At 67.2% G+C, this 42,906-nt stretch carries 38 protein-coding genes and 3 pseudogenes; 11 read left to right on the forward strand and 30 right to left on the reverse strand.

The genetic code is table 11. The features are described from left to right. Positions 1-873 (forward strand): alpha/beta hydrolase (locus tag MFF61_RS31060; protein ID WP_238241548.1); only part of this gene is annotated, 873 nt, incomplete at its 5' end. 151 nt (positions 874-1,024) lie between these two features. Next, positions 1,025-2,097, forward strand: a pseudogene (locus MFF61_RS31065) (alpha/beta fold hydrolase). Positions 2,098-2,412: 315 nt separating this feature from the next. On the opposite strand, the gene gmd reads toward MFF61_RS31065, so the two are convergent. The 17 genes from gmd to MFF61_RS31155 all read right to left on the reverse strand — a co-directional run bounded on the left by gmd (position 2,413) and on the right by MFF61_RS31155 (position 25,492). Further along, a complete protein-coding gene (gene gmd, locus MFF61_RS31075) occupies positions 2,413-3,519 on the reverse strand; it encodes a GDP-mannose 4,6-dehydratase (RefSeq protein ID WP_238241549.1) in 1,107 nt (368 codons plus the stop codon). Positions 3,520-3,578: 59 nt separating this feature from the next. Beyond that, positions 3,579-4,535: a UDP-glucuronic acid decarboxylase family protein gene (locus MFF61_RS31080; RefSeq protein ID WP_238241550.1), complete on the reverse strand. Its 957-nt coding sequence runs from the start codon at positions 4,533-4,535 to the stop codon at positions 3,579-3,581. Positions 4,536-5,146: 611 nt separating this feature from the next. Next, the gene (locus tag MFF61_RS31085) at positions 5,147-6,499 is read right to left on the reverse strand and encodes a polysaccharide biosynthesis/export family protein (protein WP_238241551.1); all 1,353 of its coding nucleotides are present in this window, start codon (positions 6,497-6,499) and stop codon (positions 5,147-5,149) included. Beyond that, entirely contained in the window at positions 6,496-7,656 is a 1,161-nt protein-coding gene (locus MFF61_RS31090; RefSeq protein WP_238241552.1) for a glycosyltransferase family 4 protein, read from the reverse strand. Before MFF61_RS31090 ends, MFF61_RS31085 begins: the two co-directional genes overlap by 4 nt. Further along, positions 7,653-8,711, reverse strand: coding sequence for a glycosyltransferase family 4 protein (locus MFF61_RS31095; RefSeq protein ID WP_238241553.1), 1,059 nt, complete (start codon positions 8,709-8,711; stop codon positions 7,653-7,655). The genes MFF61_RS31090 and MFF61_RS31095 overlap by 4 nt, the downstream gene beginning before the upstream one ends. Positions 8,712-8,714: 3 nt before the next feature. Then, positions 8,715-9,683, reverse strand: coding sequence for a glycosyltransferase family 2 protein (locus MFF61_RS31100; protein ID WP_238241554.1), 969 nt, complete (start codon positions 9,681-9,683; stop codon positions 8,715-8,717). A gap of 536 nt (positions 9,684-10,219) precedes the next feature. Further along, positions 10,220-11,257, reverse strand: a complete 1,038-nt coding sequence (locus tag MFF61_RS31105; RefSeq protein WP_238241582.1) for a glycosyltransferase family 2 protein — start codon at positions 11,255-11,257, stop codon at positions 10,220-10,222. Continuing rightward, a complete protein-coding gene (locus MFF61_RS31110; protein WP_238241555.1) occupies positions 11,257-12,753 on the reverse strand; it encodes an O-antigen ligase family protein in 1,497 nt (498 codons plus the stop codon). Before MFF61_RS31110 ends, MFF61_RS31105 begins: the two co-directional genes overlap by 1 nt. Then, the gene (locus MFF61_RS31115; protein ID WP_238241556.1) at positions 12,750-14,864 is read right to left on the reverse strand and encodes an alpha-L-arabinofuranosidase family protein; all 2,115 of its coding nucleotides are present in this window, start codon (positions 14,862-14,864) and stop codon (positions 12,750-12,752) included. The genes MFF61_RS31110 and MFF61_RS31115 overlap by 4 nt, the downstream gene beginning before the upstream one ends. A 2-nt stretch (positions 14,865-14,866) precedes the next feature. Beyond that, positions 14,867-16,249, reverse strand: a complete 1,383-nt coding sequence (locus MFF61_RS31120) for a lipopolysaccharide biosynthesis protein (RefSeq protein WP_238241557.1) — start codon at positions 16,247-16,249, stop codon at positions 14,867-14,869. Beyond that, complete coding sequence (locus MFF61_RS31125; RefSeq protein WP_238241558.1) at positions 16,249-18,432, reverse strand: GumC family protein; 2,184 nt, start codon at positions 18,430-18,432, stop codon at positions 16,249-16,251. Before MFF61_RS31125 ends, MFF61_RS31120 begins: the two co-directional genes overlap by 1 nt. After that, complete coding sequence (locus MFF61_RS31130; RefSeq protein ID WP_238241559.1) at positions 18,429-19,424, reverse strand: NAD-dependent epimerase/dehydratase family protein; 996 nt, start codon at positions 19,422-19,424, stop codon at positions 18,429-18,431. The genes MFF61_RS31125 and MFF61_RS31130 overlap by 4 nt, the downstream gene beginning before the upstream one ends. Beyond that, a complete protein-coding gene (locus MFF61_RS31135) occupies positions 19,421-20,158 on the reverse strand; it encodes a nucleotidyltransferase family protein (RefSeq protein WP_238241560.1) in 738 nt (245 codons plus the stop codon). The genes MFF61_RS31130 and MFF61_RS31135 overlap by 4 nt, the downstream gene beginning before the upstream one ends. Positions 20,159-20,271: 113 nt before the next feature. Next, complete coding sequence (locus MFF61_RS31140) at positions 20,272-21,111, reverse strand: sugar transferase (protein ID WP_238241561.1); 840 nt, start codon at positions 21,109-21,111, stop codon at positions 20,272-20,274. A gap of 765 nt (positions 21,112-21,876) precedes the next feature. Beyond that, positions 21,877-23,016, reverse strand: coding sequence for a DegT/DnrJ/EryC1/StrS family aminotransferase (locus MFF61_RS31145; protein ID WP_238241562.1), 1,140 nt, complete (start codon positions 23,014-23,016; stop codon positions 21,877-21,879). A gap of 82 nt (positions 23,017-23,098) precedes the next feature. Continuing rightward, entirely contained in the window at positions 23,099-24,223 is a 1,125-nt protein-coding gene (locus MFF61_RS31150; protein ID WP_238241563.1) for a glycosyltransferase family 4 protein, read from the reverse strand. 234 nt (positions 24,224-24,457) lie between these two features. Beyond that, positions 24,458-25,492 (reverse strand): glycosyltransferase family 2 protein, encoded by a 1,035-nt coding sequence (locus MFF61_RS31155; protein WP_238241564.1) that lies wholly within the window; start codon positions 25,490-25,492, stop codon positions 24,458-24,460. 1,028 nt (positions 25,493-26,520) lie between these two features. Between MFF61_RS31155 and MFF61_RS31160 the strand changes: the two genes are divergently transcribed. Next, positions 26,521-27,468: a Crp/Fnr family transcriptional regulator gene (locus tag MFF61_RS31160; RefSeq protein ID WP_238241565.1), complete on the forward strand. Its 948-nt coding sequence runs from the start codon at positions 26,521-26,523 to the stop codon at positions 27,466-27,468. On the opposite strand, the gene MFF61_RS31165 is transcribed toward MFF61_RS31160, so the two are convergent. The 3 genes from MFF61_RS31165 to MFF61_RS31175 all read right to left on the reverse strand — a co-directional run bounded on the left by MFF61_RS31165 (position 27,449) and on the right by MFF61_RS31175 (position 31,432). Beyond that, the gene (locus tag MFF61_RS31165) at positions 27,449-27,646 is read right to left on the reverse strand and encodes a hypothetical protein (RefSeq protein ID WP_238241566.1); all 198 of its coding nucleotides are present in this window, start codon (positions 27,644-27,646) and stop codon (positions 27,449-27,451) included. The genes MFF61_RS31160 and MFF61_RS31165 overlap by 20 nt on opposite strands. A 620-nt stretch (positions 27,647-28,266) precedes the next feature. Next, positions 28,267-29,505, reverse strand: a complete 1,239-nt coding sequence (hmpA, locus tag MFF61_RS31170) for an NO-inducible flavohemoprotein (protein ID WP_238241567.1) — start codon at positions 29,503-29,505, stop codon at positions 28,267-28,269. Between the two features lie 1,243 nt (positions 29,506-30,748). Continuing rightward, entirely contained in the window at positions 30,749-31,432 is a 684-nt protein-coding gene (locus tag MFF61_RS31175; protein WP_238241568.1) for a cyclic nucleotide-binding domain-containing protein, read from the reverse strand. A gap of 273 nt (positions 31,433-31,705) precedes the next feature. Here MFF61_RS31175 and MFF61_RS31180 point away from each other — a divergent pair, with 273 nt between their 5' ends. The 4 genes from MFF61_RS31180 (at position 31,706) to MFF61_RS31195 (ending at position 35,012) form a co-directional block, all read left to right on the forward strand. Beyond that, positions 31,706-32,044: a c-type cytochrome gene (locus tag MFF61_RS31180; RefSeq protein WP_238241569.1), complete on the forward strand. Its 339-nt coding sequence runs from the start codon at positions 31,706-31,708 to the stop codon at positions 32,042-32,044. Positions 32,045-32,341: 297 nt separating this feature from the next. Next, positions 32,342-33,916, forward strand: coding sequence for a sensor histidine kinase (locus MFF61_RS31185; protein WP_238241583.1), 1,575 nt, complete (start codon positions 32,342-32,344; stop codon positions 33,914-33,916). After that, positions 33,903-34,523 (forward strand): response regulator FixJ, encoded by a 621-nt coding sequence (gene fixJ, locus MFF61_RS31190; protein WP_238241570.1) that lies wholly within the window; start codon positions 33,903-33,905, stop codon positions 34,521-34,523. The genes MFF61_RS31185 and fixJ overlap by 14 nt, the downstream gene beginning before the upstream one ends. Before the next feature lie 102 nt (positions 34,524-34,625). Next, positions 34,626-35,012: a response regulator transcription factor gene (locus MFF61_RS31195; protein ID WP_238241571.1), complete on the forward strand. Its 387-nt coding sequence runs from the start codon at positions 34,626-34,628 to the stop codon at positions 35,010-35,012. A gap of 25 nt (positions 35,013-35,037) precedes the next feature. On the opposite strand, the gene MFF61_RS31200 is transcribed toward MFF61_RS31195, so the two are convergent. Next, positions 35,038-35,277 (reverse strand): hypothetical protein, encoded by a 240-nt coding sequence (locus tag MFF61_RS31200; protein WP_238241572.1) that lies wholly within the window; start codon positions 35,275-35,277, stop codon positions 35,038-35,040. A 247-nt stretch (positions 35,278-35,524) separates the two neighbouring features. On the opposite strand from MFF61_RS31200, the gene MFF61_RS31205 reads away from it, so the two are divergent. Next, on the forward strand, positions 35,525-35,806 hold the full coding sequence (locus MFF61_RS31205) for a hypothetical protein (RefSeq protein WP_238241573.1): 282 nt from the start codon (positions 35,525-35,527) through the stop codon (positions 35,804-35,806). 344 nt (positions 35,807-36,150) lie between these two features. Here the strand turns inward: MFF61_RS31205 and MFF61_RS31210 are convergent. The 8 genes and pseudogenes from MFF61_RS31210 to MFF61_RS31245 form a co-directional block, all read right to left on the reverse strand. Further along, a pseudogene (locus MFF61_RS31210) lies at positions 36,151-36,372 on the reverse strand (methyl-accepting chemotaxis protein); the annotation flags it as partial. Positions 36,373-36,489: 117 nt separating this feature from the next. Beyond that, the gene (locus MFF61_RS31215; RefSeq protein WP_238241574.1) at positions 36,490-36,732 is read right to left on the reverse strand and encodes a hypothetical protein; all 243 of its coding nucleotides are present in this window, start codon (positions 36,730-36,732) and stop codon (positions 36,490-36,492) included. A gap of 233 nt (positions 36,733-36,965) precedes the next feature. Next, positions 36,966-38,450, reverse strand: coding sequence for a methyl-accepting chemotaxis protein (locus tag MFF61_RS31220; protein ID WP_238241575.1), 1,485 nt, complete (start codon positions 38,448-38,450; stop codon positions 36,966-36,968). Positions 38,451-38,721: 271 nt separating this feature from the next. Next, on the reverse strand, positions 38,722-39,093 hold the full coding sequence (locus MFF61_RS33960; RefSeq protein WP_283206059.1) for a cation transporting ATPase C-terminal domain-containing protein: 372 nt from the start codon (positions 39,091-39,093) through the stop codon (positions 38,722-38,724). Continuing rightward, positions 39,088-39,210, reverse strand: a pseudogene (locus MFF61_RS31230) (DUF411 domain-containing protein); the annotation flags it as partial. The gene MFF61_RS33960 and the pseudogene MFF61_RS31230, both read right to left, overlap by 6 nt. A gap of 63 nt (positions 39,211-39,273) precedes the next feature. Beyond that, positions 39,274-39,489, reverse strand: a complete 216-nt coding sequence (locus tag MFF61_RS31235; RefSeq protein WP_238241576.1) for a hypothetical protein — start codon at positions 39,487-39,489, stop codon at positions 39,274-39,276. Between the two features lie 141 nt (positions 39,490-39,630). Next, entirely contained in the window at positions 39,631-39,861 is a 231-nt protein-coding gene (locus tag MFF61_RS31240) for a DUF2933 domain-containing protein (RefSeq protein ID WP_238241577.1), read from the reverse strand. A gap of 24 nt (positions 39,862-39,885) precedes the next feature. Beyond that, positions 39,886-40,548: a methyltransferase family protein gene (locus tag MFF61_RS31245; RefSeq protein ID WP_238241578.1), complete on the reverse strand. Its 663-nt coding sequence runs from the start codon at positions 40,546-40,548 to the stop codon at positions 39,886-39,888. Positions 40,549-40,674: 126 nt separating this feature from the next. Between MFF61_RS31245 and MFF61_RS31250 the strand changes: the two genes are divergently transcribed. The 3 genes from MFF61_RS31250 to MFF61_RS31260 all read left to right on the forward strand — a co-directional run bounded on the left by MFF61_RS31250 (position 40,675) and on the right by MFF61_RS31260 (position 41,965). After that, on the forward strand, positions 40,675-40,971 hold the full coding sequence (locus MFF61_RS31250; protein WP_238241579.1) for a hypothetical protein: 297 nt from the start codon (positions 40,675-40,677) through the stop codon (positions 40,969-40,971). Between the two features lie 204 nt (positions 40,972-41,175). Further along, positions 41,176-41,424 (forward strand): hypothetical protein, encoded by a 249-nt coding sequence (locus tag MFF61_RS31255; RefSeq protein ID WP_238241580.1) that lies wholly within the window; start codon positions 41,176-41,178, stop codon positions 41,422-41,424. Positions 41,425-41,635: 211 nt separating this feature from the next. Continuing rightward, positions 41,636-41,965, forward strand: a complete 330-nt coding sequence (locus MFF61_RS31260; RefSeq protein WP_238241585.1) for a copper-binding protein — start codon at positions 41,636-41,638, stop codon at positions 41,963-41,965. Positions 41,966-42,060: 95 nt separating this feature from the next. Here the strand turns inward: MFF61_RS31260 and MFF61_RS31265 are convergent. Beyond that, positions 42,061-42,906: HAD-IC family P-type ATPase (locus MFF61_RS31265; protein WP_238241581.1), on the reverse strand; the 846-nt coding region annotated here is incomplete at its 5' end.

Consider the following 42,906-nt stretch of genomic DNA (forward strand, 5'->3'; position numbering starts at 1 on the left):
ACGCAAAGTGCGGGAGAACCGGAGTGGAAGCCCGTGGCTGACGCGGGGGCGGCAACGCTCGCCAAACTCGTGCCCGGTATGCTGGAACGCCTGCACGTGAAGGTCGAGCGCACCACCATCGATGGGGTGCGCGCCTTCATCCTGACACCCGAGACGATCCCGCCGGAAAATCGCGACCGCCTGCTCGTGCACGTCCATGGCGGCTGCTACGTGCTCAACCCCGGTGAGGCCGGATTGCCGGAGGCGATCTTCATGGCCGGCTTTGGCCGCTTCAAGGTGATCTCGGTCGACTACCGCATGCCGCCCGAAGCCTATTATCCGGCCGCGCACGACGACGCCATGACGGTCTGGAGGGCGGCCATTCGGATGGCCGATCCGAGGAAGATGGGGATCTTCGGCACATCGGCGGGTGGTGCGCTCACCTTGGCGATGGTGTTGCGCGCCAAGCAGGAGGGGCTGCCGTTGCCGGGAGCGATCGCGCCCGGCACTCCGATGTCGGACACCACGAAGGTCGGCGACAGCTTCGTCACCAACGCCATGCTCGACAACGTACTCGTCTCCCCGGACGGCTTCTGCGACGACGGCGCGAAAGTCTACGCGGCTGGGCACGATCTCAAGGACCCGATGCTCTCGCCGGTCTACGGGGATATGCGCGGCTTCCCGCCGACCATCCTGACCACCGGCACGCGCGACCTCCTGCTCTCGAACACGGTCCGGGTGCACCGGAAGCTGCGCGATGCCGGCGTCGAGGCGTACCTCCAGGTCGGCGAAGGTCAGTCGCACGCCCACTACATCCGTGACGACACCGCTCCGGAGACCCGCAAGGTGTTCGAGGAGATTGCCTGGTTCTTCGACAAGCATCTGGAGAGGTGACGCCCACACGCCGGGAGAACACGAGGAGGCCAGCACGACACAATCGCACGCCGGACGTAGCGTGCCGGCCAACTGCGGGGACGCGGCAGACGAGGATCGCAACGCTGAGCCTGACAGTTTGTTGTGCTGGCACGACGCTCGCGAGGTGCTCATGGCCCGTCGGCCCCACTCCGTCCTGCCGCTTCTGGTGCGGCAAGCCGCCAAAGTGCTCGGTCTCGCGGCCATGGGTGGCAGCGGCGCATGGCTCGCCTACAGCCGGTTCGTCGTCAATCATCGCCTGCCGCTGCCGGATGCCCTTCCGGGCGGCGTCATCGAACTGAAGACCGGGGCCGGCGGCATCGCCCTATACGGTGGTGCCGGCGGGAACGGCCCTCCTCTTCTCCTCATCCACTCGATCAACGCCGCTGCAAGCGCCTACGAGGTCCTCCCGCTCTTCCTGCACTATGCAGGACGACGCCCCGTCTACGCCCTTGACCTGCCCGGGTTCGGCGTCTCGGAACGCCGCCGTCGTCGCTACACGCCCACTGTGATGATCGAGGCCATCCATGCCGCCGCCGCCGAGATCCGGCGGCGGCACGACGGGGCCGCGCTCGATGCTCTCGCACTCTCCCTCTCAGCCGAGTACCTCGCCCGCACGGCCCTGGAGCGCCCGCGGGACTACCGCTGCCTTGCCCTGATCAGCCCGACCGGTTTCGATGCGCGGCTCTCCGGCCGCTCTCCACGCGGCGGCCACCGAGGGAAGGATCGATTGCTCGCGACCCTCGATGCGCCGCCCTGGGGGCGCGCCCTGTTCGACGCCCTGGTCAGCCGCCCGAGCATGCGCTTCTTCCTGGAGAAGACCTGGGGCTCACCGGACATTGACGAGGGCCTGCTCGCCTACGGGTACGCCTCGGCGCATCAGCCGGGTGCCGAGCATGCCCCCTTCTGCTTCATCGCCGGCCACCTCTTCCCCACGGACGCTACAGCACTTTACGAGCCGCTCGACCTGCCCGTTCTGGTCATCCACGCACCCGCGGCGACTTCGTCGATTACCGCGACCTGCCTCGGTTTGCCTGGCAGCAGAATTGGACCGTCGTGCGATTGCTGACCGGCGCCTTCCCACACTTCGAGGATCTGACGGCCGTCACACGTGCCCTCGAGAGCTTCTGGGCAGGGCGCCGGCTCGTGGCGGGCCTGTTTCTGGACAAGCTGGTGCTCAAGGACATGGCCCTGGGAAACGTGTAGCCTCCGAGCGACACCGGCAGGCGGTGGCTGACATCCGAGAGAGGTACGCTCTGTCGGAATGCCACGCCTGCCGCATAGTCGGCCGGCCATGAGCCGCTCCCGCCGGACCGGCCCGCAGGCGCCATCCGGTCTTGGCGCAGCCGGGACACTTCTGCGGGAGCGGCGATCGTTGCGGCCGGGCGGGACCGGGGCCGGTGCCGGTCATCATCGAACACGGCGCGGACGAGGGTCCGGGTGAACCTGCTGTTCTCCTCATCCGCACCCTTCGAGGAGCCGGCCTCGATTCTCGGCTGATCGAGACGAGGGTCCGGACCACTACACCTTCGGCATATAGCTGGCGTCGGCCACGCACGGTCTGCGCGCCCGTGAGCCCGACGACCCCTTGCGCAGCGACAGGAAGGCGTGGGGGTCTCGCGCCACGGGTCTGCGCACGGCCCACGGCCGGCCCCTGTCCCGCGAGAGCCGCTGAAGGTCTGCATCGACCATCTCGCGCACCATCTCCTCCAGGCTGACGGTCGGTTCCCAGCCCAGCACCCGTCGCGCCTTCGAGGCATCGCCGATGAGCACATCGACTTCGGCGGGCCGAAAGAGATCGGGATCGATCACCAGATGGTCCGCCAACGACAGACCCACATGGTCGAAGGCGATCTCGCACATCTCCCGAACAGTCACCGATCGTCCCGTTGCTACGACGTAGTCGTCCGGGGCGTCCTGCTGCAGCATCAGCCACATCGCCCGCACGTAATCGCGTGCATGGCCCCAGTCGCGCTTGGCGTCGATATTGCCCAGCCTCAATTCATGCGCCATGCCGAGCTTGATCCGTGCCACAGCGTCGGTGACCTTGCGCGTGACGAACTCGATCCCGCGCAACGGGCTCTCGTGGTTGAACAGGATGCCGGTCGAGGCATGAAGGCCGAAGCTCTCACGGTAGTTGATGGTCATCCAGTGGGCATAGAGCTTGGCAACGCCGTAGGGCGAGCGCGGATAGAACGGGGTCGTCTCGCACTGCACCGGCTGCTGGACTTGTCCGAACATCTCCGACGACGAGGCCTGATAGAAGCGGGCATCCGGCGCCGCGAGCCGCACGGCCTCGAGGACGTTGGTGCAGCCAAGACCGGTGGTGATGCCGGTTAGCACGGGCTGCATCCATGAGGCCCTCACGAAGGACTGCGCCGCGAGGTTGTAGACCTCGGTGGGCTGGATGGTGCGAACGAGGCGGATCAGACTCGACAGATCGGAGATGTCGCCTTCGACGCAGTGAACACGGTCCGCGATGCCGAGCCATGCGAGACGCTGAGCGCTTCGATCCTGTGAGCTCGACCGTCTCGTCATGCCGTGGACGGTGTAACCCTGGGCCAGCAGGAACTGAGCCAGATAGGCACCGTCCTGGCCGGTTATTCCGGTAATGAGAGCCGATTTCATGGCAGGAATTCTCCGATCTACCACGGTGTCTGGATCAATAAAGAGCTCGTTCAGCCTGTTTACGCGGCGATCTGCGTACGGAAATACTCGATAGTCCGGACGAGGCCTTCACGAAGTTCGATAGTGGGGTGCCAGTCGAGGGCCCGCTTCGCGCGTTCGATGTCCGGTTTCCGCTGGCGCGGGTCATCCTGCGGGAGCGGCTTGTGAACGATCTCGGAGCGCGATCCCGTCAGCTCGACAACAAGCTCGGCAAGCTCCCGGACCGTGAACTCACCAGGATTCCCCAGGTTGATTGGCCCTGTCACCGTAGAATCCGTCTCCATCAGTGCGATCAGGCCCTGGATGAGGTCGTCGACATAGCAGAACGATCGGGTTTGACGGCCGTCCCCATAGATCGTGATGTCTTGGTTGCTGAGTGCCTGGACGACGAAGTTGGAGACGACCCGTCCGTCGTCCGGGTGCATGCGCGGGCCATAGGTGTTGAAGATGCGAGCGACCTTGATCGGAAGGCCGTGCTGCCGGTGATAGTCGAAGAACAACGTCTCGGCGCAGCGCTTGCCTTCGTCGTAGCAGGAACGCGGACCGATGGGATTAACCCGCCCCCAGTAGTGCTCGGCCTGCGGGTGCATCTCGGGATCGCCGTACACTTCCGAGGTCGAGGCCTGCAGCGCCTTCGCCTTCACGCGCTTGGCCAGCCCCAGCACATTGATCGTGCCGTGCACGCTCGTCTTGGTGGTCTGCACGGGGTCGAACTGGTAATGAACCGGAGAGGCCGGACAGGCTAGATTGTAGATCTCATCCACCTCCACGTAGAGCGGGAAGGTGACGTCGTGGCGAAGCAGCTCGAATCGCGTGTTATCCAGCAGGTGTTCGACGTTTCTCCGGGTTCCCGTGAAGAAATTGTCGACACAGAGGATCTCGTGCCCTTGGCCGAGGAGACGCTCACACAGATGAGAGCCGAGAAATCCGGCACCTCCGGTCACCAAGATCCTCTTCGTCCGTCGATATGATACCATGGTAGCGATGCTCCATTCATCTCAGGATCATGAAGATCCAGTGTGAACCCGAGTAGGCATCACCGACGGAACTCGCACCGCCAAATTTTTTGCACCGACGATGCGATTACGGCGCTCTGCAAGGCGCCTGAAAAATCCGGGACCGGCATCATCCGACGAACGGTGATCGCGCCTGCCGAAGACGGCAGGGCCGCATGGTCGGACGAGAGCAGGCAGGGACGATGCCGCGAGACTGTGCCGGACGAACGGCCGACGGCGGAGAACTGGTCCGCCTGCGCGACCCGCGCGGACCTCCGGGCCCGCGATCGGGCGGTGCGTTGGTGCACCTCCCCGTCCGGTGGCCGCTCGATGCGGCGCACGGCCGCGCCTAGCAGAACCACGTGGAGCAATTCTGCCCAGGCTCTTCGTCCTGCATCGGTGCCGCCGCCTAACCGGCGACCGCTTCGGCGAATGATGCTCAGGCTGGACGCACCGGTCGGCGGGCGGGCGTGTGGGGCCTGCGGTCGGCGCGATGCGTACGAACACGCACGCGGCTTCGTCCCGATCGCCCCCGCCAGCACATCCGCAGCCCGGCCCGGGCTCGCCGCATCGGCCCTATCTCGGCCCTGCGGCTATCTCGGCCCTGCGGTGTGGAGAGCCGCCGCGATACCGCTCGCGCCAGGCGCGCCGACGCCCGAGGGCGGCGACTTGGCAGCCGGCACGGCTGGCGCGCGTGGGGGCGCCGCTTGCGGGCTGCCCGTGCGCGTCTCCGCCACGCGGTCGGAGTCGCCGCTCGACGCCGGCTCGGCCGTGATCTGCACGAGGTCGCGGGGCATGAGGCGCGTATCCGCGTCCGCCTGCAGGACTTGGATCGTCCCGCTCATCTCGCGGCGGATCGTGAACACGGGGACGCGCGCACGCGCGCCGCGCCCGTCCGAGGCGCCGACGGTCGTGCGTCCCACCTCGGCGCGGCGCCGGACCGGCAGCAGGCTCTCACGCAGGCTGATCAGCTCCCGCTCGACCTCGGCGAGCTGGCCGGAGGCCTCGATGGTGCGAGAATTCTCAAGGTTCGCCGATGTCTGCTCGGCGTTTGCAGCCTGGAGCTTCGTCTCCGATATACGGCGTTCGATCTCCCGCTGATCGTTCTCGGTATCGACGATCGACCGCTTTAGCGCGAGCAGCCGCGTTACCGGAACCAAGCGGGCATTCTCGGAATCGCCGCTGATGGCCGACAGCTCCTGCTGAAGCAGGGTGAGCTGCAAGCCCTTCTTGGTGAGACTCGCCTTGAGAGCGGCCTCCTGCTCGACCAAGATCTGGGACTGCCGCTTGAGGTTCTTGATCTCGCCGGTCATCGCTTCGCGGCGCTTGGCGAACAGGTGTCGCTCGCGCGTGAGAAGCACCTCGGCCTGCGCCGGCTTGAGCCCTTCGGCCCAGCCGTCCGGCAAGTCGAAGCTTGCAGCCGATGCGGCTTCGGCGCTGAGACGCGCCCGCCGGAGAATGGCCGCGGCCAAGCGGGTCTGTGTCTGCTCCTCCTGCTCGACAGCCCGATAGGCCTCGAAGACCAGGAGCGGACCGGCACTCTCGAACAGGCGCGGGGCGCCACCGGCGAGCACGTAGGCCTTGGCGGCGGTGAGGTCGGTCGCCCAGGCGTAGCGGCCCGGGGTCTGAACCGCACCGCCAACGAAGATCGGCGCCGTCTCCAGAACTGTGACGGTGACGCGCGGTTCGAGGATGCCGGCCCGCTCGCGGCAAGCCGCGACGAGACGGGCCTCGACCTCGTCGATGGTCTGGCCCGACGCGCCGACGCTGCCGACTAGGGGAAGGCGCAAGTTGCCATCGCCATCGACTCTGAGCGCCAAGGACATGTCAGGCCGGCCGAAGACCCGCACGTCGACCCGGTCCTCCGGGCCGAGCCGGAACGAATCCGCACTTGCCGGCACGATCAGGAGTGCGGCGAGTGCGATGCCTGCGAGAAGACGCTTCATGAGGACCTCCGTTGCACGCCGTCGAGGACGGCATCGATCGTGTCGACGAAGCGCGGCCACGTGAAAGCGGCGGCGCGGGCGGGCCCTTGCGCGCCCAGATGCTGGGCCAGAGCCTCGTCCTGCGCGATGCGGCGCAGGCCGGCTGCGAAGGCGGCCGGATCGGGTTCGACCAGCAGGCCGGTCACGCCGTCCTGCACGGTCTCGCGCAGGCCGCCCCGGTTGCAGGCCAAGACGGGCCGTCCATGGGCCATCGCCTCGATCGGGGTCAGCCCGAAATCCTCGTTGAAGGCCGGGGCGAGAACCGCCCAGGCCCGCGCGTAGAGGGCGCGCATGCGATCGTCCGAGACCACCGTTTCGAAGGTGATCCGCTCCTCGCCGCCGGCCAGATCCCGCAGTTGCGCGAAGTAGGGACGGCTCTTGGCGTCGACCATGCCGGCGATGTGCAGGCGGAATCGTTGCAGCGCGGGCGGCGCCTCGCTGAGGAACTGGCGAAATCCGGCGATGGCGAGTTCGATGTTCTTCGTCCACATGATCCGGCCGGGGAGCAGGAACATCGGCTCGGGCTCGCCCCCGGAAGCCGCCTGCCGCGGCTCGACGCCCGGATAAGCGAGGTGGATCTTGGATTCTGGAAACAGGCGGTTGTCCGCGACGCGCCGCCGGACAGTCTCGGCGATGCAGATCACTTCGTCGAAGTTGCGCCATGCCATGCGGTCGACGAGGCGGAACGCCGCCTCCGCCGCCCGCTTCACCGGCCGAGCCGGACCGCCGCCCGCCAGCACGCGATCGCGGTAGACCTCATCGTAGGTCGCGCGCAGCGGCGTGAAGCAGAGATTGACCACGGGCTTGCGGCGATTGCTGATGGTCAGGAGCGGGCCGAGACCATCGCAGCAGAGGAGAACCGCGTCGTGCTGCGCCGGATCGAGGCGCGTGTGCAGAATGGACAGCGCGGCCGCGGTCACGGCGGAATAGGTGCGTTCGACCGAGACCCGGGACAGCTCGGTGACGTCCATTCCGGCGAGTTCCGGATAGGTTCCATCCGGATCGAAGTGGTTGGTGTAGATGCGGATGTCATGGCGGCTTCGGCGCTTGATCTCGATGAGCGCCCGCTCGATTCCGCTGCGCAGGTAGACCCAGGGGTAATAGAGCGCGACTCTCATGGCTGTGCCTCCGACAGGGGCAGCGTGGGGGCAAGAAGAGTTCGGTAGAGGCCGAGGACCACGTCGCCGGAGCGCTCCCAATCGTAGGTGCGGGCACGCTCGCGGTTGCGGGCGCCGAGCGCGAGGCAGAGGTCGCGGTCGTCCCAGAGACGCCGGACGGCCGCGATCATGCCGCGCGTGTCCCCCGCCTCGACCTGCGCGCCCTCGGCCCCCTGTCCGGTGGTTCCGACCACGGCGCAGCCGCTGGCCATCGCCTCGGCGACGACGATCCCGAAGGTCTCGGCGTAGGAGGGAAAGAAGAAGATCCGGGCTCGGCCGAGCAGGCGCCGGTAAAGGTCGCCGCGGCTCTCCTGCACGGTGAGATTCGCCGGCGCCGCCGCCCGCAGCGCCGCGACGTTCCCGCCCCAGCCCACGGCCACGAAGCGGATTTGCGGACAGGCTCGGGCAACCGCGAGCAGTTCGGCGATGCCTTTGCGGGCCTCGAACTTGCCGGCGAAGAGAACGACATCCTCTTTCCCAACGGGCGACGCCTCCTCGAAGAAGGCGGGATCAACGCCCGGCGGAGCCAGGACGACGTGATTGCCCGGCGTCGCCTTCGCGAGCGCAAGAGAGTCCTCACTGAGGAAGATGCGGCCCTGCGCCGGCAGGCCCACGAGCAGGCGTTCGACTGCACGATGGGCCAAAGCGCTCGGACCGGAGCGCATTACCGACCAAGCCGGGCCGAACAACGCCATGTACTCGCAGACGAGGGGGCGGCCGGTCAGTCGCGCCGCCAGGAATGCAGGCAGCATCGCATGGTAGGTGAAGGCATGAACGAGATCGGCGTCGCGTGCGGCTTCGATGAAGGCCGGCAGGCCGAGTGGCAGAGTCCGGCGGCGCAGCGGCAGGCGTCGCGTTGGCACGCCCTCATGGTCGCCGAGCGTCGGATCCCCCGCGCAGATCACCTGGACCGCGATGCCACGCGCGCGCAGGTGGAGCGCGCGCCGGTGGGCCAGAACCTCACCGCCCCCTCCGGAGTCGGGCAGGTAGCGCTCGTGGGCGAGGAGGATGCGCATGGCTCACAGCACCAGGCAGCGATGACGGATCGAGCCGTATGCGAGGGCGCCGAAGATCAGGGCCGCCCGGGGCAGCCCGACCACGATCCGCGCGGCGATTGCGAGCGGATGCCGGTAGCGTCCGCTCTCGATCGTCCGGATCCAGGGATAGGGCAGCGCGGCCAGCAACAGCACCGGATGCACCAGCGCGGCCCCGGCGGCTCCCGCGACCGCCAATGCGAAGGCGGCGGATTGGCGACTGACGAAATAGCCGCAGTAGAGATCCCGCCGGATCTCCGGCCGAAGCCGCACGACGAGGGGCCAGACCCGCAGGTTCAGCGCCTCCCGGTGCCATGCGACAAGCGTCTGGTGGAAGACTTCATGATACACGAGCGCGTCCGACGCGAAGGCGCGCGCCCATCCGGCTTGCACGACCTTCCACCCGAGGTCGGTGTCCTCGCCCCAGAAGCGGTCGAGGAATTCCGCCGAGAAGCCGCCGACGCCCAAGAAGGCTTCGCGGCGATAGAAGATGTTGCAGGTCTCGAAATACGGGGTCGCGCCCGTCACCGTCACGGTCTTCTCGAACAAGCGACGCGGCTGATCGGGCCGAGGCAGCGTGCGTCCCTGGACGATGCCCGTTCCGGTCGTCATGCCGGCGACACCGGCCCGGATCCATCCGTCCGTCGCCTCGCAATCATCATCGATGAAGGCGATAATCGAGCCCCGCCCGATCTCGACACCGAACTGACGCGAAGGCGTGGGCGACGTGAAGGCCTTGCGATGGTAGCTCAGGACCGGCAGGCCGCCCTGGTCCACGAGGGCACGGAGCGCGGCCTCGGTGCCGTCATCGGTGAAGTTGTGGACGACGATGATCTCGTAGCGGTCGGCCGGGTAGTCCTGTCGGAGCAGGGATCCGATCAGCCGCACGACCATGTCGCGGCGTCCGCGCGTCGGGACGACGACACTGACGAATGGTGGCGCAGCGAGAATCATCTTAACAGTACCGCCTGCTCATGCGAAGAGATGTCGACACGCAGCGTATTTTCTTAGAAGAGAAAGTCCGCTCGCTGTGATCGATGACGTCTCATGACAATAGCAGTCGCTTCCGCGCCGGCCGTACTAAAAATTATCATCCGAAGTGCAGGTAGGAGGCTGTGCCAACGAAGCACGGGCCTCCCGCTGCGTTCGCAGAGCGGGCCGCCAGGATGCGATGACCCGCAGCACGCCAGGGACGGCCGATGGACGGTCGATACCGGGCACGTCCGAGACCCTGCCCGCATCGTCGGTCCGGGGCCGTTCCTGCCGCCGGCGTGCCCGCTCGCGGCGCGGCGCGCCATTCCGTTCGCCGGTGGACGTCGCGCTGATGGTCTCCGTGATCTCGGCGGCGCACCTTGCTGGCGTACCGGCCGTCGACCCTCTCCGGTGATGCCGAGCCGAAGACGGGACGGAGAGGTTCGCAGGGGAGCTGAGCGCGAAGCCGGCCAGCCGGTGCAGTGCCGGCTCATGCACGCCTACCGCGCAGGATCCCGTCAGATACGGTCGTCCGCGCCGAGGATCGGCGGCGAGGTCATATCCGCAGGCCGACGGCGCAGCCCGCCGAGGCGGCGCTCCGGAAACGCGCGGCGGTCCATCAGCGCGCGGATCGCACGGTCATCGACGCGGCGCCCCGCTTGAACCCTCCGGCGCCGCGCCAGGGTTCCGGGGAGATGGCGCAGATTCCAGAGCAAAGCCCGGAGCTTGGGCCTGCGGGGAGCACGCAGGACGGCGTCCGCGAGGCCGTAAGTCACGGCGGGGAGGCCGTAGCGCAGCAGGCCGGCCAGTCCCCAGTTCACGAGGACGGACCGAAGGCGGTTCTTGGCGGCGTGGAAGCTGATGGTCTCGGCTGCCCGCCCGATGGCGCTGCCGACACGATGGTGGACGGTGGCCTCGGGCACGACGCGAACGCGCCACCCGCTGAGGGTGAGCCGCCATCCGAGATCGGAATCCTCGTAGCCGTAGAAGAAGGCCTCATCGAACCCGTCGATCTCCGCCAGGGCCCGCCGCCGGACGAGCAGCGCCGAGCAGTTCGTCCAGAGCACGTCGCGGGGCCGCGTCGCCGCGGTCGCCGGCTCCCCTTCGAGCGCGTCCCACGCCAGCCCGAGCGGCCCGAGGGCGCCGCCGTAGCCGTTCAGCAGGTCCGGCCTGTGGGCGTAGACGACCTTGCCGCCGACGGCACCGACGCCCGGATCGGCGTCCAGGGCCGCGCCGCAGGCAGCGAGCCAGCCCGGGTCGAGGGAGACGTCGCTGTCCACGAACGCGACGGCGGCCGTTTCCGCCTCGCGCCAGCCCAGGTTGCGCGCGGCCGCCGGTCCTTCGGGCTCTTTGCAGCGGTAGCGCAGGGCAATGTTCGCGGCCGCCAGCACCGGAACCCAGCCGCCGATCACCTCGCGCGTGTCGTCCGTGGAACTGTTGTCGATGACCGTCACGGCGCGCGGCCGCCGCGTCTGCGCCGCCAGGGCAGCGAGCGTCGCGGGCAGATCCCTGCTGCGATTGAAGGTCGGGACGACGACGGTGACGTCCAGTGCCATCACGGGGTGCCCTCCTGAGCGGCGATGATCGCGTGCATGACACCCATCAGCAGGGTGATGGTGAACAGCAAGGGATCCCAGAGCAGCGAGTAATCGATCAGCTGCTGCACGTACTCGGCGACGATCCCGCAGAAGAGTCCGAGCGCGAACAGGCCGGTCGCCCGACTGGAAGTCACTGACGCCGTCCAGGCCAGCGCGAAGCCGCGTAGCAGGAACAGCAGGAAACCTATCAGCCCCAGGAGGCCGAGCTCGGACAGAACGAGAAGATACACGTTGTGGACGGGCGCGGTGCTGCGCAGATGGACCTTGTTGCGAGCCTCGTTGCTGGACAGCGCGTCGAGGGCCATCAGTACGTAGAGATCCGGAGAATAGTGCCGGACCTCCACTCCGAAATTGTTTGGCCCGACGCCGAGCATGGGGCTCGCCTCCCACATGCGCACCGCGGCATCATTGTACGCAGCCCGGAAGTCGACCGAGGCGCTGAAATCACCCGAGAGCCGTTTCTCGATCGCAGGGGCGAGCGGGGCCACCACTGCGACGAGGAGCACCGCACCCGCCACGATCAAGCCGACCGCCCGCAGGGCCGGAAGCGACCGCCGCGCCGTCATCAGGGCGATCAGCACCAGGACCGTGACCAGCAGGAGCGCGATCGGACCGCGCGACTGGGTTAGGCCGATCGTGAGCGTGCCGGACGCGGCCACCAGGGCGGCAGCTTTGCCGATCCACGAGCCGCGCAGGCCAAGCGCGACGGCGATGAAGGGTGGCGTGATCAGGAGCAGGTAGGGGGCGAGATAATTCGGATGCCCGAGGGTTCCGGCCGCACGGCGGGCGAGTTCGGCCGGCTCGCTGGACTTGAAGATCTGCGAGAGGCCGTTCTGGCCGGAGGCGAAGGCCGCCTGGAGGATCGAGATCGGCGTCTGCAGGAGGATGACGCCCGCGAGCGCTGAGCCGATGACGACGAGGCCGCGCGTGTCGAGGTTGTACTGCAGGTAGATCAGCAGGAGGGCGAGCTTGAGATAGCGGACGATCTCGACGGTGCTCCCGATCGGCTCCGCGCTGTTGGCTGCCGAGAGCAGTCCGACCGCGATGAGCGGCAGCAGCCAGAGCACCGGCCCTCTCCGGGAGGGGCGTGGTGCCGACTGGCGCAGCACCCGCTCGACGAGCCACAGCAGCAACAGACCCACCAGACAGAGGTCCGATGGGCACCAGTACAGGCCACGACCGCCAAGGTCTCCATGCAGCCAGTCGAAACTGTAGTATTGGCGATTGTAGGTCAGTGCCATGACGTAGAGGGCGAGCAGCACCGGCTTCATCAGGCCGGCGAGCACGATGGTCGCGAACGCGGCGAGACCGGCCACCCCGACGAGCAGGAGACGCGGGCTCGTGGTCTCGAGCGAGGCGGCGAGCGGCACGCTCGCGAGGCCGAGCAGCCCGACCGCCAGGAGCGGGGTCAGACGGCCGGCCTGGGCCTCGATGGGCGAGAGACGGAGCCTCATCGGGCCGCCCCCAGGCGAAAGGCCGCGACCGACACGGGCGGTAGGACGAGGCGCAGGCGCGCACCCGGCGCGACGGGCCGGGTCTCAAGGGTGATCTCGTCCCGGCCGTGCGGGCGAGGCGCACCGAAACTGGCCGTCTGCGCGAAGGACAGGCCGGGAACCGAGATCATGCCGGTGCCGCGGGTCGCATCGGGCGCGGGGCCGCTCAGGAGTTCCATCGACCCCGCGCGTGTCTGGTCGAGGTCGAGGTCGATCTCGGCGGGAGTCTCCAGGCTCGCATTCGAAAGAAGGATCGCGAGTTCGCCCGTCTCGGTGAGCGACGCCACGGCCTCGACCACGGGGGCGGCGTCGACCCTGTCGATGAAGCCGATCGGGCCGCCGGAGAACGTCGGCCCGTCCACGCGCGTGCCGATCAGGCGTCCCGACAGGTTGGTAGCGTAGAGGCGCAGCACCTCGAGGGCGGGAGTTGCTGCGTAACCGCCGCCGGTCTTGCGGCCGATCCAGCCCGCATTCAGGAGGTCGCTGAGCTTGAAGAACTCGGCCTCCGTCACGCCGGGCGTCCGCAGCAGGACGTTGAGGACCCGCGCCACGTACAGGCCGGACCCCAGGGTCTTCACATGGTCGAAATACCGGTTGGCCGGATCGACGGCGAAGAGCGGACCCCACTCTGTGACGGCCAGGGTGAGCCGGCGCCCGGCCTGCGCGGCGTGGAGCTGACGCATTGTCGTGACGAGGTTCGCTGCCATGTTGACCGGCGCGGCCAGCATGGCCCTGTAGACGGAAGCGGCACTGCCGCCCTCCGGCCCCGGCAGCAGGGGCGCGTAGCCGTTGTGGATCGCGAGCCCGTCGATCTCCGCGGCGAGCGCGGACAGGACCGTGTCGTTCCAGCCCCGATGGGCGTTGAAGCGGTAGCGCCCGAAGTTCTCCAGGCCGATGGCGTAGAAGCGCGCCGCAGGATCGACGGCCCGCACGGCCGCGATGGTCGCGCGGGCGCGCTGCACGTAGGTCTGCGGATCGGTCTGAGCGTGCGAGATGTCCTGCCCCATGTAGAGCTCGTTGCCGAGTTCCCAGGTGACGCGCGGCCGGGCATCGTCGCCCAGGCGCGCGCGGACGTAGCGCGCCCACTCGGCCGCGAGCGCCGGCGTGCCGCTGCCAAGGTTCAAGGTGAGCAGCAGGTCCGCACCGATCCGGCGCGCGGCCTCGATGATCTCGTCCGTGCCGACGACATTCGGCGATTCCTCCGGCTCCCCCGGAGCGTGCAGGGCCCGCGGCCGGGTCGCCTGGGGACCGACGCCTTTGCGCCAGTCGTAGCTGTCCGACCAGCCCCCGCCCGGGAAGCGCAGGACGCTGACGCCGGCGGTCTTGGCGAGCGCCAGCATATCGGCGTCGAGCGACCGGGTTGCGCTGTTCCACAGTCCCTGCGCGTCGCGGATCCATTCGACGTTGGCCCCGAACAGGTGCCGACGCACGGGGCCGAGATCCTCGGCCGGCACGAGGGAGACCCGGGCGGCGATGGCTTGAGCGTGCTTGTCCGCGAGCGCCGGCGTCGGGTCGGGCACGAGTTCGATGTCGTCGAAGTAAGTGGTCCCGGTCTGGCCTTCGGCGACGAGGAACACGATCGCTTGCCGAGCCGTGGTCGGCACGGCCTCGTCGGAGCGGAGTGAGTGCACGCTCAGGGGCGGCACGCCGTCGGCGCGCAGGACGAGGCGCGCGCCGACGGCGGCACCGCTCCCGTCGAGGAACGCGATGCCGACTACGGCGGCAGCGCCACCCTCCGCGCCGAGGCGGGACCGCAGGGTGAGCGGCCGGCCGGCGAATTCCGCAGCCGAGATGATCTGGCCGAGACCAAGCGGCTTGTCGCCGCCGCGATTGCGGCCGTTTGGAGACAGCGCGAGCGCGCGGCCCGCCGCGCCCGCGACCGTAACCTGCCGTACCTCGCCCTTGTCGGCGGCCTGACTCTCCTGGTTCCAGCCGGGGGGCGGCGATCCCGCCTGTTCGAAACCCGCATTGACGAGCTGGAGGCTCGGCGCCGGCTGGGCCGCGACGAGAACGAGGCCGAGCAGGCCGGCGCACAGGGCGCCTCCGGCCGCGAGGAGTCGGATGCGCTTCATTCTCAATCCTCCGCCCGGAGATCGCGGCCGGCGAAGACGGCGAGGCCGAGCACCTGCCGAGCCGTGAGGGCGAGGCCGAGGCCCGTGAGGGCCATCGTCATGCAGGTGGCGGCGGCCGCGCCCGTCATCCCGAACCGCGGCACGAGCAGCAGGTTGCCCGTCACATTGGCGACGATGCCGAGGCCCGTGACGACCGCGATGCGGCGTTCATTGCCCGAGGCGATCAACGCCGTGCAGGCGGCGCCGCCTGCCGCGAGCCCCACGTGCGCGACCACCAGCAGGCACAAGGCCGGCGCGCCGGCCCGGAAGTCCGACCCGAACAGCCCGAGAAGCGGGCCCGCGGCGGCGGCGAGTAGGAGACCGGCCGCGGCCGCGAGGGCGAGAGCGGCGCGGCTGGCCTGAGCGAGCGTCCGGGCCGCGGCGCCCCGCGCGCCCCGCGCGAGCTGTTCGGCGAGCAGGGGCAGCGCCCGCACGGTCGCGGCCGCACTTCCCAGGGAGATGAGGGCGGCGAAGCGGGCCGCGACGCTGTAGATGCCGGCCGCCTCCGGATCGGCCAGGGCCGAGACCACCATGACGTCGAGCCGCTCGGCCAGGGCCGCACCGCCGACGAGGAACAGGAGCAGCAATCCCGGCCGGATCCAGACGCTGGGTGCGGGCCGGCCGCGGGCCGCGAGCGCATGGCGGGCGAGCGGATGGCTGACGAGCGCGCGGCGCAGGGAGCCCGCGGTCGCGAAGAGCGCCGCCACGCTCGCGAGCCCTACCGCGACCAGGGCCGTGACGGCATCCAGCAGGCCGAAAGCCGGCAGCGCCAGCACCGCGCCCAGGCCGGTGGCCGCGAGGGGGCGCACCACGACGAACGCCGCTTCAGCCGCGAAGGGACGATGGAGGGCCTGCAGCAAGGCCGTCGCGGTCTGCGCGGCCGCGAGCAGCAGGACCAGCGGACTCGCGGCCGCTAGGGCACGAGCCAAGTCGGCCTCACCCCCGTGCAGCATCAGGGCGGCCGCGATGAGGATGCCGCTCCCGAGAAGTCCTCCCCCGACCGTCATCACGGCGGCGGTGTCGAGATAGGCTCGGGCGTGCGCGTGCGCGCCGTTGCTGAGGTAGACGGGCAGGAAACGGGAGGCCGTCAGCGGCATGCCGCCGGCGGCGAACAGGGCGATCAGGGCCGCCGCATTGAAGGCCGTCGCGAAGGTGCCGTAGGCCGCCGTGCCGAGAAGGCGCGCGAAGGCGAGGTGCATCGCCAAGCCGAGCGCGCAGCCGATGATCTTGAGGCCGAACAGCAGGACGCCGCTTCCCGCCACGCTGTTCGCGAGACGCCGCAGGGACGCCGGACGTTCACTGCGCTCCGTCGGCGCCTCGACCCATCGCAACCCGGTCGTCCTCATCAGACCTGCTCCAGGCGAGCGGGAACGAAGCGGCGCACGCGGTTGAGGACGATGCCGATCGGCTCCACGCCGAGCCACCTCAGGGCTTCGAGGGCCGCGATGTGGCGCGCGGCGGCGTGCCGGCCGGCGCGGACGACCAAGAGCGTCGCATCCGCCCGGCTCGCGCAGAGGGGCGCCTCCGCATCGCTCAACAGGGGCGGCAGGTCTAGGATCACGAGGCCGGCATCGCCTTGCAGGCCTGGGCAACTCGCGAAGTCTCCCCGCAGGAAAGCCCCGGCCGCCTCGGCATCCTCCCAGGTTCCCACGACCAAGTGGTCGCCGACGGCAGTCAGGGACAGACCGGCGGGCAGATCCGGCGAGGTCGGCAGGGGGTCCAGGCGGACACGGAGGGCCCGAGCGTGGTGCAGCAGGGCTTGGCTCGTCGAGCCCGATATGAGGCGCACCGCCTTGCGGCCACGCCGGGCCATGCCGTGCGCGAGCGCGAGGGCCATGGTGGAGGCGCCCTCCTCCGCCTCGGCGGCGGCGACGGCCAGGACGGCCTTCCGCTCGCCGCGCAGGCGTTCACTGACCGTGACGACCAGTCGGTCGAGGGCGACCCGCGCCGCCGCAGCGGCGGGATCGCACTGCGACCAGACCTGCAGCAGGCGATCGTGTTCGGGCACCTCGCTGGCCAGCGGCAGGCCGAGTTCGGCGGCAGCCTCCTCGCCCCGGTACAAGCGTCCGTCGAAGACTTCGCGGACGAGCGCCCAGCCGCAGGCGAGCACGCTCGAACACAGCGTGATGATGCCAAGCATCGAGAGCTTGCGCAGGCCGATGGGCGTGCCCTCGGCGGCCGCAGGCTGCACGACGACCACGTTGGAAAGCCGCGCGTTCCTGAGGGCGGCGATGTCGCGCGCCTCTCCGAGACGCTTCTCGGCATCGCGGTAGCGCGCCTCGGCGAGTTCGCGACGCCGCTCCAGCGACTTCCAGCCGGTCGCCGCATCCTGGAACTCGCGCAGCGCCGTCACGACCTTCTCCACGCGCTCCCGCGCCGTCGTCTCGACATGGGCGAGATCCTGAACCTCGGCCTCGAGCTGCCGGAGCAGCACGACCGTCAGGGCTCCGAGCTTGGCCTCGATCTCCCTCACCTCGGGCGCACTGACCGAGTTGTTGACGAGGAGACGTTCGCGCTCGCCGAGCAGCGCTACCATCGAGGGCGCCATGCTGAGGGCCGGCGAGTTCGGCGGAAAGGTCCCGAGACCCACCGGCTCGCGCTGGTTGGCCGTCCGGCTTAGGACGCGGCTCAGCCGGTCGAAGCGCCGCCGCGCGAAGTCAAGTTCGAGAGTCTGGCGTTCAAGCGCGCGCTGCGCCTCGACGAGGTCGGCCTCGAGCAGGGGCGCACGGCTCGCCGCGTTGCGCGTGTCGTGCTCGCGCTCGAACACGGCCATCTCCGCCTCGACCGCCTCGACGGCCGCCTTGGCGACGTTACGCTTGGTATGGAGGAAGTCGATCTCCCCTCCCCCCTCGAACACGGCCGAGCGGAAGTTCGTGTAGATCTGCAGGAACCGGTCGAGGAGCTGCACGGCCTGCGCCTCGCCGGGCCAGCGCAGGCTCACCGAGATGACGTCGGACCCCGGCGCATTGTCGAGGATCAGCGACTGGGCGAAGACTTGGCTGACCGCGGCCGAGCGCGATTGCGGCGTCTTCAGGCCGACCATGACCAGGATCGCATCGGCCCCGTCCCGCGCCCCCTGGTAGAGGTCCGAGCCGAGGCGCTTCAGGCGATCGTACAGGCCCGTCGGTTCCGGCCGCGCCTCCGGCGCGCCGAGATTCAGGTCTGCGATCAGGCGCGAGACCAGCACCTCGTTGCGCAGGAGATCCATCTCTGACTGCACGGCACCGCGGGTTTGCGCCAGGAACGTGACGTTGCGGTCGGAGCCGAGCAGCGGCGAGGGCGTCTGATCCACGCCGACGCGAACGTAGAGCTTCGCGTTGGCCTGGAACATGTTCCCGCGCACCAGACTCAGGTAGCCCAAGCCGCATAGGATGCCGATCCCGACGACGGCGGCCATCTGCGGCAGCCACTTGAACACCACGAACAGCAGGGTGGCGCCCGTATCCCGGACGCCCGATCCCGTGACGGTGCGCGTCATCGCGCGCGACTTAGCGGGCGGCAGCCCGATTTCCGCTTCGAGCTTGGTCATCCGATCTCACCGATCCGCTCGATGTAGTTCCGGTACCAGGCGACCGTCTCGGCCAGGGCGTCCGCCGTGCTCCACCGCGCCGTCCAGCCGACGATGCGTCGGACCTTCTCGGCACTGAGGTGCTGGGCGTCGATCTCCGATCGCGCCTCGCCCAGGACCACCGGTTCGAGATCCGGGCGCCGGCAGGCGCGGAGGATCTCGTTGGTGAAGGCCATGGTGCTGAGCGGCGTCTCGTTCGACAGGTTGAAGGCCTCGCCCGCCACCCCCGGCTGGTGCATCGCCTCGCCGATGGCGAGGTAGCCGGCCACGACGTCCCGGACGTAGATGTAGTCGCGGACCATCGTGCCGTCCGAGCGCAGCACCGGACGTTCACCTCGCAGCGCCCAGCGGATCGTGCCGGGCACCAGCCGGTTGAAGTTGAGGTCGCCGCCGCCGAAGAAGTTGCCGGCCCGCGTGATGCAGATCGGCAGGTCGTACGTCTCGAAGTAGCTGCGGGCCAGAAGGTCGGTGCAGCTCTTGGAGACGTCGTAGGGCGCGCGCCCGACGAGCGGCATATCCTCCGTGTAGGGGAGGACATCGGAACTGCCGTAGCTCTTGTCGCTTGAGGCGACGAGGATGCGTTCGACCTTGCCGTACACCCGGCAGGCGTCGAGCAGGTTCCAGGTTCCCCGGATGTTGGCCTCGAAGGTCCCTACCGGGTCGCGGAGGGCGGTGCCGACGATCGGCTGAGCGGCGAGGTGGAAGACCGTGTCCACCTCGTACTCGTTCACGGCACGGCGCAGGCTCTCCGGATCCTCCAGCCGGCCGTGGACCACGAGGTTGGGCTTGGCCAGATCATTCGCCAGCGAGTTGCCGTAGGCATTAAGGTCGCGCACGTAGCCGACCACCAATGCGCCGCTCTCGCGCAAGGTTCGCACCGTCCACGAGCCGAGAAATCCAGCCGACCCCGTGACGAGGACGCGCTTGCCGGACCAGAAGGGGCGCCTGCTCATCGAACAACCTCCAGCTCACGGGCCCGCACGACGGCCGGGCGCGGCTCGATCCAATCGAACTCGCGGCTCTCGAACATCGCTTCCAGCTCCTGCTGATCCTTGAACGTATCCATCGACTTGAAGAAGCCATCATGCTCGAAGGAGAACAGTTTTAGGCTTCGCAAGAGGGAGGGAAAAACCTCGCGTTCCAGGCTGCTGCCTTGCCAATGGCCAAACACGGCCTTGTTCATGATGCAGTAGCCGGCATTGATGCGGTGCTCGCGCAGGACCGGCTTCTCTCGGAACGCGCGGACGCGTCCCTCGCGATCGGATTCGATTGTTCCGTATTGCGAACGAAGCGGGACGTTGGTGATGGTAGCGAGGCCGTCGTGACTGCGGTGAAAGGCACGCAAACTGTCGAGATCGACGTCGCAGAGCCCATCCGAGTAGGTGACGAAGAACTCGTCGCCCAGGCGGTCCTGACAAAGGCGCACGCGATCACCGGTGTCGGCCTCGTCGCCGGTATCGACGAGCTCGACGTTCCAGCCCAGGGACCGCCCGGCGAAGTAATCGAGTATGATCTCCTTGCGATACCCGAGCGACAGAACGAAGTCCGTCACCCCCTGGCTCGCGAAGATCTGCATGACCCGCACGATGATCGGCTTTCCGCCGATCGGCATCATCGGCTTCGGCAGGTAATCCGTGTAAGGATAGGCGCGCGTGCCGCGTCCTCCTGCGAGAATAAGAACCTTCATGTTTACTATCTCCTCTGCGTGTTGATGTTGACCCGTGCCGCAGCCACGCAAGGACGAAGTCATTGTCGTGGTCTGATACTTGCGGTGATGTGCCCGATCGCGCGATGGGGCGATCAGGACGCCGCGAAACCATTCAGGTCGCCGCTGCCCGACGCCGGGGCGATCTCTGAGGCGACGTGAGGCTCAACGCTGCCGGGCTGCTTGGCCAAGAAGCGCCGGATGGGAAATCTGCCGGCCCCGCGCCCACCGCGGAGCAGGAACCGCCAGCAGGTGAAGCCGGTAAGGGCCACATCCAGCTCAGTATTCCGGTGCTCGATGTAGAGAAGATCGTAGGCTTGGCGGGCGCGGGCATGCTCGACCGAGTCGACGATGCCGTGAAGTCCCATCACCTGCGCCAATCCGGTCATGCCGGGCTTGACGGTGTGACGGCGGTGATAGTTCGGCACGACGTCCTCGTAGAGGATCCCGAGAACGTGGAGGCCGACCGGATGGGCACGCGGACCGACCAGCGACATGTCGCCCGCGAGCACATTGAGGAGTTGCGGAAGCTCGTCGATGCAGTACCGGCGCAGGACTCGCCCCAGCGGGGTTTGCCGCGCTTCGTGGTCGTGAGGATCGCCGATCGCGATCGGCTGCGGCGAAGGCCCGATCATCGTCCGGAATTTGCAGATCGAGAAGATCCGGCCGCCCTGCCCGTGGCGCGCCTGACGAAATAGGACTGGTCCGGGACTGGTCAGCTTGATGGCGATGGCGACGATGACCAGCAGGGGTGCCAGCAGGAGGAGGATGCAGCCGCTTCCGATCAGGTCGACCGCGCGCTTGGCCAGCGTATCGGCGACGGCTGCGGCGCCCGCTGCCTGCCGTTCCCCGCCGACCGGCGTACCGATGCACGCATCGGCATCCTCCACCGTCAGCTTTGCGGGCTGGCGCGAGCTCACCATGAGGCTCGTCATCGAGTTCCCCCTGATCTTCGCGTGGACTATAGAATCGATCTAGGCCGGGCCATGTCGGCACAGGCGAAGATGTGTGAACACATTAGGCATCGCGGTCGGGCGGAGATCTGCAAACTTTTTTGCAGCCGTCGTCGAATAATGCCGTCGCCTGCACGTTCCGGATCTGCGATGGATGACGCCGGGTCGGTCGTTCGGGGTGCCAGCCTACGTGCAGCGACGTGCCGCGTCCTTTGTGCGCCGACGTGCCGGGATGCGGTCGGCTGCGACGGGGCAGATTCCGTTCGCGTTGCCATCGGATGCGGACCTCGGTCTTCGATATGTCCGCGCTCTCCTGCGCCGAGCCGGCGTCCACGTCAGCGCAGAGCGTTCCCGCTGATGGAAAGCGGCGCCGTTGGCCGTCTCGGGCGCGACGGATCTCCGCTGCGAACGCGCTCGTCCTGATCGACGACGGTCGAGGCGCCTGGAAGCGCAGCACGCCTAGGCGCCCTGCCGACGCGATCCGCCGTTTCGCGCACCGGACGGCGCGGAGCGCTGTGCTGCGACGCCGGGAGATTCTCCGTGCGATCGGGCGGACAAGGCTTCGCGCATGGGGGATGTTCACCGGACGCACGGCCGATCCGGCGTGAAGGAGCACGCGTCGGTCCGACCCGCGTGGCGCGGCCGCGACCGCCGCCACGACGGGCGGATATCCGAGGCGAGGCGAAGCCGTCCGGGACCGGCCCGTCCCGACGGCCAGACACCCGTCTGGCGTCGCTCGGTCAGGGGTCAGCGCACCGCGGCCAGCAGCGCCTCGACCACTCTCTCGACGTCGATGTCGCTCATGGTGGCTCGCAACGGCAGCAGCAGTCCTCGCTCGGCGAGACGGCGAGCTGTCGTCAGCGGCTGGGGGCGCTCCGCCTGAAACGCGGACAGATGCGGGATCGTGTCGAGTGAGGGAAAGAAGGGACGCGCCCCGATGCCGTCCTCGGACAGACGAGCGATCACGCGATGGGTTCCCGGCGCCTCGTTCGGCAGAACGAGTGGAAAGAACCAGTGGACGGGCTGTGCCCAATCACGGATGGTCTGCAAGGTGATGCGGGGATGACTGGCGAGGAGTTGTCGATACGATCGATCCAGTTCGGCATGCCGCGCGAGGATCGCATCCGCCCTCTCCTCTTGCGCACACAGGATGGCACAGGCGAGGTTGGTCAGCCGGTAGTTGTAACCGAGCCGGTGATAGGTCTGTCGGCCATCGAGGCCCAGCCCGTGGGCGCGCAGTTGCGTCGCACTCACGATCAGGTCGGGATCGTTCGTGAGCAGCGCTCCCCCCTCACCGCAGCTGAGAATCTTATTCTGGAAGAAGGAATGCGTGGTGACCGTCGCGGCTGCGGCGAGGGGCATCCCGCGGTATCCGGCGAGCGGGGCGTGCGCCCCATCCGCAACCAGCGCGATCCGTCGCCCTCGCGCGATCTCCCACAATGCGTCCATCGGGCAAGGATGTCCGAACAGGTGGACCGGCATGATGGCCCGGGTGCGCGCCGTGACTGCCGCGCCCGCGGCAGCCGGGTCGATGCAGAAGGTGTCGGGATCCACGTCGACGAAGATGGGCCGGCCGCCGGCGTGCAGCACGGCGTTCGCGCTCGCCACGTAGGTCGTCGCCGGCACGATCACCTCGTCGCCGGGTCCGATCCCGAGTGAGGCCAGGGCGACATGCAGCGCCGCGGTCCCGGACGATAGTGTGATCGCATGGGCGGTGCCGTTCCGGGCAGCCCAAATCGCCTCAAACCGATCGCGGAAGGCGCCGGCCGGTCCGATGTCTCCGCTCGCGAGCGCCTGCGCCGCGTAGGCGGCCTCGCGCTCGGACACGTTCGGCAGCGAGAGAGGCACGTCGGCCGCGGGACGCGACAGCGAGAGAGAAGCAGTCATTGCAGGAGAACCTCATGCTCGGACAGGTTCAAGAGCAGGGTGAGCCCGTTGCACGGGCGGCGCGGGACCTTGGGAACGGCGTTCATCGCACTGGGATGGTGGTCGGCAGAGAGAGGCCGACTTCGCGCGGTGGGGCGTCACCGCCGAGCAGGCCCTCGTAGCGAGGGATGAGCGCGCTCCAGGAGAACGCCTGCGCCCGCGCGCGGCAACGCGCTCGGGTCTCGGCCCGCGGGGCCAGAGCCGCAGCCCGCACGATAGCGTCGCTGAGTCCGGCCGCGTTCGTTGCTGCCAGTCGCGTGGCGCCCGGCTCGAACAGCGCGCCGATCGTCTCATCCGTGATGATGTCCGGGATCCCGGCATGCCTCGCGCCGACCACCGGGGTTCCGGCCGCCAGGGCTTCGATCAGGACGTTGCCCAGCGCCTCCCAGACGGCCGGGTTCACACAGACCGTCGCTCGCGCGTAGAGCCGCGGTAGATCCTCGACGCGGCCGAGACCGAGAAACTCGACCCGATCGCGCAGGTGATCCGGAACGGCATCGTACACGGCAGCGCGGGTGGCCGGGCTTGCCCGTCCCGTATAGACGAGGCGGAGCGTCGGCAGCTGCTCGGTGACGGCCGAGAAGGCCTGGGCGAGGAGACGTGCGCCCTTGCGAGGCTCGTCGGCATCCCCGCTGAACAGGATGTAGGGTTCGCGCGGAGCCTCGTCCGGCAGCAGCGCGAAAGGCGTGATCTCAGTGGGGGATGCCAGCAAGTCCCCGACGACCCCGTAATCCCGCGCGAGCGCGGCTCGTGCGAAACGAGAAAGGACCGCCACCGCATCCGCGTGCCGCACCGCCGTGCGGAACAGCAGGCCGTCGCCCGGGATACGTCGGAAGTAGCGCCGGACAGGAATGCCCGTGCACTGAAAGACGAGGCGGAACCGCGCACCCGCGCGGCGTGCGAGCAGCGCGCCGACGGCATCGTGGTAGTTCAGGCAGTGCACCGCGTCGAACTGCTCCGAGACGAGCCACTTGGCGAGATCCCAGCCGAAGAGATGCAGGCTGTTGAGCCAGCGGCCCGTGATCGCGGCCGGCCCGGTTCTCCGCCGAAGCAGGACGCGCCGCACGGGGCCATCGGCCTCGATCCGCATTTCGGGCGCCGGTGAGCTGGTCAGGACGGTCACGTCGTGTCCGCGCGCCGCCAAGCGATGCGACAGATCATGGAGCATCCGCTCCGATCCTCGGCGAATCTCGGGCCACGCCGTCGGGTGAGTCACTGCGATCCGCACTGCTACCTCCAACCGCTGCGCCGCAAGCAGTCCCGATCGTGTGGCTCCCGGCGAGCGCCAATCCTGCGCCCAGGTTCCACAAGGACGATCTCGAACACTTGGGGCATCTGCCTTGATTGGTGAGCTCCATACACCCACCGGGGCAGGACTATGCCGATCAATGCACGCGCGGAGTCACAGGACGAGCGCGCGGTAACGAATACTGCCGTAGAGCAGCGAGGCGATCATGACCGCCATCCGCGGCAGGTGAGCCATGACACGCCCCGCATGGGCTGCGAGGCGCCGCGGGTCGGCCGAGCCGGTTCGATGGATCCCCCGCGCGACCAATGCGGGCGGCAGCAGGAGCAGCAGCAGCGGCTGCCACATGACGGCGATAGCCGCCAAGCATACCGCCGCGTAGAGCAACCATATCGGTGGATAGAAGAACAGCCGCGCAACGAGGAGGCTTTTCCTGAGTTCGGGATGCCGCTTCACCAGAGCGGGAACAAGAAACAAGCGGGTCGGCTCGAGAACCCACTGGAGCAGCGATTGCTGTTCGATCTCATGCCAGATGACGGCGCGCGGTTCGAAGCGGCGGGCATAGCCGGCCTTGATGATGCGCCACGCGAGATCGGTGTCGGCACACTCCGTCGCGCGGTTGAGGGGATCGCGGAACGAGAGGTTCTCATCGAAGCCGCCGAATGCGTCGAAGACTCCCTTCCGCACGATCATGTTGGCGGTCGGAAAGGTCGGATGCTCCTGTGCGGTGACGAAGGTGAGTTTCGAGAACATCGCGGCCGTCTGCTCCGGCTTGGGCAGGACCGGCCCCGTCGAGAACGCGACCGTCGGATCGGTCAAGGCGGCGAGACCGAGGTCGAGCCACTCGGGATGCGGCCGGCAATCGCTGTCCGTGAAGGCGATCACCGGGGCCCGCGCTTGAGACACGCCGCGATTCCGCGCCGGGGCCGGTCCCTTGTCGTGCTGCATGCGAAGGTACCGCAGCGGCAGCCCACGAGCCAGCATCGCTGCGCAAAGACCAGCGATATCGTCCTGCGAGACGTTGTCGACGACAATAACTTCGAACCTGTTCAGGCCGATCGTCTGTTGGAGCAATGCCATGAGGCAATCTTCCAGCATCTTGAAGCGATTCTTAACGGAAATGACGACCGAAATGTCCGGCTGCATTTTGGTGCTGTCACCTGACACACGACTTGTGTGCTCGTCACCCATTGTTTCGCCTCCAACCCGACCAGCGACAGCTCGTGACCCGATCCGGCCCGACCGCTCATAGCTCACAAGCGTTAGATTTCGCCGTCGCACCTGTCTGCTAAAAATTATGCAGCGTCTGACGCTTTCGATCACCCAATCATAGCTGGCGTTTCATTGTGCCCGTTCGGGAATGATTGAATTTCTGCTGACGGCGTGTTGTCGAGCCAGCGCTCTGGAGCGCTACGAAGTGGCCGAAGTCAGGCTGGCACACGCCGGACATCTCGCCAGCGAGTGGATGGGATGGCGGTGAAGCCGGGAGTGATGCGAGGCCTCCCCTGCTTGGGCCCGGCGGCCCTCTGCCACCCGGCGGCGTGGCCGCCCGAGCGTTCGACCAATCCGGCCAGACCGTTGCCGCGTGTCCAACGCTCGCGCAGCCGGTGCGTAACGCATTCAGCGCGATGTCGCCTGCAGGCTCGCGGGGAGATGCCGCACAGCCGAATCATCTCCTGCTGCAAAGGTGGAAGGTTTACTTCACCCCAACGTGAGAAATGTCACCGCCGGCGGCCATTGTTTCCCGCATCTTCGATCCAAGCCGGCGATCAGGGCGCCGCAGCAGCAACTCGGATCGAACGCACCGCGATACCGGCACAGGCGGGATCACCGTAGCATGCCCGCGTGCCGACCTGACGATTGACGGCAGCCCCGATGCAGCGCCGCCTTCCTGCAGGCTCCAGACCCATGCCGGCGTCGACGCCGGGCCGAAGCAGACGTGAACGCTACGATGGCGAGCAGCCATCCTCGCCATCGCATCACGCTGGCAGACCCGGGCGGCATGTTGCCCGACGCTGAGGAGGGCATTCTCCGACGGCGGTGGACGAATTGAGCAGATATGCAAGTATATATAGTTCATCTCATAATGAGAATTCTCGATCTACGCTCGATCGAGCGCAATCACGGCGACGCGAACGGCATATTTGTTCTTACATCAGGCCGGAAAAAGGCATCGAAACGAGCCGATCCGGCGCATGCGAACCTGAGGAGATGATGACATGATTCAGATCTCGAGCAGAGGTGTAGGGTTGCGCAATGGCACGACCGCGCAGATTCGTCGCCTCACCGACCTCGGCGGCGCCGACCGCGAAGCCTTTCATCGCCTCGTGCGGAAGTGGCGGTACGTGGCGGTGCGCGACGACCTCTGCCAGGAGGGCGACAATCTGGGGCATGTCAGCCTGATCCTCTCGGGTTGGGCCTATCGCTACAAGCAGCTGGAGGATGGCCGGCGACAGATCGCGGGCTTCCTGCTGCCCGGCGACCTGACGGAGGCATTCGCCCCTGAGGGATATGAAACGGACTGCTCCATCGGTGCTCTCACGCCGGTGACCTGCGCGGATGTTTCGCTCAAGGCGCTGGCGGCGGTGTGCGAGCAGCACCCGGCGGTGCGGCAGGCCCTGCTATGGGAGAGCTTCATCGCAACGTCGATTCAACGCGAGTGGATGCTGAATGTCGGTCAGCGTGTCGGCACGGAGCGGATCGGTCATCTTCTGTGCGAGCTGTTCCTGCGTCTGCGCCGCGCCGGGCTCACCGAGGACAACAGCTTCGTTCTGCCGCTGACGCAGTTCGACATAGCCAATGCCCTGGGCCTGTCGCACGTCCATATCAACCGCAAGCTCGCGCAACTCCGCGATCAGGGGCTCATCGAAATGTCGGGTCGAACGCTGCGGATCCCCGATGTCGCCGCCTTGCAGGCGACAAGCTCGTTCGATCCGACCTACCTCCACCTCGGCGAGCCGGTAACGCGCACCGAGGCTCCGCCACGGCTCTCCGCGCCGCACGCGGTTCACCGGATCGAACGGAACGGTCTCGTCACGCTCGGCCGTTCGCAGCAGGCGCCGCGTGCGCGACTTGCGGGCGCGGTCCACCCCGTGACCGAGCGGCGGAACCAATCCGTCAGAATCCAAGCGCATGTCCGAGAAGCGGTCAGCTATGCAAGAGGGTGAGCGTCGGGACGGTCTTGCCGTGGCGGCGAAAGATGCCGCCGCTAAGGAATTCGTCGCAGCGGGCGCGCCCAGACCGGACGAGTGCTCGGGTCCAATCTTGCGAATCGGCAAGACGTGCACGCAGCAGGTCCGCCTCCTTGATGGCGTTCTCCGCACTGGCGAGTCGGTTGTCGTCCATGGTTACCTCCGCGGCAGAGGCGCGAGGAATCAACCCCTATCAACAGGGCCGCGCCCGGAGATCGTCCCGCCCGGCCTACCTGACGCGCGAGCCGGATTGTCTCGCGGCGGGCCGTCGCGTGGGCCGGGCGATCAGCCTCACGCATCCTGCGGACAAGGGGATCCACACCATGTCCGCAATGATCGTGATGCTCGCCGGCGCTGCCGGCGCCCTGGCACTCGTAGCCGCCGCTCATCCGCGCGCCGAGCGGCTCTGGATGCGCAGGGTGCGATGACGACCGGGCAGCGGCCGAACCGGCGGGAAAGCTACAGCCGCTGCCGACCCGTCGTCAGGCGGACTGCTTCAGCCGCAACCGACCAAGACTGATGGTCTTGGCGAGTTCGGAGCGCTGGGCAGCGTAGTTGGCTCGCACTCTGCCATCCCCGCATAATCGCCGACTTCGCCACAGTATCCAGCCATTCGCGAACGGGACACGGAGTCTGTGGTCTGGGTGCCGTAGCGGTGTCCGCCGCCGGGGGAACGAGCGGCCATTCCGGCAGCCCGGATCGAAGCTCCGGAGGAAGCGCGATCTTTCTGTTCCAAGGGCGATCATCGGGCGGAGTAGATCGCCCGGTCGTCGGCTAACCACACGAGGCTGGCCGGCCTGCCCAGGCAGCCAGCAACTCGTCGGCGGGACCGAAGAACTCGTAATGAATGCGGTCCGATCGCACGCCAGCAAGCGCGAGACCGCCGACGAAGGCTCGCAGGAACGGGCGTGGTCCGCACAGGTAGAAGTCCGCCTCGCCAAGCGGCGTGTTCGCCGCAAGCCAGTCCACGCTGATCAAACCCGCATGATCATAGTCCTGCCCCTGGCGGTCCTCCGCCCGTGGCTCGACGTAGAAGGTTGTGGCCATGATGTTCCGGTGAGCCTGTGCCAGGGACCGCACATGCTCCTTCATCGCGTGCGTCGCGCCATTCATGGTGCCGTGCACGTACTGAACCGGAACGTTCGGGTGTTGGCTCGCGATGAATTCCAGCATGCTCATCATGGGCGTCAAGCCGACACCGCCGCTCAAGAGGACGACCGGCCGCGGCGACTCCTCGTTGAGGAAGAACTCACCCGCCGGCGGCGCCACTCTCAGGATCTGTCCCTCCCGTGCTTGGTCGTGCAGCCAATTGGACGCTACGCCGTTCGGCTCGCGTTTGACCGAGATCCGATAGGCCTCCTCGCTGGGGGGACTGGAGATGCTGTAGTTGCGCTTCAGCGGGTGCTGGCCTGGGATGTCGATCCAGAAGGTCAGGTACTGCCCAGGCTGGTGCCGCAGGACGCGCCCGCCGTCCTCCGGGCGCAGGATGAAGGACGTGATGACTTCGCTCTCGCGCGTCCTGCTGTCGATCTTGAAGTTGCGCCAACCCTTCCAGCCGCCAGGAGCCGAAGCCAGGCTGGTATAGATCGTGGTCTCACGCCCGATCAGAACGTGGGCAAGGAACCAGTAGGCCTCGCCCCAGGCGGCTAGGATCTCGTCGGTCGCGGCCTCGCCCAGCACGTCCTTGATGGCTCCCAGGAGCGCATCGGCCACGTGCGGGTAATGTTCGGGCAGGATGTTGAGCCCGACATGCTTCTGCGCAATGCGCTCGACAGCCGGAGCAAGGGCCCCGAGGTTGTCGATGTTATGAGCGTAGGCGAGCACCGCCTGGGCTAGTGCCTTGGGCTGCGACCCGGTCTCACCATGGTGGGACTGGTTGAAGAGGTCGCGGATGTCGGTGTTCTGGAACATCCGCTCGTACATGCGCCGCGTGATGGCAAATCCGTACTGCTGGAGGGCGGGAACCGTCGCCTTGACGAGCTGGATGGTCGTATTGCTCAGAGACGCACTCATGGGCTGATCTCACTGCTGTATTTTCGAGTATGACGTTGCCAAGATATGATGCGTTGTGACGCTCTGTTGGCGTGCTATTTTCAGCAAATCTGCGAAATGGCATCAAGTGCGGAGATTTTGAGATGGCTCGCTGTATCGCTTTCCTTGATCTGCCAAGTCCATGACTCGGTGATAGTGGAACCATCATCACGCAGTCTCAGGCGACAGCAGAAGGCGCTTACCCCGCTCAGCACGAACATGTCCGAACGGGGGCAAGCAGCGACCGTTGCGATAACGGTCAGTGATCATGGCCCGCACGGGCGATAATGACCTTGTGGCAGATGAAGAGGTTTTCGCATCACGCAGGCTCCCGGCACGTCGGGACGTGTAAACTTCAGGCCGCGCGATCGGCGCAGCTTTGATTTAGCGCAACGATCGAGCCGGTGTCAGCCCACTGCCGTCAGCATGTCAGGTCGTGACCCTAAGCGGGCCCTCGCAACAGATGTCGGGAATGTCCGGTAGCAAGGGTTTTCCCGACATTTGATTTCCTGACACAGTTCCCTGCCACCGGTTGGCTCGCAGGTCTCACGCGTCAAGCGGGTCAGTGAACGCAGCTACCGCGGCCGTCAGGAATCGGTCGTTTTCCCTACAGATCTGCTGAGCAGCGGAATGGCCACTCGGGGTGGAGGCTGTGTGAAAACGCGGGCGCAGGCCGAAAATATAGAAGAGTCTTCTATTCGACAGAAACTCCGGGCCGCCACAAGCCGCCCAGTAGTCCGACAGGACGCCTGTTCCGGCATTGCCCAGAACGTCCGAGGGAAAATCCTTCTACCGCTTCAACGTTTTCACACAGCCTCGGTGGTGAGCAGACTTTAATCACTCAAGGTGACTGCCTGGGTATCGGCTCGTCGCGGCCGCATCAAGCTGCCTGAGGCGGTCATCATCAGCCTCGCGATCACGGGGAGATATCAGCGGCCCGCTGCCGGGTGTTCGCGGTTGTAGCAGCGGCTTGCGCGGATCGACCCATACCAAGTCGGCTTCCTCGATCCGGCCGAGCTCACCAAACGCCCACCCCTCGATGATGGTTCATCTCCTGCCCATTGCGTCTGTGCCGATATCACGGCCCTCGTCGGTCATCGTGTCTCTTCCGTCGTTCGGTAAGTGGGATGGGGTGACAGTGCTCGGCCCGCCGAGGCGGGCCTTGGTGCAGCGCAAGGACGACGTTCTGCCCGGCCGGCGGCCTCAGCGGGCGGCCGGATCCGCCTCAAGCCTCGATCGCGCGTCGCATCCGGCCGCGGCGCAGGCTGACTCGCCGGCCACCGGCGCGCAGCAGGGCCCCGTCGCTCTCCAGTTGCGTGACGGTGCGCGACACGGTCTCCAGGGTGAGCCCGAGATAGTCGGCGATGTCGCGCCGGGTCATCGGCAGGTCGAAGGTGCCGGTGGCGCCGAGGCGGTCATCAACGTCCATCAGGAAGGCGGCGACACGCTCGACGGCGGAGCGACGCCCGAGCAGCAACATGTGGTCCTGCGCGTGGCGCAGGCCGCTCGCCGCCACGCTCCAGAGCTGGCAGGCAACCTCGGCCCGGGTGGCCGCGGCCCGCGCGACCTGACGGCGGCGGACCATCAGGACCTTGGTCTCGCTGATCGCCTCGGCCGTGTGGGTGTGGACCTCGCCCGGCTCGAAGCCGAACAGGTCGCCGGGCAGATGGAAGCCGGTGATCTGGCGCCGTCCGTCACCCAGGATCTTGTAGGTGCGCACCGCACCGCTCGTCACCCGGTAGACGAACTCCGCCTCCTCGCCCTCACCGTAGATCTCCTCGTCGCGGGCGTAAGCGAACGGCGACCCGACGAGCTCGGGGCAGCCGGCGAAGAGGCCGCCCTCGTGCAGGCTCGGAGAGGGGATGCTCTCGACCGCGCGGGAGCGCAGGGATGCGGTATCGAGTGCCATCGGTCCTGTCCTCGTCCTGATCGGATGGGAGACGAGTGACCCGAAAGCGGGCGCCGCGACATTCCGGGCGGTCTCTTAAGCGCAAGCACCTAAGGGCATCTACGGAGGCGAAGGGTGCCCTTCCGGCGCACCTCGCTCCGAGGCCGGACGCAAGGAAGCCGCTCGGCTGGCTCGCAACCCCCGGCTCCCTGCCGGGGGTTGGCGGCCGAGGCTTGCACCGGCAGGAGGTTCTCGGAAAATCGGCCGCGATCTGGCGGTCCGCAGGAGACCTTCATGCGCTGTTCCACCTCAACCCTGGCCGGGGCCGGGCTCCTCGCGGTCCTGACCCTCAGCGCGGGGCAAGCCGAGGCGGCCGAGGATCCCCACGTGACGCGCGGGCGCACCTTCGTCCAAGCCCATTGTGCCGGCTGCCATGCGGTCGGGCGCACGGGCGAGAGCCCGCTGGCCCAGGCGCCGCGCTTCCGTGACCTCCACACCCGCTATCCCGTCACGGACCTTGCCGAGTCGCTGGCCGAGGGCATCCGGACGGGGCACCCGAGCATGCCGGAGTTCCAGCTCGACCCGGGCCAGGTGGAGGATGTCATCCGCTACCTCGCCAGCCTGGAACGCTGAGCCGCTCGGCCCGGCGATACGTGATGAGGAGAACCTAGGGCGAACGCAGAGGTCTCGTTCTCGCGTTATCTCGGTGGTCGCACCAGCATCGTGGACGACGCGCAGCCCATCCCGCCCCCGCCACGTCGTCAGGCAGCCCACACCCCGCGGCTGATCCAGGAATTGACCGCCATTACTGCGCCGGCTCCCCAGCTCATAACCCGAAATTGCTTCTTTCCGTCTGAGGATAATGTAGGTTGCACGGCCCCGCCCGGTGCCCCGGCCCGCTGCACGGATCTGCCTAACCTCTGCTCGCCGATGCCCCTTTCCGCCGATCAGACCAGCACGACCTCAGGGAGCGAACCCTCCTTGTCGAGCGAGGAGCTCCGCGACACGCTCGACGTGGCGGGGATCGGCACGTGGTCACTCGACCCCGCGACGGGCAAGGTCGCGATCTCCGCGACCTGCGCTCGGCTCTTCGGGGCCCCGGCCGAGCGGCTGACCTGCCTCGCCGCCCTGCAGGAGCTCGTCCGCCCCGACGACCGCCAAGCCAGGGCCGAGGCCATCCGGCACGCGCTCCAGCAGGGCGGGACTTACGAGGTAGACTTCCACGTCGTGCACCCGGACGGGCAAACCCGGTGGATGCGCTCGCAGGGGCAGGTCGAACTCGACCCGGCCGGCCGGCCGGTCCGCCATCGGGGTGTCATGTTCAGCATCGACGCCCAGAAGCGGGCTCAGGAAGAACAGAAACGAACCGAGGCGGAGCTTCGCGCGCGCGAGGCACACCTGCGCTCGATCCTCGACACCGTCCCGGAGGCCATGGTGGTCATCGACGAGGGCGGCATCATGCACTTGTTCAGCGCAACGGCCGAGCGCCTGTTCGGCTACGCGGCGGATGAGGCCATTGGCCAGAACGTCAAGATGCTGATGCCAGAACCCATGCGGAGCGAGCACGACGGTTACTTGGACCGCTACCGCAGGACGCGAGAGCGCCGCATCATCGGCGTCGGACGGGTCGTGACCGGCCTGCGCAAGGACGGCTCGACCTTCCCGATGGACCTCGCCATCGGCGAGATGCGCTCGGGGGACCGGGTCTTCTTCACCGGCTTCATCAACGACCTGACCGATCGGCTGCAGACCCAGGCTCAGCTGCAGGAACTCCAGGCCGAGCTCGCCCAGGTCTCCCGCCTGAGCGCGATGGGCGAGATGGCCGCCGCCCTCGCGCACGAGTTGAACCAGCCGCTCGGGGCGATCAGCAGCTATGCCAAGGGTTGCCGCCGGCTGCTGGACCGGCCCGGTGCGGCCGTCCCGGCGGAGGCCAAGCAGGCCCTCGACAAACTGGCCGAGCAGGCGCTGCGGGCCGGGCAGATCATCCGGCGCCTGCGCGACTTCATCTCCCGCGGCGAGACGGAGAAGCACGTCGAACCCGTCTCGCGGCTGATTGAGGAGGCCAGCGCACTGGCGCTGGTGGGCGCGCGCGAGCAGGGCATCGTGGCCCACGTCCGCTTGGACCCGCGGGCCCGCTCCGTGCTGGCCGACCGGGTGCAGGTCCAGCAGATCCTGGTCAACCTGGTGCGCAACGCGCGTGAGGCCATGCAGGCGAGCGAGCGGCGCGAGCTGATCATCGAGGCGAGGCCCGTTACCCAGGCGATGATCGAGATCGTGGTGTCGGATACCGGACCGGGCATCTCGGACGAGATCGCCGGCAAGCTGTTCCAGCCCTTCGTGACCACCAAGCCGACGGGGATGGGCGTGGGCCTCTCGATCTGCCGGACCATCGCGGAGGCCCACGGTGGGCACCTCACGGTCGAGCGCAACAGGGTCGGGGGGGCGACGTTCCGGTTGGCGCTGCCGGCCGTGAGCGAGGGGGAGGTGATCGATGATGCCGGCTAGCCCGCGGGTGCACGTCGTTGACGACGACCCGGCGATGCGGGACGCGGTGGCGTTCCTGCTTGAGACCGCGGGGTTCACGGTCAAGGTCTACGATGGCGCGGAGCCAGTGCTCGCCGCGCTGCCGGAACTGACGACCGGCTGCATCCTGTCCGACATCCGCATGCCCGGACTGGACGGGCTGGCTCTGCTGCGCCGCCTCAGAGCGGGCGGGCACGCGCTCCCGGTGATCATGATGACCGGGCAGGGTGACGTGCCGCTGGCGGTGGAGGCGATGAAGCTCGGAGCCTGCGACTTCATCGAGAAGCCGTTCGACGACGAGGTGCTTCTGCAGGCGGTGAACTCCGCCCTGGAGCGGGGCGGACCGGCAGAGGCGGAGGATCCCACGCTGCGGGAGTTCGTCCGCCGGGTTGGGACGCTGAGCGAGCGCGAGCGGCAGGTCCTGGACCACCTGGTCGCGGGCGGCACCAGCAAGGAGATCGGTCGCACGCTCGACATCAGCCCGCGCACGGTCGAGATCTACCGCGCCAAGCTGATGACCAAGACGCAGGCGGGCAACCTGTCCGAGCTGGTGCGCTGGGCGGTGCTGGCGGGCCTCGCGCGCGGTTGAGTGAGATCAAGGCTTCCCGCCGAGCGGCAGGGCAATCTGTTCGTCTCGCGCATGGATGCTGATGCGGCGTGCGCCGCTGACCCGCCACCAAGGACGAAACTCGTGCCCATCTACATCGCGGACGACGACCCGGCCGGCCTGAGCGCGCTCCAATTCCTGCTGGAGAGCGAGGGCTACACGGTCGCCGCGTTCCGGAGCGGGGCGGCCTTGCTGTCGGCCTTCCCCGGCCCGGTGCCGAGCTGCGTGGTGCTCGACTGCGTGATGCCGGGTCTGAATGGCCTGGAGGTAGCCCGCCACTTGCGCGACCTCGGCATCAACGCCCCCGTCGTTCTCACTACCGGCCATCCGAGCCCCGCGATCCGGGGGCGGGCCCGAGCGGCAGGCCTGCCGCTGATCGAGAAGCCACTCTCGCAGGATCTCCTCGCCGCGATCGAGGCCGCTCGGACGGGCGCTGGCCCGGCTCCCGGCGAGGCGCGCAGTCCTGAGTGATTGCGGCGCCGGCCCACGTCGCCGATCAAGCGCCGATGTCCTGGAAGAGGTAGAAGCCTAATCGGTTGGCTGCCTCATGGGCAGCGCAGGGCTGAAAGCCGACCGGCAGGTCCGCCCGGCTGCGGGCCGTGTAGCTGTAGGACCAATTCTCTGGGCTGAGGAAGGCCGGCACCGGCGTGTCCTCGCGGACGGCGCAGCACACGCCAGGCTTATGCTTGCGCAGAAACACGTTGTAGGCGTCGCGTAGCTGGTCGCGTTTCGGCATGGCGGCCTCCCTGGCTAGGCTATTCGAGCAGCCCGGAGCCCGCCGCTCATTGATCCAGCGCAAACGAATCCAGCGGGCTCCCTGGTCGGCATAGAGATGCGCGGCACGGGACCTATGTAAAAACCCTTAAGGAATGCCGCGGAATTTTCAGGCTGAGGAGTGATCTGTAATCAAGTCAGCTGGCTCACCCCAGCAGGTCATGGGCGCATCGTGCTCACTGCCCACGCAAGCCCAGGGAGCACGAGCGATGACGATCTTGAAGCACTCCCGCCTCGCAATCTTCGCATTGAAAGCGGCGCTCGGAGCGACCGCGATCTTTGCCGCTGCAGATCCTGGCATTCGGATCGCCTACTCGGATGACGCGGTGCAGGCGCGTGTGGAACAGGCGGCGCGACAATCGGAGCAGGTGATCCGCGCCAGGATGGCGGAGGCTGCCCAGCAGTCCACCCTGCAGGTCGGGCCGATGACCGGCGGTGACGGGACCCGCGGCCGCGTGCGGGTGGTCCTGGCTTCTCCGTACTCACGGTGAGAAGGCCGAGCGGCTATGATGTTTCCGAATGCATCGCTCCTCACCGAGGCGGCTGAGGAGCTCACCTTCCTGAGGCACGTGCTTCAGTCGAGCCGATCGGATGTCGCCTGCAGGCCCACGGGCGGGAAAGTGCGAGTGACGCTGAGGGATCTGCGCTCCGATAGAACCTGCCCTATTCTGCCGATCAAGGCTCCAACGATTTGTGTTGTAAGCAAATGGTGGACTTGCTTCGGCTTAGTGGAGAGCGGTTGAACAGGTGCCCCGCCTCTCGAACTGGACGGGGCTGCCGAAGCCGAGCGCGTCTGGCTGTACCTGCGCGAGTGCTATCTCCGGCACCGGCTCCTGACCGTGCCGGTGCGCGCGTCGATGGTGAAGCCGCCCGTGCGCTGACCTGGGCCGAGGTGCAGCGTCTCCGTGAGCGCGCCGCGCCCATCCGAGGCGGCGAGCACCCGGCCGCCGGCATCGATCAGGAGCACGCGGGTGCGATCCCGGTCCTCTGGCGCGACCCGCACGCCCGACACGATGGCGCGGGCCTGCGGCTCCCAGTCGAAATGGATCGCCAGGACCTCCTTGGTGCGCAGCTACCCAAGCGCTACGTTTCGTTGACCGCGCTGATCGACTTTACCCGCGAGCCGAACAAGGGTCTCCCGAACCGGCGAGAGCGACGACTGCGTCCTGACCTGCTATAGTCGCCGCTCGCTGCTGCGATGCGGCTTGGCCTGATCCGAGCCAGGGCCGGACCATGTATGAGCGCTGAGACCGATCTGCTCGCCCTCGCTGTCGAGAACGCCGAGCTTCGGTTCGCACTCGCCGAGGCGCAGGAGCAGTGCGTGGAACTGGCTGTCGATGCCGGCGAGCTGCATGCCATGATTAAGGAGCTTCAAGCTCACTTGGTCGTTGTCGAAGCCGAGCGCGACGAATGGCATATAGCCGCTGCTCGGACAGATAGGGATCGACACAGCACCTAGCTTCACCGGCAGCCACGGAGGTCATTTTAGGAGGTCACTCAGCGCTCTCAAACCCCGATTTGCGTGAGCCATGCGTGGCCGCTCTGTCCGCATGAGTATTACCTAGAGGAGACAGTACGATCATGCATCAGGCGCAGGTTTTTGGCCAACGGTCGCCCAACCGCTGCTGTAGACGATTGGATACAAGCTCCTCAGGCTGCCATGCTTCGGGAAGCATCACGAACCAACCGGGTTGAGGCATGGACCTCCTGAGTCGATGACGCGATCAGGGCGACGTTCCGGCTGATCTCGGTGACTGCGCCCGTCATCGCCTGCATGTTGACCGACATCTCCTGCGCGACGGCGGCCTGCTGCTCGATGGCAGTCGAAATGGCCGAGGAGATCTCGTTCACTTGACCGATGGTCTCGCCGATGCCCGAGATAGCGACAGCGGCTTGGTTTGCGGCAGCTTGCGTCTCGGCGATCTGGCTACCAATGCTCTCGGTCGCCTTGGCGGTCTGGGCGGCTAGGCTCTTCACCTCGGCGGCGACCACGGCGAAACCCTTGCCGGCCTCACCGGCGCGGGCCGCCTCGATGGTAGCGTTGAGCGCCAGCAGGTTGGTCTGTGAAGCGATCTCATCGATCAGCTCCACGATCTCCCCAATACGCTTGGCCGCCGCGGCGAGCCCGGCCACCACAGTCGAGGTGGCGTTCGCCTGCTCGACCGCGCGTCCAGTGATCTGCAGAGCCCGGTTGACCTGCTGGCTGATCTCACCCACCGAGGCTGCGAGTTCCTCGGCGCCGGCCGCGACACTCTGGGTGTTCCCGGATGCCTGCTCGGCCGCGCTCGCCGCGCCAACCGCCTGCTGGGACGCCAGCGAAATGGAGGCGGCGATGCTGTCAAGGTCGCGGTCGATGCCGCGATGCAGTTCCGCGCGGCGCAGTCGTTCCTCGACCACTTTGGTGGTGTCGGTGGCGAACTTGACCACCTTCATCAGGCGGCCGGCGGCGTCGAAGACAGGGTTGTAGGTCGCCTGGATCCAGACCGTGCGGCCGCCCTTGCCCAGTCGCTTGTACTCGGCGTGCTGGAACTCGCCGCGGCGTAGCGCCTCCCAGAACTCGCGGTAAGCGGCGCTCTCATGCTCGGCTGCATCCACGAAGATCGAGTGGTGCTTGCCCTTCACTTCATCGAGACCATATCCGACTACAGCCAGGAAGTTGGCGTTGGCGGTGATGATGGTGCCGTCGAGCCCGAACTCGATGATGCCCTGCGAACGCTCCAGCGCGTTCAGCTTGCCCTCGAAGTCGGCGTTGCGCAGCTTCTGGGCAGTGATGTCGGTGGCACACTTGAACACGCCGTAAGGCTTGCCGTTGCGGCCCACGAGCGGGTTGTAGCTGGCCTGGATCCAGACCTCGCGCCCACCCTTGCCGATGCGTCGGTACTCGGCAACCTGTGGCTCGCCTCGGCGTAGCGCCGTCCAGAACTCGCGGTAAGCCACGCTCTCACGCTCGGCGGGGTCGACGAACATGGAGTGGTGCTGTCCCTGGATCTCCTCCAAGCGATAGCCCACGGCGGCCAAAAAGTTAGCGTTAGCGGTGACGACTTTGCCGTAGATGTCGAACTCAATCAATGCCTGAGAGCAATCAAGCGCATGCAACTTTGCTTTGAGTTCTTTATTAGACAGAAGCATTGTCATTCGCCCGATTCCGCCGCTTCACGAGCATTCATAGAAATAAGGTAGAGGCAATGTCTTAAATTATCATCAATCTATTCGACGAAACACAGACCTATGCAGCACGATTTATCTGTGATTATCATGATTAGGCCATTCGGCATAAGCCATCAACTAATACTTCAACCGAAGATCTAAAACTAATGGCCATGCTAGAAGGGTAGAAAGGCTGAACCCGAGTCGTTCCGGCGGATACTCGATGCCTATGTCGGCGTCCAACTCGCGGGCTAGGGCCTCACTCTGTCTCACGGGTGCCGACGGCGGACACAGCCGCCATGACCGCCCCAAACCCGAGGACGCTGGCGAGCCGCCGGCCTGATAGGATCTGCTCCTTCGGGTCGCGCGGCGGCTCCTGCATCAGCCCCGGGCGGGGAACATCGAAGCCGAGCGCCACAGCGGGCGGGCCGTCCATGATCATCGCCACCCAGAGGATCTGGATCGGCGCAAGCGGGTCGGGCAGGCCGAGTTGAGGTGCGAGGAAAGCGGTCGTTTTCTGGACATTATGCTTCAGCCGCGCTGGAGCGTTCCATAGGTGCTTCGAGCGCAGCCAGCCGACCTCGGGGTAGTAGGATCTTGTGGCCCTGCTCGTCAGAGCCTCGGTCGGCATGCCCGACACGGCCAAGCCGATGGCCGCGGGCTTCACAACCAGCAGGCGCTTGATCGCGTCGGCCGGGACGTGACCCTCGATGACGTACCCACCAACCTGCGCGGTGTGGAAGGAGGACGCCGCGGCGGCTCGGTGTGCATCGAGGGGGCATCACGGCGCTCCTGACGTGAAAATCGGGCGTCAGCCCCGGCGGCTCATATTGCCAGCCATGCCCTCACAGCAGCAGCCGCCCTTTTTGCCTCTCATGCTCCGCATGCCGGCGTGGTTCATCGCCATGCCGCCCTTGCCGCACATCATCGCGCCCTTGCTCTTGCCGCTAGCGCAGCAGCTCATGGCCATGGCCGGTGCTGCGCTCAGCAGCATCAGGACGGTCGAGGCGGCGATCAGCGTCTTCATGGCGTTCTCCCGTGGCGGCTCGTCCGCAGGGCGAGACCCTAGAGCTGCAACAGGTATTTGAGCAGGGCGGCGATCGCCAGCGCCAAGAAGACGAAGGCGAGCAGGGCGATGAGGGCCATGCCGCCCATCATCCCGCCCATGTCAGCCATCGCGCCGGTCATCATGGCGGTGCCCATGGTGCATGAACAGGTGCATCAGCGGGCAGGCGAGCAGCAGCAGGTACGGCAGGGCGCTGAGGACGTGTCCGGTATGGGTCATGAACAGGTAGAGACCGAGCCCAGCGAGGGCGACGGCGACGAGCCGTCCCCCCGGTGAGGCGACCAAAGCGGTGACCTTGCCCTGGGGGCGCTGGCTGGCGGGCGCGTGGTCCATGGATGGGCTCCTGGGACGAAGGGATCAGGCCGGCGCCGCCGGCCGGCCGGTCAGGGCAGCCCAGCGCGGCACAAAGGCGGGGACGCGAGCCATGTAGGCCCGGTAGGTCTCGCCGAACTGCGCCAGAGCCTCGCGCTCCTCGCTGCGCGCCAGGCGCACGTACATGACCACCAGCAGGGGGAACATCGCCAGCGTCAGTAGGGTCGGCCACTGAACCAGGAACCCGAGCAGCACCAGCACGAAGCCGACGTACTGGGGATGGCGCACGTAGGCGTAGGCGCCGGTGGTGGCGAGCTGGTCGGCGCGCTGGGCCGCATAGAGGGTCTTCCAGGCCGCGGCGGTGAGCCAGAACCCGGCCCCGATCAGCACGGAGCTGAGCACGTGGAAGGGGCCGAAGTGCGGATTGGTCTTCCAGCCGAAGATCATCTCCAGCAGGTGGCCGGCATCGTGTGAGAACCAGTCGATGCCGGGAAAGCGCGACTGCAGCCAGCCGGACAGCACGTAAATGGTCAGCGGGAACCCGTACATCTCGGCGAACAGCGCAACCAAGAAGGCGCTGAACACGCCGAAGGAGCGCCAGTCCCGCGGGGTCTTCGGCCTGGCGAAGCTGAACGCGAAGGCGATGAACACCACGGCGTTGACCAGCACATACCCCCACAGGCCGTAGGCGGACGAAGTGTCATGCATGGGCGGGCGCTCCGGTCACCCCCGCACCATGCCGGCCGCCGGCACCAGCGGCCTTGAGGCAGATCAATCCAGAAGTGGGCCGTCAGGCGCACGATCACCGGCAGAATACAGAACCGGGAGGTCTCCATGGCCACGCTGACTTCGGATCGTACATCCGCCGGCACTGGGCTGAACACACCTCTAAACCTCGTCGCGACCGGCTGGGGCCTGACCAGCGCACTGGTCGGGCTGTTCGTCGTTTGCTTCGCTTTGTCGTTCGTCTGGCCCGCGGGCGGCGGCTCACATGCCTGGATCCGGCTGTTTGCCACGAACCCCGACAACGTGCTGCGCACGCTGGTCGAGGGCATCCTCGGCAGTGCCGCCGCGGCGTGGCTCACGGCCATGCTGTTCGTGCCGGTCTACAACCGGCTGGCTGACCGCTGACTTTGCGCGCCGGGAGGCCACTCATGGGCACGCCAAGTCGGGCTTGTCGCTCTCGGGCTCTGCACAGCGTATCAACTCGCCCTGGGCGCGTACTTCCTTCTGCTGCGGCCATCCCTGCTGCCTGAAGACGAGCGCGCGATCGGTTTGGGACTTGCGGAAGCCCGGCAGCTCGCCCCTGGGCTGGTGGCTTGGCTGGGCTGGGTGATGACTGTTCTCGGCGGCCAAGCTATCGCAGCCGGCGTGTTGCTTGGGTTCGGGCTCCTGCAGGGCCGCCGCGAAGGGTTCTCGCGGCCCGCGCTCCTGCTGCTGGCGTTGGCCGGGATCGCATCGGTGCTCCTGATGAGCATCGTGAACTTCGCGATCCACTCGGACTTCCGATGGCTGCTCATCATGCCGCCCATCGTCTGGGCGATTAGTGTCGTGGCTTTGGCACAGGACATCAGCGCACGTTGACTGAAGCGCGCGCCGGCCGCGGCAAGCTCACGACAGGCCAAGGTCGAAGGCGCAGAAAATATTTGAGTCGGACATGAGCTGAATGTTCACATTTGATCCAAATCAAGGCTGCCGCATGTCGGCAATTTATAAAGTCTATATTTGAACGGAGGCTGCTATGTTGTTGTAAAAGCGTGGTGTAACGGCAATGATTGTTGGTAGCTTGCTCCTGGTGGCGCCGGCGAGTCTGGCACAAACCCAGCTTGCCTACATGAACAGCGTTGACTGGCTCAGGCAGATTGAACTGCTCCGGCCGAAACAGAAGGATCCGAATGAGCGCCCCTGGGTGTCCTCGGAAGTCCGCACCGTCGACCTAACCACCAATCAGCTCACCGTTTCCCATCCTCCGATCCCGAGCATCAACATGCCGGCGATGACCATGACCCTCCCGGTTCAGGACACAGCACACCTCCGCATGCTCAAGCCCGGCGATAAGGTTCAGATCCAGGCGGCTGAGGTGGACGGTGCCGTCAAGATCGTGAACGTCAGGATGCAGCACTGATCGTGCGAGACACGGACTATTGGAAAAGCCAGTGCCGCGGGCCTTTCCGCGGCACTGCTATTTGCGTGGCTCGACAACCGGCTGGCCGGCCCCGCTCAGAGGCGAGCGGCACGCAGGCGCAGAGCGTTGCCGATCACGCTGACTGACGAGAGCGCCATCGCCGCAGCGGCGATGATCGGCGAAAGCAAGATGCCGAGGGACGGGTAGAGCACCCCGGCCGCCACTGGTACGCCGGCAGCGTTGTAGATGAACGCGAAGAACAGGTTCTGGCGGATGTTGCTCATGGTGGCGCGCGACAGCCGACGGGCACGCACGATCCCGTTCAGGTCGCCCTTGAGCAGGGTGATCCCGGCGCTCTCGATGGCCACGTCCGTGCCGCTGCCCATGGCGATGCCAACGTCTGCCGCAGCCAGCGCCGGGGCGTCGTTGACGCCATCGCCGGCCATAGCAACCACTTGGCCCTGCGCCTGGTGAGCTTTGACCACCGCGCTCTTCTGGTCGGGCAGGACCTCGGCCTCGACCTCATCAATGCCGAGTGCGCGCGCCACCGCCTGAGCCGTGGTGCGATTGTCGCCGGTCAGCATGACCACGCGAATGCCTTCGGCACGCAGGGCCTGCAGGGCTTCGGGCGTGGTGGCCTTGATCGGATCAGCGATCGCGATGGCGCCGGCCACCCGGTCATCCACGCTCATGAAAATCGCCGTGGCGCCGTCCTGGCGCAGGCGGTCCGCCTGCTGGTCGAGCACCGCCGTCGGGATCCCGGCCTCGCCCAGGAATTTCGCATTGCCGAGCCGAATTTTCCGGCTCTCGACAGTGCCCAGCGCGCCCCGGCCGGTCGGGCTGTCGAAGTCGCTGACCGGCGCCAAGGTGAGGCCCTGCTTCTCGGCCGCGGCGACGATCGCCACCGCCAGCGGATGCTCGCTGGCGCGCTCGACGCTGGC

It is taken from the genome of Methylobacterium isbiliense, from assembly GCF_022179325.1.
Taxonomy (GTDB): Bacteria; Pseudomonadota; Alphaproteobacteria; order Rhizobiales; family Beijerinckiaceae; genus Methylobacterium; species Methylobacterium isbiliense.

Coding starts and splice junctions, on each gene's coding strand:
- gmd (WP_238241549.1), bottom strand. CDS start 3,519: ATGAAATCGGCTCTCATTACCGGAATAACCGGCCAGGACGGTGCCTAT.
- MFF61_RS31080 (WP_238241550.1), bottom strand. CDS start 4,535: ATGGTATCATATCGACGGACGAAGAGGATCTTGGTGACCGGAGGTGCC.
- MFF61_RS31085 (WP_238241551.1), bottom strand. CDS start 6,499: ATGAAGCGTCTTCTCGCAGGCATCGCACTCGCCGCACTCCTGATCGTG.
- MFF61_RS31090 (WP_238241552.1), bottom strand. CDS start 7,656: ATGAGAGTCGCGCTCTATTACCCCTGGGTCTACCTGCGCAGCGGAATC.
- MFF61_RS31095 (WP_238241553.1), bottom strand. CDS start 8,711: ATGCGCATCCTCCTCGCCCACGAGCGCTACCTGCCCGACTCCGGAGGG.
- MFF61_RS31100 (WP_238241554.1), bottom strand. CDS start 9,683: ATGATTCTCGCTGCGCCACCATTCGTCAGTGTCGTCGTCCCGACGCGC.
- MFF61_RS31105 (WP_238241582.1), bottom strand. CDS start 11,257: ATGGCACTGGACGTCACCGTCGTCGTCCCGACCTTCAATCGCAGCAGG.
- MFF61_RS31110 (WP_238241555.1), bottom strand. CDS start 12,753: ATGAGGCTCCGTCTCTCGCCCATCGAGGCCCAGGCCGGCCGTCTGACC.
- MFF61_RS31115 (WP_238241556.1), bottom strand. CDS start 14,864: ATGAAGCGCATCCGACTCCTCGCGGCCGGAGGCGCCCTGTGCGCCGGC.
- MFF61_RS31120 (WP_238241557.1), bottom strand. CDS start 16,249: ATGAGGACGACCGGGTTGCGATGGGTCGAGGCGCCGACGGAGCGCAGT.
- MFF61_RS31125 (WP_238241558.1), bottom strand. CDS start 18,432: ATGACCAAGCTCGAAGCGGAAATCGGGCTGCCGCCCGCTAAGTCGCGC.
- MFF61_RS31130 (WP_238241559.1), bottom strand. CDS start 19,424: ATGAGCAGGCGCCCCTTCTGGTCCGGCAAGCGCGTCCTCGTCACGGGG.
- MFF61_RS31135 (WP_238241560.1), bottom strand. CDS start 20,158: ATGAAGGTTCTTATTCTCGCAGGAGGACGCGGCACGCGCGCCTATCCT.
- MFF61_RS31140 (WP_238241561.1), bottom strand. CDS start 21,111: ATGACGAGCCTCATGGTGAGCTCGCGCCAGCCCGCAAAGCTGACGGTG.
- MFF61_RS31145 (WP_238241562.1), bottom strand. CDS start 23,016: ATGACTGCTTCTCTCTCGCTGTCGCGTCCCGCGGCCGACGTGCCTCTC.
- MFF61_RS31150 (WP_238241563.1), bottom strand. CDS start 24,223: ATGCTCCATGATCTGTCGCATCGCTTGGCGGCGCGCGGACACGACGTG.
- MFF61_RS31155 (WP_238241564.1), bottom strand. CDS start 25,492: ATGGGTGACGAGCACACAAGTCGTGTGTCAGGTGACAGCACCAAAATG.
- MFF61_RS31160 (WP_238241565.1), top strand. CDS start 26,521: ATGATTCAGATCTCGAGCAGAGGTGTAGGGTTGCGCAATGGCACGACC.
- MFF61_RS31165 (WP_238241566.1), bottom strand. CDS start 27,646: ATGGACGACAACCGACTCGCCAGTGCGGAGAACGCCATCAAGGAGGCG.
- hmpA (WP_238241567.1), bottom strand. CDS start 29,505: ATGAGTGCGTCTCTGAGCAATACGACCATCCAGCTCGTCAAGGCGACG.
- MFF61_RS31175 (WP_238241568.1), bottom strand. CDS start 31,432: ATGGCACTCGATACCGCATCCCTGCGCTCCCGCGCGGTCGAGAGCATC.
- MFF61_RS31180 (WP_238241569.1), top strand. CDS start 31,706: ATGCGCTGTTCCACCTCAACCCTGGCCGGGGCCGGGCTCCTCGCGGTC.
- MFF61_RS31185 (WP_238241583.1), top strand. CDS start 32,342: ATGCCCCTTTCCGCCGATCAGACCAGCACGACCTCAGGGAGCGAACCC.
- fixJ (WP_238241570.1), top strand. CDS start 33,903: ATGATGCCGGCTAGCCCGCGGGTGCACGTCGTTGACGACGACCCGGCG.
- MFF61_RS31200 (WP_238241572.1), bottom strand. CDS start 35,277: ATGCCGAAACGCGACCAGCTACGCGACGCCTACAACGTGTTTCTGCGC.
- MFF61_RS31205 (WP_238241573.1), top strand. CDS start 35,525: ATGACGATCTTGAAGCACTCCCGCCTCGCAATCTTCGCATTGAAAGCG.
- MFF61_RS31215 (WP_238241574.1), bottom strand. CDS start 36,732: ATGCCATTCGTCGCGCTCGGCTTCGACAACGACCAAGTGAGCTTGAAG.
- MFF61_RS31220 (WP_238241575.1), bottom strand. CDS start 38,450: ATGACAATGCTTCTGTCTAATAAAGAACTCAAAGCAAAGTTGCATGCG.
- MFF61_RS33960 (WP_283206059.1), bottom strand. CDS start 39,093: ATGCCGACCGAGGCTCTGACGAGCAGGGCCACAAGATCCTACTACCCC.
- MFF61_RS31235 (WP_238241576.1), bottom strand. CDS start 39,489: ATGAAGACGCTGATCGCCGCCTCGACCGTCCTGATGCTGCTGAGCGCA.
- MFF61_RS31240 (WP_238241577.1), bottom strand. CDS start 39,861: ATGGACCACGCGCCCGCCAGCCAGCGCCCCCAGGGCAAGGTCACCGCT.
- MFF61_RS31245 (WP_238241578.1), bottom strand. CDS start 40,548: ATGCATGACACTTCGTCCGCCTACGGCCTGTGGGGGTATGTGCTGGTC.
- MFF61_RS31250 (WP_238241579.1), top strand. CDS start 40,675: ATGGCCACGCTGACTTCGGATCGTACATCCGCCGGCACTGGGCTGAAC.
- MFF61_RS31255 (WP_238241580.1), top strand. CDS start 41,176: ATGACTGTTCTCGGCGGCCAAGCTATCGCAGCCGGCGTGTTGCTTGGG.